The 57,671-nt window shown below is 39.9% G+C and carries 41 protein-coding genes and 1 riboswitch (2 of these 42 cut by a window edge); of the genes, 7 read left to right on the top strand and 34 right to left on the bottom strand.

The window, feature by feature from the left end; translation table 11 throughout:
• Window positions 1-1,017, bottom strand: the 5' portion of a protein-coding gene (locus WAA20_RS02515; protein WP_073388650.1) for a phosphomannomutase/phosphoglucomutase. 513 nt of this gene lie to the left of the window's left edge; 1,017 of the gene's 1,530 nt are visible here — the first part of the coding sequence; it begins with the start codon at window positions 1,015-1,017; its stop codon lies beyond the left edge, outside the window.
• 196 nt (window positions 1,018-1,213) lie between these two features.
• On the opposite strand from WAA20_RS02515, the gene WAA20_RS02510 reads away from it, so the two are divergent.
• On the top strand, window positions 1,214-1,642 hold the full coding sequence (locus WAA20_RS02510) for a hypothetical protein (RefSeq protein ID WP_073388652.1): 429 nt from the start codon (window positions 1,214-1,216) through the stop codon (window positions 1,640-1,642).
• 135 nt (window positions 1,643-1,777) lie between these two features.
• Here the strand turns inward: WAA20_RS02510 and mfd are convergent, their stop codons facing one another.
• From mfd to WAA20_RS02475, 7 genes are all read right to left on the bottom strand, one after another.
• The gene (mfd, locus tag WAA20_RS02505) at window positions 1,778-5,332 is read right to left on the bottom strand and encodes a transcription-repair coupling factor (RefSeq protein ID WP_073388653.1); all 3,555 of its coding nucleotides are present in this window, start codon (window positions 5,330-5,332) and stop codon (window positions 1,778-1,780) included.
• 158 nt (window positions 5,333-5,490) lie between these two features.
• Window positions 5,491-6,063: an aminoacyl-tRNA hydrolase gene (gene pth / locus WAA20_RS02500; RefSeq protein WP_073388671.1), complete on the bottom strand. Its 573-nt coding sequence runs from the start codon at window positions 6,061-6,063 to the stop codon at window positions 5,491-5,493.
• 186 nt (window positions 6,064-6,249) lie between these two features.
• Window positions 6,250-7,032, bottom strand: a complete 783-nt coding sequence (locus WAA20_RS02495; protein WP_073388655.1) for a glycosyltransferase family 2 protein — start codon at window positions 7,030-7,032, stop codon at window positions 6,250-6,252.
• 124 nt (window positions 7,033-7,156) lie between these two features.
• Window positions 7,157-7,669, bottom strand: a complete 513-nt coding sequence (locus WAA20_RS02490; protein WP_073388657.1) for a hypothetical protein — start codon at window positions 7,667-7,669, stop codon at window positions 7,157-7,159.
• Between the two features lie 211 nt (window positions 7,670-7,880).
• Complete coding sequence (locus tag WAA20_RS02485; protein ID WP_278308449.1) at window positions 7,881-8,006, bottom strand: hypothetical protein; 126 nt, start codon at window positions 8,004-8,006, stop codon at window positions 7,881-7,883.
• Window positions 8,003-10,231, bottom strand: coding sequence for a GGDEF domain-containing phosphodiesterase (locus tag WAA20_RS02480; RefSeq protein ID WP_073388659.1), 2,229 nt, complete (start codon window positions 10,229-10,231; stop codon window positions 8,003-8,005). Before WAA20_RS02480 ends, WAA20_RS02485 begins: the two co-directional genes overlap by 4 nt.
• 59 nt (window positions 10,232-10,290) lie before the next feature.
• Entirely contained in the window at window positions 10,291-11,361 is a 1,071-nt protein-coding gene (locus WAA20_RS02475; RefSeq protein ID WP_073388660.1) for a GDSL-type esterase/lipase family protein, read from the bottom strand.
• A gap of 334 nt (window positions 11,362-11,695) precedes the next feature.
• A riboswitch (cyclic di-GMP riboswitch) is annotated at window positions 11,696-11,770 on the top strand.
• Window positions 11,771-11,841: 71 nt separating this feature from the next.
• Here WAA20_RS02475 and WAA20_RS02470 point away from each other — a divergent pair.
• Window positions 11,842-12,531: a zinc ribbon domain-containing protein gene (locus tag WAA20_RS02470; RefSeq protein ID WP_073388662.1), complete on the top strand. Its 690-nt coding sequence runs from the start codon at window positions 11,842-11,844 to the stop codon at window positions 12,529-12,531.
• Between the two features lie 226 nt (window positions 12,532-12,757).
• On the opposite strand, the gene WAA20_RS02465 is transcribed toward WAA20_RS02470, so the two are convergent.
• The 3 genes from WAA20_RS02465 to tnpA all read right to left on the bottom strand — a co-directional run bounded on the left by WAA20_RS02465 (window position 12,758) and on the right by tnpA (window position 15,181).
• Complete coding sequence (locus WAA20_RS02465) at window positions 12,758-13,333, bottom strand: hypothetical protein (protein WP_073388663.1); 576 nt, start codon at window positions 13,331-13,333, stop codon at window positions 12,758-12,760.
• Between the two features lie 305 nt (window positions 13,334-13,638).
• Window positions 13,639-14,784 carry an RNA-guided endonuclease TnpB family protein gene (locus WAA20_RS02460; RefSeq protein WP_338802131.1) on the bottom strand — a complete coding sequence of 382 codons (1,146 nt, stop codon included), beginning with the start codon at window positions 14,782-14,784 and terminating at the stop codon, window positions 13,639-13,641.
• The gene (gene tnpA, locus WAA20_RS02455; RefSeq protein WP_073389092.1) at window positions 14,765-15,181 is read right to left on the bottom strand and encodes an IS200/IS605 family transposase; all 417 of its coding nucleotides are present in this window, start codon (window positions 15,179-15,181) and stop codon (window positions 14,765-14,767) included. The genes WAA20_RS02460 and tnpA overlap by 20 nt, the downstream gene beginning before the upstream one ends.
• Before the next feature lie 217 nt (window positions 15,182-15,398).
• On the opposite strand from tnpA, the gene WAA20_RS02450 reads away from it, so the two are divergent.
• Entirely contained in the window at window positions 15,399-18,692 is a 3,294-nt protein-coding gene (locus WAA20_RS02450) for a hypothetical protein (RefSeq protein WP_073389091.1), read from the top strand.
• Window positions 18,693-18,846: 154 nt separating this feature from the next.
• Here WAA20_RS02450 and ispE read toward each other — a convergent pair whose 3' ends face one another.
• Window positions 18,847-19,713 (bottom strand): 4-(cytidine 5'-diphospho)-2-C-methyl-D-erythritol kinase, encoded by an 867-nt coding sequence (gene ispE / locus WAA20_RS02445; protein WP_073389089.1) that lies wholly within the window; start codon window positions 19,711-19,713, stop codon window positions 18,847-18,849.
• A gap of 353 nt (window positions 19,714-20,066) precedes the next feature.
• Here ispE and WAA20_RS02440 point away from each other — a divergent pair, with 353 nt between their 5' ends.
• Window positions 20,067-20,720: a hypothetical protein gene (locus WAA20_RS02440; protein ID WP_073389087.1), complete on the top strand. Its 654-nt coding sequence runs from the start codon at window positions 20,067-20,069 to the stop codon at window positions 20,718-20,720.
• 52 nt (window positions 20,721-20,772) lie between these two features.
• On the opposite strand, the gene WAA20_RS02435 is transcribed toward WAA20_RS02440, so the two are convergent.
• The 5 genes from WAA20_RS02435 to WAA20_RS02415 all read right to left on the bottom strand — a co-directional run bounded on the left by WAA20_RS02435 (window position 20,773) and on the right by WAA20_RS02415 (window position 25,548).
• The gene (locus WAA20_RS02435; RefSeq protein ID WP_073389086.1) at window positions 20,773-21,579 is read right to left on the bottom strand and encodes a hypothetical protein; all 807 of its coding nucleotides are present in this window, start codon (window positions 21,577-21,579) and stop codon (window positions 20,773-20,775) included.
• A gap of 3 nt (window positions 21,580-21,582) precedes the next feature.
• The gene (locus WAA20_RS02430; RefSeq protein WP_022756836.1) at window positions 21,583-22,125 is read right to left on the bottom strand and encodes a helix-turn-helix domain-containing protein; all 543 of its coding nucleotides are present in this window, start codon (window positions 22,123-22,125) and stop codon (window positions 21,583-21,585) included.
• 269 nt (window positions 22,126-22,394) lie between these two features.
• Window positions 22,395-23,300, bottom strand: coding sequence for a dihydroorotate dehydrogenase (locus WAA20_RS02425; protein ID WP_027207350.1), 906 nt, complete (start codon window positions 23,298-23,300; stop codon window positions 22,395-22,397).
• 148 nt (window positions 23,301-23,448) lie between these two features.
• Entirely contained in the window at window positions 23,449-24,246 is a 798-nt protein-coding gene (locus WAA20_RS02420; protein ID WP_073389084.1) for a dihydroorotate dehydrogenase electron transfer subunit, read from the bottom strand.
• 12 nt (window positions 24,247-24,258) lie between these two features.
• Entirely contained in the window at window positions 24,259-25,548 is a 1,290-nt protein-coding gene (locus tag WAA20_RS02415) for a dihydroorotase (protein ID WP_073389082.1), read from the bottom strand.
• 192 nt (window positions 25,549-25,740) lie between these two features.
• Here WAA20_RS02415 and WAA20_RS02410 point away from each other — a divergent pair, with 192 nt between their 5' ends.
• Window positions 25,741-26,475 carry a 1-acyl-sn-glycerol-3-phosphate acyltransferase gene (locus WAA20_RS02410; protein ID WP_073389081.1) on the top strand — a complete coding sequence of 245 codons (735 nt, stop codon included), beginning with the start codon at window positions 25,741-25,743 and terminating at the stop codon, window positions 26,473-26,475.
• Between the two features lie 76 nt (window positions 26,476-26,551).
• Here WAA20_RS02410 and WAA20_RS02405 read toward each other — a convergent pair whose 3' ends face one another.
• The 6 genes from WAA20_RS02405 to pgeF all read right to left on the bottom strand — a co-directional run bounded on the left by WAA20_RS02405 (window position 26,552) and on the right by pgeF (window position 37,502).
• Window positions 26,552-27,601: a hypothetical protein gene (locus WAA20_RS02405; protein ID WP_073389079.1), complete on the bottom strand. Its 1,050-nt coding sequence runs from the start codon at window positions 27,599-27,601 to the stop codon at window positions 26,552-26,554.
• A complete protein-coding gene (locus WAA20_RS02400) occupies window positions 27,595-28,851 on the bottom strand; it encodes a hypothetical protein (protein WP_073389078.1) in 1,257 nt (418 codons plus the stop codon). Before WAA20_RS02400 ends, WAA20_RS02405 begins: the two co-directional genes overlap by 7 nt.
• Window positions 28,852-29,475: 624 nt before the next feature.
• Window positions 29,476-31,032 carry a glycoside hydrolase family 9 protein gene (locus WAA20_RS02395; protein ID WP_167562741.1) on the bottom strand — a complete coding sequence of 519 codons (1,557 nt, stop codon included), beginning with the start codon at window positions 31,030-31,032 and terminating at the stop codon, window positions 29,476-29,478.
• Between the two features lie 103 nt (window positions 31,033-31,135).
• Window positions 31,136-33,430, bottom strand: a complete 2,295-nt coding sequence (locus WAA20_RS02390) for a hydratase (protein ID WP_073389075.1) — start codon at window positions 33,428-33,430, stop codon at window positions 31,136-31,138.
• 212 nt (window positions 33,431-33,642) lie between these two features.
• On the bottom strand, window positions 33,643-36,120 hold the full coding sequence (locus tag WAA20_RS02385) for a glycogen/starch/alpha-glucan phosphorylase (RefSeq protein WP_073389073.1): 2,478 nt from the start codon (window positions 36,118-36,120) through the stop codon (window positions 33,643-33,645).
• A gap of 404 nt (window positions 36,121-36,524) precedes the next feature.
• Entirely contained in the window at window positions 36,525-37,502 is a 978-nt protein-coding gene (gene pgeF / locus WAA20_RS02380) for a peptidoglycan editing factor PgeF (protein ID WP_073389072.1), read from the bottom strand.
• Window positions 37,503-37,707: 205 nt separating this feature from the next.
• Between pgeF and WAA20_RS02375 the strand changes: the two genes are divergently transcribed.
• The gene (locus tag WAA20_RS02375; protein WP_073389070.1) at window positions 37,708-39,012 is read left to right on the top strand and encodes an endo-1,4-beta-xylanase; all 1,305 of its coding nucleotides are present in this window, start codon (window positions 37,708-37,710) and stop codon (window positions 39,010-39,012) included.
• 39 nt (window positions 39,013-39,051) lie between these two features.
• Here WAA20_RS02375 and WAA20_RS02370 read toward each other — a convergent pair whose 3' ends face one another.
• The 11 genes from WAA20_RS02370 to WAA20_RS02320 all read right to left on the bottom strand — a co-directional run bounded on the left by WAA20_RS02370 (window position 39,052) and on the right by WAA20_RS02320 (window position 56,873).
• Window positions 39,052-40,431: an SGNH/GDSL hydrolase family protein gene (locus WAA20_RS02370; RefSeq protein ID WP_073389069.1), complete on the bottom strand. Its 1,380-nt coding sequence runs from the start codon at window positions 40,429-40,431 to the stop codon at window positions 39,052-39,054.
• A gap of 293 nt (window positions 40,432-40,724) precedes the next feature.
• Window positions 40,725-43,946: an isoleucine--tRNA ligase gene (ileS, locus tag WAA20_RS02365; RefSeq protein WP_073389067.1), complete on the bottom strand. Its 3,222-nt coding sequence runs from the start codon at window positions 43,944-43,946 to the stop codon at window positions 40,725-40,727.
• A gap of 458 nt (window positions 43,947-44,404) precedes the next feature.
• A complete protein-coding gene (locus WAA20_RS02360; RefSeq protein WP_073389066.1) occupies window positions 44,405-46,015 on the bottom strand; it encodes a zinc ribbon domain-containing protein in 1,611 nt (536 codons plus the stop codon).
• A gap of 250 nt (window positions 46,016-46,265) precedes the next feature.
• Window positions 46,266-47,795: a glycosyl hydrolase family 28 protein gene (locus tag WAA20_RS02355; protein WP_073389064.1), complete on the bottom strand. Its 1,530-nt coding sequence runs from the start codon at window positions 47,793-47,795 to the stop codon at window positions 46,266-46,268.
• Window positions 47,796-47,829: 34 nt separating this feature from the next.
• Window positions 47,830-48,750 (bottom strand): alpha/beta hydrolase, encoded by a 921-nt coding sequence (locus WAA20_RS02350; RefSeq protein ID WP_073389063.1) that lies wholly within the window; start codon window positions 48,748-48,750, stop codon window positions 47,830-47,832.
• A 193-nt stretch (window positions 48,751-48,943) separates the two neighbouring features.
• Window positions 48,944-49,576 (bottom strand): L-rhamnose mutarotase, encoded by a 633-nt coding sequence (locus tag WAA20_RS02345; protein WP_073389061.1) that lies wholly within the window; start codon window positions 49,574-49,576, stop codon window positions 48,944-48,946.
• Window positions 49,577-49,673: 97 nt separating this feature from the next.
• On the bottom strand, window positions 49,674-51,833 hold the full coding sequence (gnpA, locus tag WAA20_RS02340) for a 1,3-beta-galactosyl-N-acetylhexosamine phosphorylase (protein ID WP_073389060.1): 2,160 nt from the start codon (window positions 51,831-51,833) through the stop codon (window positions 49,674-49,676).
• Window positions 51,834-51,958: 125 nt separating this feature from the next.
• Window positions 51,959-53,014, bottom strand: coding sequence for a glycoside hydrolase family 88 protein (locus tag WAA20_RS02335; protein WP_073389058.1), 1,056 nt, complete (start codon window positions 53,012-53,014; stop codon window positions 51,959-51,961).
• Between the two features lie 105 nt (window positions 53,015-53,119).
• Window positions 53,120-54,874, bottom strand: a complete 1,755-nt coding sequence (locus WAA20_RS02330; RefSeq protein ID WP_073389057.1) for an extracellular solute-binding protein — start codon at window positions 54,872-54,874, stop codon at window positions 53,120-53,122.
• 61 nt (window positions 54,875-54,935) lie between these two features.
• Entirely contained in the window at window positions 54,936-55,892 is a 957-nt protein-coding gene (locus WAA20_RS02325) for a carbohydrate ABC transporter permease (protein ID WP_242951207.1), read from the bottom strand.
• Window positions 55,893-55,904: 12 nt separating this feature from the next.
• A complete protein-coding gene (locus WAA20_RS02320) occupies window positions 55,905-56,873 on the bottom strand; it encodes a sugar ABC transporter permease (RefSeq protein WP_073389055.1) in 969 nt (322 codons plus the stop codon).
• Window positions 56,874-57,193: 320 nt separating this feature from the next.
• Between WAA20_RS02320 and WAA20_RS02315 the strand changes: the two genes are divergently transcribed.
• Window positions 57,194-57,671, top strand: partial view of an AraC family transcriptional regulator gene (locus WAA20_RS02315; protein ID WP_073389054.1) — the start only. 479 nt of this gene lie beyond the right edge of the window; only the first 478 of its 957 coding nucleotides appear in the window; the start codon lies at window positions 57,194-57,196; its stop codon lies beyond the right edge, outside the window.

Below are 57,671 nucleotides of genomic sequence, written 5' to 3'. Positions count from 1 at the left end.
AAGTCTAATAGACTCATCTATAACATTGCGGTATCCACGTTTAAATCTCTTATGCCTGCCACCATGAGCAAGGATGAAGTCGTGAAGACCGTCTGATGTAACAGAGTCAGTAACGATCGTTGTACCAGGATGCTGCTCAAGAGCTATCATGGAAAGGATCGCGATAAGATCATTTCTTGTAAGCGTCTTTCCGGAAGGAAGAACAGCTCCTGCTCTGTCAACATCTGTATCGAATATGATTCCAAGATCAGCCTTTGAAGTAAGAGTTGCATTCTTAATAGATTCTGCAGCTTCTTTATTCTCAGGATTTGGAATGTGGTTAGGGAAGCTTCCATCAGGCTCAAGGAACTGACTGCCTGTTGTGTCAGCACCAAGCGGTTCAAGAACTTTGGTTACATAGAATCCGCCTGCTCCGTTACCTGCATCAACGATGATCTTTAAACCTTCAAGTGGTCTATCACCTTTGCCGGCACCTTCACGGATTTTCTCCTGAAGGTAGGATGCATATGTATCCATGAAATTGCAGGTCTTAATCTCCGTATCTAAAACAGGAGTTTCAGAAGAAGAAAGCTTATCAGCAAGTTCTGTAAGCTCTTTAATATCTCCCTTTTCAAGACCGCCTTCTTTGGTAAAAAACTTAAGTCCGTTTCTATAGTATGGAAGATGGCTTGCAGTTATCATAATGCTTCCATCATAAGTAGCTTTATCATCTCCGCTTTCAAGAACAGTTGACATAAACATTGCAGGTGTAGAAGCAATTCCAAAATCGCACACTTCATGTCCCTGTGCAACGATTCCTCTTGCTGCTGCCTCTAAGAGATCCTTTCCTGTAAGTCTTGAATCTCTTCCAAGTGCAATTTTTACTTTCTTATTATCATTTCTTGCTGAAAGCCACAGAGCAAATGCTCCGGCAAGATCTTCAGATGCCTTCTTTGTAAGATTTACAGATGCACCAGTCTCATTTTCCATAGCGATGCCACGGATGTCACTACCATTTTGAAGTTCAGAATAACTCATTTTGCTTGATATCCTCCCACATGATCGACTCTGCTCTATCATTTTATTATTCAAAAGCAGTAATTGCTATTTAATTATTGCTTACATCATCTCAAAAAACAATAAACTTTTCTCTTCAAAATGCCGATTTATATAATGAAATATATGTTTAGCAGCTAATGTGTTTTTGATCTTGGCTGGTTTGGAGGTTTTGATAATGGGCAATACAATAACTCTTTACAAAATATCTCTCGATGGTCAAACGGATTTGATTGCTTTTCTAGGCGAGCAGGATGCTCAGACTTATTCAGCAATTCTTTTTACAGGATATGATCCTTACATGATTCTTGAGTCAGAAATCGATGTAGAGGAAATTGAAGGCGAATATCCTTATGCTATCAGCAATGATCAGGGTCCGGTACCTTTTGATATTGTTTTTATCAGGGACAAAAAGATCAGAAATGTCTTTGTAATGACTCTTATGTTTGCAATGGCAGGACTTTCAATAGAGTCATTTGACCTGGCCGAATCGAGAAGAAGACTTGAACAATTAGGAAACGATCTTGATAATCTCGGAACAAGGGATATACCGCTTTCTTTTATTCAGCAACAGGCTTTAAAGCTTCGCTCTGTTGCAATGGCTTAAAGTAGAACATCTCATTTTGATGCTCATAAAAAATTATATATAGAAAAAATTATCCACTCTGACATTTCTGCCAGAGTGGATTTTCTTTATCAACTATATAAAAATAATAAGACTGTACGCTAATCTAAATGAAAGTTAAATATTCAGCAGCGCCTGCTCCATATCCATCAGGAGCTTTTCTGTATCACATAACAGATTTTGTTCTGCTTTTTTCTGGTTTTCATCTTTTTTATAGGTATAGATGAACATGACCTTACCTTTTGATTTGAAGGAAAGCTTACCTTTATAGTGTTTTAATAAAAGCGGTATATTCTCGCTCTTTATCTTAGCTTCTCTTAAAATTTCAAATGTTATCTCACCATTTCCGCCTTTAACTTCGCGCATATAAAGGCTGTGAGCCTTAACTCTCATAAGAGCAACTCTAAGAAGGTTATCTACACTGTCCGGAACTTCTCCAAATCTGTCACGAAGCTCATCTCTCATATCATCAGCTTCGCCAAGGTTTTCGATACTTGCGATCCTCTTATATATCTCAAGCTTTTGTTCCTCATTAAGGATGTATTTGACAGGTATATAAGCATCTACGTCAAGATCTATGGATGTATCGAAATCTTCAGGATATGCAGACTCAAGGCCCTTTTTCTTACGGACTGCTTCATTGAGCATCTTGCAGTACATGTCATAGCCTACTGCCATCATGTGGCCTGACTGCTTTCTTCCAAGAAGGGAGCCAGCGCCTCTTATTTCAAGATCTCGCATGGCAATCTTAAAGCCGGAGCCAAGGTCAGTGAATTCTCTGATTGCAGAGAGTCTCTTTTCCGCAACCTCTTTAAGGAGCTTATTCTTTTTGTACATAAGGAAGGCATAGGCGCTTCTGTTGGATCTTCCTACACGACCTCTTAACTGATACAGCTGTGATAAACCCATCTTATCAGCATCGCTTATGATCATGGTGTTAACATTAGGAATATCAAGTCCTGTCTCAATGATAGTAGTTGATACAAGTACATCGATATCGCCGTCTATGAAGTCATACATGATCTTCTCAAGCTCCTGCTCCGCCATCTGTCCATGAGCAAAAGCGACATTGGCTTCAGGAACAAGCTTCTGAATCCTTGCTGCAACATCAGCTATATCATTGACCCTGTTATATACATAGTAAACCTGACCATTTCTTGAAAGCTCTCTAACTACAGCTTCTCTCACCATCTCTTCGTTATATTCGCACACGAAGGTCTGAATAGGCTGACGTTCATTAGGCGCTTCTTCAAGAATGCTCATATCCCTTATTCCAACAAGGCTCATATGAAGAGTTCTAGGAATAGGAGTAGCTGAAAGTGTCAGTACGTCAACGCTTTCCTTGATCTTCTTGATCTTTTCCTTATGAGTTACACCAAATCTTTGTTCCTCATCGACGATAAGAAGTCCAAGATCCTTATATTGTATATCTTTGGAAAGAAGTCTGTGTGTTCCTATAACAATGTCAACAAGGCCTTTTCTAAGATCTTCAACAGTCTTTTTCTGCTCTCTTGCGGTCCTGAAGCGGGACATCATGTCTACGCGAACTGGGAAATCCTTCATTCTTTCGCAGAAGGTATTATAGTGCTGCTGGGCAAGGATTGTTGTAGGCACAAGTACTGCTACCTGCTTACTATCCTGAACTGCCTTAAATGCTGCTCTTATGGCAATCTCTGTTTTGCCAAATCCAACGTCGCCGCAGATAAGTCTTTCCATGATACGAGGTGATCTCATATCAGCCTTAACTGCATCGATAGCTGCTTCCTGATCTTCTGTCTCCTCATAAGGAAAAGCATCTTCGAATTCCTGCTGCCATACAGTATCAGGGCCATATTGGAATCCTTTGGTCTGCTGTCTCTTGGCATACAGTTCTACAAGGTCCTGAGCCACTTCATCAACCGCACTTCTGACTTTAGCCTTAGTCTTTTTCCATTCAGCGCTTCCAAGTTTATTAAGCTTAGGCTTATGATTCGTATCTTCAGATGTTGATGCATACTTTTGAAGTACATCAAGACCCGTTGCCAGAACGTACAGATTACCTCCGCCAGCGTACTCAACCTTGATGTAGTCCTTTATTACATGATCCGTCTCGATCTTCTCGATACCTCTATAGATACCAAGGCCGTGACTTTCATGAACTACATAATCTCCCGGATGAAGATCTGCCATGGAGGAGATAGCCTCACCGGAATGCTTTTTCTTCTTACGCTTTTTCTTCTTGTGCTCTGTAAAAATATCACTTTCAGATATAACCGCAAATTTAATATCAGGATACTCAAATCCTTTCAGAATGCGGCCATAATAAGTCATTATTTCGCCCGCCTGAAGTACGCGTCCGGGATCTTCACTATAGGATGCTATTACATCATTATCTCTTAAATCTTCAACGATTCTCTTAGCCCTTGTTCTTGAACCTGACAAAATGAGGACTCTGTATCCCCTTTTGTGATAGCTCTTTAAGTCCTTAACAAGAAGATCAAAGCTGTTATTGTAAGGCGCTATAGTCTGAGCATGAATCTCAAAGCTTTCACCAGGCTCATAGTGATTAAGAGACGAAGGAAGCGGGATAGTCTCAAGCAGAACCCTTCTGGTATTCCCCATCCTTGCAATGATCTCTTCTTCTGTAAAAAGAAGATCCATCTGACCAGGAAGGATGTATCCCTGCTCAGCTCTATTGATCATACTCTCCCTGAATTCTTCAAAGACGGCCTTAGCCTGAGACTGTACATGTGAAGGCTCATCTATGAAGATCATGGTACTTCCGCTATTGAAAAGCTCAAGAAATGTAGATGGATTATCAACAAAATATCTAAGGAAGCTCTCAAGACCAGACATATTGTCATACTCAAGCGCTTCTTCTTTCTTTTCTTCTATGATCTGCTTGAGCCTTGCAGATTCTTCTGTCTTAAACTCCTTACGTAGCTGCTCGTATCTTTTTTCGAATTCATCTGTTATTTTTTCAAAGCCGTCTTCAAGTCTCTGCCTTGTAAGTATCAGTTCAGAAGCAGGATATATTTCGATAGACTCAAGCTTTTCAAGTGATCTTTGAGACATTATGTCAAAAGATCTCATGGATTCAATATCATCACCAAAAAGCTCTATTCTGTACGGGTTCTCTTCTGTAAGGTCAAAGACATCAATGATATCGCCTCTTACTGAGAACTGTCCGGGACCTTCTACCTGATAGACCTTTTCATAGCCCATATTTACAAGCTTTCTTGCAATGTCCTGCTCGTCTACAGGTTTTCTTTTATCAAGAGCAAGGATATTGCTTTTGATAACTTCAGCAGGGATCTGCGGACTCATAAGGGCAGCAAAAGTCGTGACCACAGTAACCGGGCGGCCTTCAATAAGGCGACGCATAGTCTTAATACGCTCACGAGTAAGATCATTAGAATGGATATCTGCCTGATAGAAAATAAGATCCTTAGCCGGATAGACCGTTACATTGCGATCATAGAACTTATAGTCTTCAAATATCTCTTTGGCCCTAAGATCAGAATCAGTCACGATTATGCGATAACGCACCTGGCTTCCAAGCCCGTTGATCAGATGGAGCTTCTGTGAATCAAGACATCCGATAACTTCCGCGCAGGCGAACGGGTTGTCAATGTATTTATCTAGCTGTGTATATGCAGGAAGTTCCTGCAAAGGCGCCTCTATTGCACGCATATTATTCCTTTCCTCTTTCTTTCCGGGTCAAAATTAGCCACTTCCATTTCAGATGTGTATAGCTAACGCTTTCAATCATCTTACAATTACAACTTAATAGCTTGCTTCTACATAGCAGCTATGTTTTAAATTACAATTCTTTTATTAAATTTTCTATCTTAAACGACCTTACGATTAAAGCGGTTCATTGCCGCATCTGTACCCTCATTGAGGATCACAGGTATAGCAGCCATGGCATTTTCAATAGCACTCTTAAGACCGGCTTCTTCCTCCTTGGAGAAGTGACTAAGTACATGGTCAGCCAGATCCATTCCCTGAGGCTTACGGCCAACGCCAACTCTTATTCTGGAGAAACCGTCGGTTTGGCAATGAGCAATTATGGACTTAAGTCCGTTATGGCCACCTGCGCTTCCCTTAGGGCGAACCCTGATATTTCCTACATCCTGATCAATATCATCTGATATCACAATAAGGTCGTTCTCAGGGCTTATCTTATAAAAATGGCACATAGGTCCAATTGCTTCGCCGCTCTTATTCATGTATGTAAGAGGCTTCATAAGAAGAACCTTATGGCCTTCAATCATTCCCTTACCATATGCAGCATTGAACTTAGTCTCTGTAAGCTCTATGCCATACTTGTCACACAAAGCATCGATCGTAGCAAAGCCAACATTGTGCCTTGTTCCTATATACTTTTTCTCCGGATTACCTAAACCTGCAATAATAACCACTTCTTCGTTACTCTCTTTCAATTCATTTTTAAAAAATAATCTTTTAATAAACTCCAGCATCAATATTCCGCCTTTTAGTATTGTTTAGCTTATGTCAGCCTCTTATATCAAATACTTTTAATATTACTTTCTACCAACCTTTTTATATTTACTGTATACTTACTTTTCAAAGATTTCTTGAATTCTTTAAATGCGCCTTACAGTTGCACGATAAGCCCATCCCACAAGATTTACAAGTGAAGAAAAGACATTAAGCTTCGCTATCTCTCTATACAATCTCCATATACGCTTAATCGCAACAAGCTTATTAGATGACAGCGAATGAGCCGGTCTTCTATATATAACGAGAGGTTCATCAAGTCCTCTTGCGATAACACCCGTTTTTAATATACTCCACCAGGTTGCTGTATCTTCGCTTTCTATCAGTGGCATGTATATGAGTTTTTTATCAAGATGTTTGGTGTCAAAAAGTGTTGTTGAAGTAAAGATAACAGTTCTTGAAAGTGCATGTTTAAAATCAAGACTGTCAGGAACTCTTACTATCTTGCCTGTAAGCTTTGCATCTTCATCACCAAATTCATATGACATGAAGACAAAAGAGGCTCTTTCTTTTTTCATAAATTCAAGCTCTTTTTGAAGCTTTTCTGGAAGCCACACATCGTCAGCGTCAAGGAAAGCTATGTATCTTCCTGATGCCCTGTCAAGGCCTGTGTTTCTGGCAGCTGCAGCTTTCTCATTCTTATTTTTAAGGATCAGAACAAAGTGTTCCTGAGAAAAAGAGCTTTCTTCGATAGCGCTTGTTATTATTTCAACACTGTCATCTGTTGATGCATCGTCAACAAGCACCAGCTCCCAGTTAGTGTAGGTCTGTGCTTCTACCATCTTAATTGTATTTGCTATATAGTCCCTTGCGTTATGAACAGGTACTATTATGCTGACTTTGTCATCAATGCCGGGCTTATTATTCATCCTATTTTCTCCCACAACTAAGGCCCCATTACCGGTGGCAATGGGGTATACGATATTTATCTATTAGGTTGTAATACATCTTACCAAATTATTGTAAATAATAAAAGGTATGTTCCTCTTTACATCAGACGGATGCATCTATATGTCTGTAAAGTTTTTTAGCAAGTGTTCTTACCGTCTTTGTAAAATCGGAATCCTGACCAAATATTTTTTCAAACTTTTTATTATCAAGATTTTCTACAGCTGCCGATGCCAGTGACATATATCCCTTCTCATCAAAAGTTATTCCAAGTTTTTCAAGCTCAGATTCATATTCCTTGCTAAAATCCTTTAATTTATCTGCAAGTTTTTTGATATCCCTAAGTTCAGAACCTGATGCCGAATTCAGTGTATTGTTATACGAATCGATAAAAGCCTTGAGATTATTTCCAAGCAGTGAATTCTCAATGTCATCATCCTTGGCTTTAGTTCCGTAGTCAAGACCAGTCATGATCTTAGCGCCCTTAGCCAGCGCCTGGGAATCAGCGCTTATAACTGTTTTCTTAGAAGCCTGCGATCTTGTACTTCCGCTAATATAATCTTTATTATTCCCGTAAAGATTACGGAGATAGACGTTCGATGTAACTGAATAGCCCATAACAAAACCTCATGTCACGAGTGAAACGAGTGACTAATGGTTAAATTGGTGGAGCTCGCGACACCAATTCGCAGAGTTTATCGCAGATAAACTCATAACCTCCAATAAAATCTGTGGTAGCACCATGGCACCTCGCCCTCCAGCCTGAAAACAAACTGGATATTCATATATCTATATATCGGTATTATTATGTGATCCTATAATACTCACGTCATATTACTTCTTTTAGATAATCCACTATCACGTTAGCTGCATTTTTGTGACTTACAGGGCCCGGATGCTGCCTTGATCCAAAGCCGTCCGTTTTAGTATCGGGAAGAGCAAGGTATGAGGTCATGATAATGTATCGCCCTTATTTTCAAGGAAGCTTTGGTAGCCATTCATACGTGCAGGTGAATCGCTAGGCCTTATGCAGGCATAGACCCTTCTTTCATCATGAGTAGAGGCATCCACCATAAGGAATGTCTTCCATATGAACTTGTCACGGTCGTTTTTATCACGGAACCTGAAGTTCTCTGATACAAATCCCATCCCGCTTGAATGTATCCTGTCCAATATAGTCTTATAATTCATGAACTGTCTGTATCTGGCGCTATCCTTGGGATATACCTCTTTTTGAATGAAAATCTCCATTCCGTAGTCAAGTGCCGGTCTTCCTGTTTCCACGAAGAAATTCGCACTGTTATATACGACCTCTGCATAGTTCTCATCTATATGCCACAGGTCTATTCTTTCGAAGATCTTAACGATATCACGAAGGGCATAGTCTACCATCTTCTGCTCTTTGAGATACGGAGATCTCGATATATTCTCAAGGGTTATGATACCCATCATTCTGTCATTGTCTTCTTCTGTGTCTCTGGCTATGAACTTGGCTCTTATAACGAACAATTCACCGCTTAATATGAAGTCCTGTGCTACATATTCATTATCAGATGACAGCGAATGGAAGAGCTCGCGCATCTTATGATAGTACTGTCTTCTGCTATCGTTAAGGTACTTCTGGACAAGTTCTACACTGTCTATATCAACCTGGCTCATTGTATATCTGAATGCCTCATTGGTATACATAAGCTTGAACATATCATCTTTAAGTTCTACAATAGCAACAGCCCGTGAAGTCCTCATCTTAGTTCCATCAGGTCTTACTATCTTAGAAAAAATAGACGAGTCGAGCACATTAGCATAGCTGACTTCACCATAGAACTTTCTGTCATGATCCGTTTCTGCAGTCTCAGGATTCTGGCCGAATATATGAATATATTCATCATCAGGCGGTACAGGCTTATGATACAGATATCCCTGCATCATGTCGCATCCCCACTCGCGGAGAGCATCTACATGCTCATTGGTCTCAACACCTTCTGCAAGGGTCTTCTTGCCGAGCTTTTTAGATATGTTGATAATAGCCGGGATGATAATATGGGACTTATCATCAAATGTACGAAGGAAAGTCATATCGATCTTGATAAGATCAAAATCAAACTCCTTCATAACATTCAATGAAGAGAATCCGCTTCCAAAATCATCCATCCACACTTCATAACCTGCTTCATGAAATTTGGCTATAACTTCTTTCATGAACTCAGGTTCACGCATAAGAACGGACTCGGTTATCTCTATACGTATATACTTTGGATCCACATCATATTCAGAAGCAGCCTTCTTGATCTCAGAGAAGATATCGCACATCTCGAAATCTATCCTGCTAAGATTAACTGAAAAAGGCACCGCAGTCCCATACTGGGAATACCATCTGTTAAAATTCCTGCAGGCAGCTCTTACAATAGCAATATCAAGTTTATAGATCTGCTTGCATTCCTCCAAAATACCTATGAATTCTGCAGGATTCATAAATCCATATATAGGATCATTCCATCTTGCAAGGGCTTCAACTCCAGCCAGCCTTCCTGACAATGTTCTCATTATAGGTTGAAGCCAGGCCTGAATATTGCCATTTGCTATGGCTTTATCAAGTTCATTTATAATATATCTTTTCCTACGGATCTTAAGGCTAAGCTCATCATCATAGAAACGGACATTCTGAGAATATATGCCCTTTATATCATCCATGGCATCCTTGGCTCTGTCACAGGCATTCATGATACTCTCATTAATACTTTCAAGTCTGTATATACCTGCATCGAACATGATCATTCTAAAGCTATAGGTCTCATGCAGCACTCTTTCAATTTCCTTGATACCTTTTAACGCCTCGTCTTCAAAACACATCACAACAAAGTGATCAGCCAGAAAATGGGCACAGGCCCTGCCATAGAAAACTTCTTTTAGAATAGTACCAAAGCTTCTTAATACTTCATCTCCCTGCTCAAAGCCAAACTCTTCATTGATTCCCTTGAAATCTCTGATATCGATGTAGATCACAACAACATCTCTTGAATCATGCTGTCTTATTTCTCCAAGTATCGTTTGGGTATATTTGCGAAAAGTTGCAATAGTAAGAAGACCGGTCAGAGGATCGGCCTCACTGCTTTTGTACATCTTGGCATAGAAATTGTAATCAAGGTTATTACTATCCGTAACACATCTGATATCAGGCATTATGACTCCTTCAAAGCTATGTAAATCCATTTATACCCTATATCTCTTTATATCGGTTTTTAAATTATTTCCTTGAGGTAAGCTGTTATTATTTCTGCTGATCTAGAATGACTTATGATACCCGGATGCTGTCTTGAACCAAATCCCTCGCCTTCGGTATCAGAAAGCGGCAGATAGGAAGCTTTGGTATCTCCGGTCTCATCTACATATTCATTTACTGCTTCTTCAAGATACTGTCCAAGACCATATCCTATCATCCCGTATACCCAGACAAGCTGCGCATCCGGATTATCTTTTCTTATAGTTTTAAGAAAAGATATAACGCTTCTTTTGATGACATCTATATCACTATCTCTATAGCTTCCATCATCATTAAGTGTCTTCTTATAAACTGCAAGCGTCTCAGGGTCTGTATATTCAGGGCTTCTAAAAGCGCCTTCATCATTGGTTCCTAAGTTGATGACTACGACGTCCGCTTTCCATGAATCAAAATCATGATCGGATAAGCCCCTTTGACACCTGTCACTTTCATATACAAGAGGAAGTGTACTTGTTATATTATTGTCCCAGCCGCATGAAACTCCCCATCCGCTCTGTGATATAAGCCTGTACTCCGCATTAAGGTCATGTGCTGTCTTAACGCCATAATGATTGACGGTGCTAAAATAAGGGCTTATCCAGTCCATGGCATCACGAGCTCCAATAAGGCCTTCGCCGCTTGTAATACTGTCTCCGACAAATTCGATCCTGTACTTATAATCCGGTGTCTTTAATACCTCGCCGTCATATAACAGAGAATTTAATATGACAAAAGAGTCAGGATCATCAGGCATTGCCTGCGTCTCTTTTATAATTCTGATGTTGTGGCTTGTAGATGGATCCAGTCCCTTTAGCATTATGACTTTATTAGTCCCCTCCTGAACCGGCATATGCATGATCCATGCACCGTCCATAATAAGGCTTATCCACGGCTGATAGACAGAATCTCCTCCTGTTATCTCGATCCCAAGTTCTGTTCCTCTAAATATAAATTCGACGCCGCTTCCTGACCAGATAAGTTCAAGTTTTTCTTCGATAACAGGTGTTCTTCCTAGAATTCGGATATCCTTCCAATTATCATTTATCAGCATAATGCTCCCCCTTATTTTTAATCTTTCTGATTCAAATCTTTTGTTATAAAAAATATGTTGCGATGTGAAAGCATAAAACTCACAATAGAAATATTATATCTCATGCTATGCATAGGTGGCTTACGTTTTTGATTAATATGAATAAAGTCTTAAGATAATCTCAAAGATTCATATTTAATCAATATAACTGCTAACAGTCTAAAACAATCTTTTAATATTTTGCGCCAAAAAGGCTTTGAACTATCAATCACATTATCTAGTTGATCACTTTTTTATAATTATCGCAAATCCACTTGTTTTTTTATTTTTATTGTGATAATATTCAACCTGCACAAAATCATATTGGCAAAACTAGAGCAATCTAGTGACGCAAAGCTATAGGGCCTATCTTAGGTAGCCAGTTGCAATTGATAGATCATTAGCGATGCGTTTTTTGCATCGTTTTTTTTTTGGAGTACGAAGTTATTTAAGGAGGTAAAAATGTACTGTACAAAATGTGGCAATCAAATGGATGATGATCAGAAATACTGTGGTAATTGCGGAAGCGAATTAGAATCATCAAGCAATAACGAATCAACAATAATAAAGTCCAGAAATTATGCACAATCTTCAACTATGAATAATGATTCTAGTGAGCTTAATAATTTAATTCATGCATTAGAAGTATCTCTTCCTATTTACAAAAAAATAGATGAATACTCACAAGAAGAGAATCGTATTGCTAATAATACCATTCCCACGTGGGGCAGTGTTATTTTGGGTATAGCAGGATTCATAATTGGATTAATTATATTAGGACCTAATAATATATATGCTTTAGCTTTTGCGGTATTACCACCATCCATTGCTAAAAAATATCGAAAAACAAAAAATGACCGAAAGATTTCAGCAATTAAGGAAGAGTCAACACAATATATAAAAAACAATTATTGTGAAGAACTACTTGTTCTTCCGGATGACTATAGATATTACATAGCAGCTGAATACATATATAAATGCCTTGTAGAAGGACGAGCAGACTCTTTGAAAGAAGCTCTAAACCTATTTGTAGAGCAGAAAGATAGATGGGTACAGCAACAAATGACTCAGCAGATTACTGATATGCAAAGACAGCAAACTGCTTATTTACGTACTCTGGTGATATCTGATGCACTCAAAGAATTAGCATAATTATTTTAATACTGTTACAAAATTCATCAACCATTAAAGCATAATGTACAGGTATCTTTTCTTGTTTATTTAAAGGTAAGGTGTTCTATGATTTACATTTTCATAGAATGCCTTATTTTTGATTATTTAATATTATAAAGAAAAGCTACAAGCCATAAATATTTTCTAAGCTTGCAGCCACATTCAACTATTTCCAAATGTCATAATTTAACTAGATACTATTATATTAAGCATGATTAACAGGCTTTGACATGAAAAGTTCAGGACAGGATATAAGCCTGTACTCAGCATTAAGAGCCTGCGCCGTCATCACGCCGTAGTGATTCTCTACGCTAAAATAAGGACTTATCCAGTCCATGGCATCATGTGCTCCAAGAAGACCTTCGCCGCTTGTTATACTGTCTCCTACAAACTCGATCCTGTACCTGTAATCAGGAGTCTTACTTATTTCACCCTCGTATACAAGTGAATTTAAAATAACAAATGAATCTTTATCATCAGGCATTGCCTGTGTATCTTTGACTATTCTTATGTTGTGAGCTGTGCTTGGATCAAGTCCTTTGAGCATCATAACTTTATTGGTACCTTCCTGAACAGGCATATGCATGATCCATGCTCCGTCAACAAGAAGGCTTATCCACGGCTGATAGACAGAATCTCCTCCTGTTATCTTGATTCCAAGCTCTAAACCTCTAAATATAAATTCGACGCCGCTTCCTGACCAGATAAGATCAAGCCCTGTATCTGTTACAGGGGTCCTTCCAAGTATCCTTACATTTTCCCAGTTTTCATTTGCTACCATAAGTTCCTCCCGAGTTTAAATCATGTCACTTCCCACTAGGACGATGCAGTATCGCCAAAGTGGGAAGTTTTAATATATTGCATATATTATGACCGCACTAACATAAATGGTCATTCTTGCTAAGTACAAAGGATTATTAGTAATAGTATCGTGAACTACTCCGACTTAATGCTACGCATTTGAAGTCGGAGCTTCCTGCTTCAACCACTACTGCATTGGCTACGATGATACGCAACTCAATGTCTTACACAATGTCCACAGGCGTATAAGTTAGGGCTATTCCATCCCTACTGTATATTTAATTTTTAAGCTACTGCAAAAGATTCGTTTAGTATACGTAATCCCTCACGTAAGATATTAATAGCAGCGTTCTGGTCACGGCTTATTGTAAGACCGCAATCACATTTCATTGTACGAATTGTGAGATTTTTCATCTCAGGATGTATCTTTCCACAACAATGACATATCTGTGATGATGGAAACCACTTATCTACTTTTACAAGATATTTGTTTCTTTCTGATAACTTATATTCAAGCATTGACAGAAACATACCGTATCCATTATCAAGAGTAGCTTTGCCATTACCAAAACCTTTATTTGACATAGATTTCATGTTCAGAGATTCTACGCATACAACATCGTACTGATTGGCTATCTCAGTAGATATTTTATGCAGATTATCTAATCTCTGATTAGCGATATGTCTATGTATTTTGTTTACTTTACGGAGTTGCTTTAGGTAATTATTGGATTTGATTTCATGCTTTTTAGAGCCTTGCATACGTGACAGCCTACGTTGTGATTTAGCAAGCTTATCATGGCTTTCACGATAGTATTTGTGATTTGTACCAACGTTACCATTATTATCTACATACAAGCCGTCAGAAGCATAATCTAGACCAATACAGTTATTCGTGTCTGCTACATAGGTATTTTTACTATCTGCAATCTCAAACAATACGGAAATATAGAACTTTCCATCAGATTCCTGTGATACAGTAGCTGATTTGACTATCCAGCTATCATTAGGCTTACGATGGATAACTGTCTTCACATGACCGATTTTAGGAAGTCTAATGCTGTTATCAGTAATGGCAACAGTACCATGCTGATTGTTTGTAGTATATGACTTACGGCTGCGTTTTGCAGATTTGAATTTAGGAAATCCGTTGTTTTTCTTATGGGATTTGCTAAAGCGGTTCTTGAAAGCGCTTTGTAAGTTTAGTTGTACATTCGCTAAAGCAAGACTGTCTACTTCCTTGAGATATAGATAATCCTTTTTGTATTTGGCAGGTGTTACAGTAACAAACTTGCCTGTAGACTTGTAGCTCTCAATTTTATCGGAAAGCATAAGATTATAGACCTTGCGGCAACAGCCGAAGGTCTTGGCAAACATAACACTTTGTTCAGTTGTAGGATATGCTCTATACTTAATGGCTCTGTTTGTCATCTTTCTTACCTTGGGATTGTATATATTGCTTGATAATATCTACGGTAGCACCGCCTGTGGTCAGCAGACAAAAACTCTGTGACCAGAACATCTCTTTCCAAAGAGATTTACGTATCTGAGGAAACTCTTTCTTGATAAGTCTGCTGCTTGCAGATTTATACGCATTAATAAATTTACTTATCTCTGTGTTAGGTTGTCCTCGGAACAGGATATGTACATGGTCAATATCATGATTCCATTCCTCTAACGTAATGTTATACGTAGGGGCAATCTTCTCAAAAATCTCTTTGAGACGGCTTGAGATTTTGTCATCTATCACCTTGTTGCGGAACTTTACGCACATGATAAGGTGATAATGCAACATGAACACTGAATGATTATTATTATCTAATTTCATAACATTTATAACCTTTATTATACATACGACTGATTTACGATTAGATTATAATATCATCAGATACAAAAATCAAGAAATGCCGTGTTTATCGCAATTCATCCCGCCACCTATAGAGGTGGGGGATTTCTTACTCATGGCGTGTTAAACATCATGATGATATTATAAATGAAGCGGGTACAGCATACAAAGACTAATTGCATTCAGGGGGAGCATTAACATGATAATATCGTTAAATGGCAGCTTTAACTGCTCTTTTGAAGGAACAGATATTCCTTCATCCAATCTGTCTGTTCCGGGGACAATTCAGGCATCAAAAATAGCGCCGCATACACAAGGGCGTGATACAGGTAATCTTACAGATGAGCATGAATACAGCGGCGTAGTAATGCTAAGCAGGCAGATGACTATACCACAAGGATATGATTCATATATTCTTAGTATAGAAAGGAGCCGTATCACCAAGCTCTATATAGACGGACAGCCTGTCGGAAGGCGCGACTCTCTTATAGCACCTCACGTATATAACATCACTTCATATCTCACGAGAGAAGATACCCTCATACAGATAGAAATAGATAACAAGAACTATCCATGCCCAGGCGGGCACCTGACATCCAAAGATACACAGACCAACTGGAGCGGTATCCTTGGAGATGTGTATATTAAGTGCACCAATAAGGCTCATATCGTATCTGCAAGCGTAAAAGCTGACTATGACAAGAAGTCAGCATATCTTACCATAGGTGTAGCTAAAAACTGCCCTTCTGATAAGGTTAATATCAAAGTCCGCACTTCTTTATGTAAGCTTCTGGACAAGTATCTAAATAAAGATGCTGATCCATCGGAGTTTAAGAAGTTCAGAGATGATATAAGCATTGCCGCCAAGGGAACTGATTATGATATATTAAAAGAATATATTGAGATAACAGAAGATATTATTAAGCCTCAGGAATTTACAGAGTCTTCCTGTATTGATTCTAAATTTTTTGGCCATGTAGATACTAAGTATATAAATGCCAAATATGCAAATACCAGCTATATAAAAACTGATTCAGATAATAACAATGATAGTACTTCTGATAATTACTCTGGTAATACCCATGATGGTATTTCTGATAATTGCTCAGATATTAACATATGTTCTTTTACCTATGAGCTTGACCTTACTGCTTCAGATAAGGGTGTATTTGAATGGGATACATTCACTCCTTACCTGTATGTTTTTGATATAGATCTATGCGATGAAAGCGGATCTGTCCTTGACAGCACCAAAGCTGTATGTGGACTTAGAAATTTGAGAGCAGATGGCAATGATCTTCTGTTAAACAACCGTCCTATTTTCCTAAGAGGAAGACACTGCGGTCTTCTCTTTCCTATGACAGGTTTTGCTCCTATGAACGCATGTGGATGGCTATATGACATGATGATATCAAGAAGGTGGGGGATCAATCATTATAGATTCCATTCTTGTACACCGCCTGATGCAGCCTTTCTTGCTGCCGATCTTCTTGGAATCGTAATACAGAGTGAGATGGAGATATGGGGTTCCTGGCTCATGGAAGATGAAGAGGGATATGATGCTACAATGCAGCAGTACCTTACTATGGAAGGATATCGCATGATATCTTTATTTGCGTCCCACCCTTCTTTTTGCATGTTTGGATGTGGCAACGAACTTTGGGGTAATCCCAAGGCTCTTGGTAAGCTCCTTGCAGGATTTAAGATGATCAATCCAGACCTTCTGTATACTCAGGGCTCCAATACATTCCAGTTCTCCCCCAACATCCAGCCGGAAGATGACTTCTTTGTAGGAGTACGCTTCTCCACAGACAGGCTCATACGAGGTTCCTATGCCCTGTGCGACGGGCCTTCTGGACATATCCAGATTATGCCTCCAAGAGCAGACTATACTTATGATGCCAATATAAGACCTGATCTTATCACGGAACAAAATAATATAAACAATGAAACTGGTAAATCTGATATTTCAGAACCTGCATCTACAACCACCATCCAGTTTGGTACTACTGTCAAGGAAGTTGCTCTTACATCAAAGGAGGAACTGATCCCTCACATACCTGTCATTTCCCATGAAACAGGTCAGTTCGAGACCTATCCTGACTACGATGAGATAGATCACTACACAGGAGTTCTCAAAGCCTACAATATCGCCGCTCTCAAAGATAATGCCATTAGGATGGGGCTTTTTTCAAATGCCGGGAAGTTTTTCAAAAATTCCGGAGCACTTGCTATGCAATGTTATAAGCATGAGATGGAGGACGCACTCGCATCCAGATACCTTGCTGGAACCCAGCTTCTGGATCTTCAGGACTATGCGGGACAGGGAACAGCCCTTATAGGAATCCTTAATTCTCTTATGGAAAATAAAGGCCTTATATCCCCTGAACAGTTCAGACAGTCATGGGACGATATCGTAGTGATGGCAAGGTTTAGAAGCTATATCCATACCCCCGGTGAAAGCTTCACCTTTGAGCCGATGATAGCCTATTATGATAAGAACATACATCCTGATATGATGCTCAAAGTATTACTCATATCCTGTCCTAATGAAAGCGAAACAAATACTAAGACTATTGATAATACTACTTCTGACAGTGCTATTGTTAACAATACTATCAATAATAGTACTATTATTAACAACACTATTATCGACAGTTCTATTATTGACAGCACAATTATTGACAGTAGTATTGTTGAGATTCCGCATATTGATTCACAGGGAAGGATCACACTTCCGGAAGTCACGCTGAACTTCCCTGAAAGCTCTACTCCTAAAAGATATGAACTCAAACTATATCTTATAGATAGCTCAAGTTGTAGTAATAGTAATAATATACTTGCTACTAATACATATACGCTCTATTCATATCCAAAGATACCTGAAAACGTCATATCATCTGCTGCCACAGATTTTGCAGATGACCCATATGTTACAACCAGCACCGCCACTGCTATCAGTAAGGTACAAGAAGGTCACAATGTCCTTCTATATCTAAAGGATAAGGAGAATACCAATTCAATTGCCGGTACATACTGCACTGACTTTTGGTGCTATCCTATGTTCAAGAGTATCTCAGAGAGCATGAATAAACCCGTAGCTGTAGGAACACTTGGCCTGTCCATAGATGATGCAAGCCCTGCCCTTAAAACATTTAACACACGTACCTACTCTGAGCCTAACTGGTATGAGATCGTGACAGCGTCAAGATCTACTATTCTTGATGATACAAGCATAGAACCTATAGTCGCTACTATAGACAATGCCAGCAGAAGTCACCGCTTAGGACTATTATACGAGATACAAATAGAAGGCACAGACTCTTATATACTCGTCTGCACCTCCGATATTCCAAGGCTTATAACTTCTAATGTAAAGGAAGCATACGCCCTTCATAAAAGCTTATTAAGTTATGTAAAGGACACTTCCAAGCATGAAAATGCCAATAAGATAACGCCCGAAATGTTTAATGGATTATTTACAGTAAGCTAAGATTCTTAGAATGCTGACTCATTCAGATTTGATCAAATATGAATGAGTCAGTATACTGGCTTTAGACCAATAACCCAAACTACCCACTTGGACAGACCGGCATTCACAAAGTCTTTACAGGTCCGTGCAAGTGGGTAGTTTGAGTTTATAAGTATTAGTATTTAGGATTTACCGGCTTTGACATGAACAGTTCAGGGCAATAGCCGCTTTCTTTAACCTTGTCATAAGCCTTTTTTAGCTTATCTTCATCATCGAAGATTCCAAATACTGTAGGGCCGCTTCCTGTCATAATGGATCTGACTGCGCCGCCATCTTCCATAAGTGCTTCGATCTTGCCTATAATGTCATATTTGCTCTTAGTAACAGGTTCAAGTACATTGGAAAGTCGCTGGCATACGCCGCCAAGATCGCCACTTCCTATAGCATCGCACATTCCGTCTATGTCCGGATGGAATTCTATCTCTTTGCTGTCAAGCTCTGTATATACCCAACCGGTTGATACGTTAATATCCGGCTTACCTACAAGGATGTAGCAATCAGGCATATCAGGAAGAGCTGTAAGAACTTCTCCGATACCTTCAGAGAGCATGGTCCCTCCCATGATGCAATATGGAATATCTGCGCCCAGCTTTACAGCCATCTCGCACATCTCTTCCTGGGTAATAGGAAGATCAAAAAGTTCCTTCATACCATAGAAAGCTGCTGCCCCGTCTGTACTTCCGCCGGCCATGCCTGCTGCAACGGGGATTCTTTTTTCAAGGTGTACATCTACGCCGTCTTTGATATCATATTTCTCCATCAAAAGGGCACATACCTTATAGATAAGATTGTGCTCATCTGTTGGGATTGTGTCTTTATTAGCTGTAAGTCTAATTTTGCCAAGGTCATTTTTTTCAAATGTAAGGGTATCGTAAATATCAACATTCTGCATTATCATGCGAACGATGTGATATCCATCATCTCTTCTTCCTGTAACATCAAGACCTAAATTTATCTTTGCATATGCTTTTCTTGTGATCATATTTTCTCACTTTCACTTGGGATTATTTGTAAAACGTGTGCTCGTCTTAATAGCAATATTTTATCTAACATCAATTATACCGCATTTATTTTGCACTAAAACATCTGTTCTGCCAAGTTTTTTATAATACCTGGCTTCGAATACCTATCATTACATATTTTTTATAAAATCCTTCTCCCTGGCTATTAAGTTTTAGTCAATTGTATCCGATAACAAGAATGTAGGAGTATAACCTTTTTTAGCAGTCCGCTCTATGCCGAAGGAACAGCTGCAAAAGAGGATAGAAGTATTATCTAAAAACGCACTCGTAACGCACAGGCAGGTGCAATGAGTTCGTGGAAAGGAGTCCAATTATGAGTGTTGATGCTATTAACAATGTATCGTCTGTAGTTCAAAGTTCTTATCAGCCAGCCGCTGCTCCAGCTAAAAAAGAAGAAACTTCCAAGGAAGTTAAATCTGCTAGCGAAAACAGTGGTGTTGTATACGAGAAATCAGATGATGTCAAAACCCAAAAAGCTTCTAAGAAAACCTATACCCAGAACACAGCTCTTGTTCAGCAGCTAAAGGCTGATCAGGAAGCTCAGAAACAGAATCTTATAAGTATCGTCCAGAAGATGATGGACAAACAGACAGGCGCTTATGCCAAGTCTGTATTCGGCAGTGATTCTGACAGTATCTGGAAATTCCTTGCAAGCGGCGATTATACAGTTGATCCTGCTACCAAGGCACAAGCTCAGGCTGATATCGCAGAGGGCGGCTATTGGAGCGTTGAAGAGACTTCCAAGAGAATTCTCGACTTTGCTACAGCTCTTACAGGCGGCGACCCTGACAAGCTTGAAAGTATGCGCGATGCATTCCTGAAAGGCTACAAACAGGCTGAAGAGATGTGGGGCGGCAAACTCCCTGAAATCTCCCAGAAGACCTATGACGCAGTACTTAAAGGCTTCGACGAAAAAGCTAAAGAATACGGCCTCGAAAACTGGAAGCCGGTATCTGAACAGGCATAATTGAATATTATTAAAGGCGTTTCGTGGTTATGCTACGAAACGCCTTTTTAGTCTATCTAAACAGATAGCCGTACTTCCTTCTTGTCTGCGATATTATTTCGAAAACTCTTTCTTTTTCCTCTTCGCTATAATTAGAAGCCTTTTGAAGAACACTCTCTATATCATGACCTGAATAGTTAATTTTTATTCCATTTCCATATAGCTTCTCAGAAATTTGCATCTGCTCTTCAAAAGAATCGCATATAGTTTTAGGCTTTGCTCTTTCAATCAATTCAAATACATCTCTTCCCAACGGGTAATCCATACTTGTATCTGACAAAAGAGCTCCACCGTTATCAAATATTGGACATAGGCGAAATTGTCTCTTATCATTCATCAGTACTGCAATATTATGGGTATGCCTGTCCTCATTTAAGAACAGCGCATCGACTGTAAGAAGTTTATTCATATACACGCCAAAGCCTGTGATTCCGGTAATTCTTTCCGTTTGATCAACAAGAAGTTTGAGTCTCTCAGTATGATCAGCTGTAGAATAAATCATCCTGTTTAATGAAGTTCCATAGGTCTGAGTAAATAACCTTTCTAATGTAATCAACTTCCACCTGTTGGTAAAATCAATACTTTTACAGCCTTTGTACTGAACTTTGTTATACTCAATCATCTCATAGTCATACTCTGCAAACTCTTCATTTCCAAGAGATGACTTTTTCAAAAGAGCTGATATAACACACTCTGCAAGGCCCTCATAGCCCATATTATCTGCCTTATACCAAATTCCATCTCTCTCAAATTTGAGCTGATTTCCTTTAGAAGACTTTCTGTCTGCAGTTCGTATATCTTTTTCAAATAGTTCTATCATATGTTATCTCTCTATTCTGATCCAAAAATCATCATCAGCCATTCGTCCCATTGTCTTTTCAATTATCATTATGGGATCATAAAAAGGTATATCCAGTTTCTTAAGTTCGAGTTTTAGTTTATCCCTTGTTTCAGGAAAGCACCTGGATTTTATAAACTCCTCGTAGTCTTCAAATGTAGGCTCCGTATTTACACCAAAAGCTCTATATATAGGATTTGAAATATAGTTATGTATAGCAATCTTTCTTTCCATTTCGTCCACATCAATAATGGTGCAAACAAACTCGTGATACATGTACCACAATCTAAACTTGTATTTTCTCTCAGGGATTCTAAGTTTGTCGGGAAGGTCCAGATTCTTAATAAGAATTTCAGCCAGCACTGTTATAGGTCCTGTTATCTCTTCATCAGAATATTCCCATCTTTCAACAGTTCTCTTGGAAACATGAGCAAACTCTGCAAACTCTTTCTGAGTCATGCCAAGAGCGCCCCTTAAGAGCTTTATTTCTTTTGCTGAAATATGGTCTGGAATAACGAATTTATCCATTGTAAATCCCTCCTTAAAATAATTAAATCACATTTATGTCGGTAAAACAATCGTTTTTAACCGTCATAAATGTGATTTTTATTATTCATACTTATACATTTGTTGATTTGTTGAATTCATTCTGTAATATTATTCCCAGATTCGCACTCGCTTTTCTTACACCTCAAAATTATAAAAAGTCACATTTTTGTCGGTGATTTAATAGGTTTTTACCGACAATAATGTGACTTTATATACAAATACTATACACTCAAATAACTACAACGCTATCATTCATGCACCGCGCCAATGATCTCGTTTATATCATCAACCTTCTGTTCCTGCATGTACTTATTAATTCCGTCTACAACCTTCTGGGTAGAATACGGATCATGGAAGTTCATCATACCAACAGCAACACCCGTAGCTCCTGCCAGCATGAACTCTATTGCATCCTCACCTGTTGCGATTCCGCCCATTCCAATGATCGGGATCTTAACTGCCTGAGCGCACTGATATACCATGCGCACAGCAACAGGCTTTATAGCAGGGCCTGAAAGTCCGCCTGTCTTATTGGCAAGGACGAATTTCCTCCTGTTAATATCTATCTTCATGCCTGTGATGGTATTTATAAGTGATATAGCATCAGCTCCTGCGCTCTCTGCTGCCCTTGCCATCTCAGCTATATCTGTTACATTAGGCGATAGCTTCATGATTACAGGCTGCTTAGCATGCTTTTTGATCTCACTTGTTATATTGTAGAGAGCATCAGGCCTGGTTCCAAATGCTATACCGCCTTCCTTGACATTAGGACAGGATACGTTGATCTCAAGCATATCAACTTTCTCATCAGAAAGTCTGTCTACTACATTCAGATACTCTTCTTCAGAATGTCCGCATACATTGACGATAATCCTCGTGTCATACTTCTGAAGGAACGGAAGATCTCTTTCTATAAAAACATCTATTCCCGGATTCTGAAGGCCTATTGCATTGAGCATTCCGCTTGCTGTCTCTGCTACTCTTGGAACAGGATTGCCAGGCCAGGGCTTGTCTGCAACGCCCTTAGTCACAACTGCTCCAAGCTTATTAAGATCTACAAATTCTCCGTACTCCTGGCCGGATCCAAAGGTTCCTGATGCAACCATTACCGGATTTTTGAATTCTACACCTGCGATATTTATCTTAGTATTCACATTTTCTCCTATTTCATGCTCTGCATGACTTTTAATAACAATAGTCTTTATGATTATATGCCTATATATACCTTGACTTTACATAGGTAGTATTTAGATATTTATATCTATATACTGATATCATTATTTTTACATGAATTAACCGATATCAGATATCTACATCCTCTGCATCAAATACAGGTCCATCTGTACAGATCCTTGCGTTATTGACATGTGAATGTGCATCTACATCCCTTGTCTTTACAACGCATCCAAGGCAGGCTCCAACGCCGCATGCCATCCTCTCTTCAAGAGAAAGATATGCCTTCATGTTATGCTCTGCAGCATACTTTTTGATTCCTCTAAGCATCGGCATAGGTCCGCAGGTATAGATAACATCACCCTCGATATTCTGTTCATTAAGAGCATCTATTACCGTTCCGTGTGTACCAAGGCTTCCATCATCTGTAGCTATATAAAGCTCAGCATATTTTCTGAATTCATCAGCAAGGAAAGTCTGATCATTCCTGTATCCCATTACTATCTTGATATCTTTAGGACGCTTATCTTCCGGAAGTCTTGTGAGCCTTTTTGCAAGCTCCAAAAGTGGAGGAACGCCGATTCCGCCGCCCATAAGGATCGCAGTCTTACCTGCAGCTTCTTCCATAGGATAGCCATTACCCAGAGGTCCCAGTACATCTACATGATCACCCTCTGTTAATTTTGAAAAAAGATCTGTTCCCTTACCCACAACTCTGTAAACGAGCCTAAGTTCATTTTTTTCCTTACTTACACCGCAGATACTGATAGGGCGAGGAAGGAGTGATGACTTATCATCTGTATAAACTCCAACGAACTGACCGGGAACTGCATCCTCTGTAATCTCTGTTTCAAGTCTCAGATCATATATCCCATCAGCAAGGATCTTCTGAGATATAACTTTTGCACTTACTTTCTTCTTTGCCATAAATACCTACCTTTAGACTGTTTTATATACAACCTTACCACTTGCTATAGTATACTTGATTACCCCCGGCATTGTCTCTCCAATAAATGGAGAATTTACAGCTTTTGATGCAAACTTGTCCGGAACAACCCATTTTTCATCTTTATCAAATATCATAAGATCCGCCGGTGCTCCCTCTTTTACAGCTCCTCCCGGAAGTTCGTATAGCTTAGCTGTAGCAGTGCTCATGCGATCAAGAAGCTCTCTTATCGTCAGATATCCCGGCTCCACAAGTTCTCTAAGTCCCAGGGAAAAAGCTGTCTCAAGCCCTATTATTCCGCTTGGAGCATCCTTAAAATCCTTATCCTTTTCTTCTTTACTATGAGGCGCATGATCTGTTGCTATCATATCGATAGTTCCATCTTTAAGTCCCTCGATTATCGCCATCCTATCATCTTCTTTTCTAAGAGGCGGATTCATCTTGGCAAGGGTACCATGCTCTTTTACCGCTTCATCTGTAAGAGTGAAGTGATGAGGAGTAGCCTCTGCATGGATATTTGCACCTCTTTTCCTTGCCTGTCTTATAAGATCAACAGCCTCTTTGGTGCTTATATGCTGAATCGTAAGCGCGCATCCTGTCTCTTCTGCGATCTTTATGTCTCTTTCAACCATAGATATCTCAGCCATGCGATCAGACCCTGTAAGTCCAAGACTCTCTGCCGCGCTGCCGGAATTTACGCCATTTTCTTTTATATACTTGGGATTTTCTTCGTGAAGACTTATCACTTTATTAAGCCTTGCTGCATTTACGCATGCAGTCTTCATAAGGCTTTCTTCGATTACAGGTTTTCCATCATCTGTAAAAAGGACTGCCCCAGCCTTTATAAGCTCAGGCATATCTGTAAGATCTTTGCCCTCCATACCCATAGTTACGTTACCGCAGACATAAATATGAATTCCTGTGGTACTGCCCTTTTCAAGAGCATATTTAAGAGTATCGACATTATCCATATGAGGGATCGTGTTACCCATCATGATAACGCTTGTGTATCCGCCCTTTGCTGCAGAAGCGGCTCCCGTTATTATGTCCTCTTTGTACGTCTGCCCCGGATCTCTAAAGTGGACGTGACCATCAATGAGACCTGCTGTAACTATAAGGCCGTTTGCATCTATCACGTCATGATCAGATGCAGCTTCTAAACTGCTTTCATCAATAGTTTCACTAATCTTTGATATAATTCCATCATCAGAAACTAGGATATCAGCCTTACCTTCCCAGCCTGATTCAGGGTCCATTACATATCCGTTTTTAATTAAAAGCATGCACGTTCTCCTTGCTATAGCTAACGATTTGACCTACTGTGCTCATCTAAACTATAATAAACCTGCGTCTTGGTTTTGTTAACAATATATCACATAACAAGGCAATGCACGCATTAAAAAGATTAAAAATGTTTATATAGTTTTCCATCAACAAGACATAACAGAAAACAATAAACCAAATAGGAGTTCAAGATGATCAGATTCATTCTTACCGCATTATTTTTATTAGTATTTTTTATAGTATCCATTCCGCTTTATATCATCGAACTTATTATAGGTCTTATCAACAAAGATCTATCAAGAAGAAGTTCTCTTGCTATTGTATCCTGGGCATTCAGAGTTGTAGCCTTCCTTGCAGGCGTTAAGCTTACTGTTAAAGGCGAAGAAAATGTACCCAAGGACGAAGCAGTTCTTTATATCGGTAACCACTTAAGCTATTTCGACGTAGTACTTACCTATTGCAGAGTTCCAAGACCTACAGGTTATATAGCCAAGAAGGAATTCTTAAAGGTTCCTTTCCTTTCCTGGTGGATGCTCTTCCTCGACTGTCTCTTCATGGACAGAAGCGACGTTAAGCAGAGCGCACAGATAATCTTCAGTGCTATCGATAAGATCAAAAGCGGCATTTCAATCTGCATATATCCTGAAGGAACAAGAAGCAAAGACGAAACAACAATCCAGGAATTCCACAAAGGAAGCTTCAAACCTGCGCAACGCACTAACTGCCCTATCGTTCCAATGATTGTCACACATACACGTGACATCTTTGAGAACCACCTTCCATTCCTTAAGTCAACGCATGTAGTCCTCGAATACCTTCCTCCAGTTCGCTTCAGCGACCTCTCTAAGGAAGACCAAAAACAGGTTCATGAGTACTTCAGGAACATGATGCAGGAAGCATATACCAAAAATCTTAATGAAAATTAAATACTAGTTTTGCTTTTAAAACTATTTCACAAAAAGGACATCGCTTAGATAATATGCCTAAGCGATGTCCTTCTTTTTATGTTTGAATATTAGCAACCACCTGCTGATTATCTTCATCAAAGATTATCAGCTTACTTCCAATCCAGTTGAATGATAACTGACCATTTCCATCATACGATAAAGAATAGATTTCCTCCTCACTACCATCTGATAGATTTCTGCGGATCACTTTATCTTTTTTATATAGATAAGCTTTACCATTACTATATCCGATTATCCTTATAGTATTATTTTTAGAATCGTATAGAATCTCACTTTCTCCTGTTTTGTAATCCAAAGAGACAAGTACTTCTTTTTTCAACTCCCCGCCTCTAATGTAATTACACGGGATAATGCCATACATCCCTTCTTTTGTAATCTGTACAATACCAATGACCTTATCGCCTTCTATAGTGAAATAATCAGATAGTCCCGCTTCTTCTCCGCCACAATCCGATAATGCCGTAATTACTCCTGTTGCATCAGCTACTTTATAAGTGAATTCACTACCATTAAATTCTTTACTGATTTCAATTAATGTTCCATTTGCATCCACTTGTCTAACAATACATTCGTGATAACCAATTGAACTTCTAACAACATTTGAAGGATCTATCTCTTGCAAGATTCTGTTTTCAATATAATAATCTTGTGTATGTGCTATTAGTAATACTTTATTGGCAAATGAATCCATACAGACATATAGGTATTCTTCTGATGTCAATAGGTTTTCACATGTATCAGATTTTAAATCGTAACAATAAAAGCTGCTTTCATCACTCCCTTTTTCATGAGTTGTCACTACAAAATAGACCACATTATCATCACCATAAAAGCTTGAAATTTCCTGCTTGTGCGGGTCTGAAACTGCATATATGTCCTGATCCTTTTCTGTAATCAAGTCATAACGCTGTAAACCAGACTTATTAAGCCCATCTCTAACACGTATATAGTGATAAAAAGAATTACATTCTATTTCACCTGGCCCCATTTCGTTAATATATGGAATATATCCACCTGGATATTCTTTATGACATCCTGTAAGAATTAGCACAAGGCACATCATTGAAAGTATTTTTTTTAACATGTCTTCTCCTCTTTCTCTGGTGCGTCAGTGATTGGTGCATCAGAAAGTCCAATAATCATAATTGGTTGGGAATTATCATCATTACCTACAGCTTTTATAGCCTTATCTAATGAATCATATTCAATATATTCATCATCTTCTATATACCCATTACCATTTTTATCCTCAAATTCACCTGCATTATGAACAACATATGTTATATTACCATTTTCGTCTTTTCTTTTTTCAATATTTACATAATGCATACCCTCATTTATATCATCAGCGTTATTATATACTTCAACTATAAACGTATCACTGCCTTTGGAAAATGCTTCAATTTCTTTAGAATTTGTTGTGGTTGTCGTTTGCACTAAATATGGAGTATTATTCTCATAGTATTCAACTATAGCAATAGGTGATGTTCCAAATTTACCGCCCCAAACGCACCCATTTTCCTCAAACTCAGCTATTAACTCCGCAACTTCCTCATTCGATAAATCAATGCCCAAGGAATGATAAGCATTAATTATAGCTATTATTCCGCAACCATTATATTGCATATCAAACTCTTCTTTGTATTCTGCAATTACTTCGCCATCTCCATTTATCAATCCAACCCCCATCTCACCATATTTTACATTAGTCCACATATACTGATTTTCGATATACTGTCCGCTTGTATATACTTTATCTATTTCTTTTAGATTTTGTTTTTTATGATCATCAATATCTTCTTGAGGAATCACAAAATCATCCGTCATATCATCAAGCCATTTTATCAATTCATCATTAGATATATTTTTTGGAATAAAACTGTTAAAATACGATTCTAGTGAAACTTTACCTGTAGACCATGTTTTATCAAATTTGTCTAATGAAATTGGACCTTCGAACGGTAAATCTATATCATTATGATCTACACTATTTTGTTTTTCTGTTCCTATAATACTCTCTCTTTTTTCATGAGTTCTTTTCTCTACCTTCGCGCTCTCTGCCGCTTTCTTATCTATTATGAGTCTTTCTTCTCCTGTAAATCTATATATCTTACTAAAAGCTTGCATTCTTCTAATAGCATCTATTGTCTCCAGATAGATATGTTTAGAAGCTATATCAAAGCTACACTTTGCTTCTCCTTCCATCTCGTCAATCAATTTCTTAATCTGTACACGATACTTTTCTATCATTATAGTCTGACTATTGCTGTAACAATCTAGATTATTTGCAATTTGAAACACCTCTTGAACATCCATGAATATTCTGTTTTTCATTATTATTTCCCCCAATTCTTTTAAAAAATTTTTCTATTATTTATAGAACTATTCCCCTTTAAAACACAGCATAAAAAATTTTAAAAATTATACAATTATTCAAATGGTTTGTGTCCATTTTCTGCCGAAACGTCATTTTTATGAGACGAATGACAATTTTATAGTGTGCATTTTTCAATCAAGCAACACAACAAGTCTGATTCCTCATAATCTATCTACTTTAGATAAAAATAGCAAAAGAGGATACCAATACTGGCATCCTCTTTTTATGTATCTCTCCAAGCTCAAGTGAATCAAGCACCACAAATAATTAATCAACTAACTTCGCTCATATAAAAATATCACTAATACCTTGAGTATTCCTGAGGCGGGCAGTTAATAAATGATTTGATTGTCTTTGAAAAATATATTGAATTCAAGAGCTTGATAGATGGATATTTATATTCCCGCTTAGGGTCCGCATGTCTGAGCGAAGCGAGTTTCGGACCCTGGGAATAGAAATCTCCAGATATCATGCCTTGAATTCAATATATTTTTCATGACAATCAAATCATTTATTAACTGCCCGCCTCAGGAATACTCCAGCGCTGCCATACTTTTATATGTGCGAAATCAGTTACTCCCCTACATGATCGCACTCATAAGTATCAAAAACTCTGCATCCAGTATCGGATCGTATAAGATTCCCTTTCCGCTCCCACTATCCTTGTAGGTATATTCCGTAGTATCCGTCGCAAGATTCGCTCCTTCCGGCCCTCTTCCAAGAAGGAAATGTGCATGATTTTCTATTATCTCAACATATTCCTGGCTGTACAGGATGTGATTAGTTACTGTCAGGCAGCGCATATTACGAAGTATAGTCACGACGTCATCGTAGTTCCCCGTTGAGACCATATAGTCAGATTTCTTGGATGCCACGCTTATAGTCTCAGCCTCACTTATCAATGCTCCCATTATCTTGGAACACACATCTCTGTTAACAGGCTGTGTAGTCTTAAGGTAACATATACCACCCATGAATATGCAGTCCTTCATGATGAAGTCTGATTCAAAAGAGCTGGTCTTAAAATACGTTGTAAGGCCGTTCTCATAAGTCTTTTCCCCAGTCAGTCTGTAAAGCTGCGCTGCTGCGAGAAAAGAAGCATCGTAAGCTCCAAGTGCTCCCATAGAACTTGCTGCTTCATATGCCTTCTTTGAAGCCTTAAGGCATTTCTCGGAAAAAGCCGAATCAATATCCGCATATACATAACTGCACCATGCAAGCGTTGCCGCAAAACTCACTGTAGCTTCCGGCGTGATATCAGTTACCAATACTTCTGCCATGGAAAGATTCTGCCCGGGCTTTGCATTTGTAAGTGCTGATGCATAGACACCGCCCGTTTTAGAATCCTGCATCTTCAAAAGCCATTCGGCTTCATACCTTACCTCATCAAGCATATCCGGAACATCATCGCCGCTTTCAGGTATTCCGCTATCTGTCTTAAATACATCCGGATTCATTTCATAAGCAAGAAGAAGGTTATCGATTATAAGACACCCCGTCTCAACATCCCTGTCAGCGTTAGAATCAAGGTGCCAGCCGCCTGTTATATCAAGTGTTACAGAGCTGTTCGATTCAAGAGTTGCAAGATCTGAGTGACATATACCTCTTGCATCATCTCCTGCATACTCCTGCGTCAGCGCTACTCCGCATCTGTTGAGATAGTACTGCCGCAGTGAACTTTCATAGATAGTGTCATAGACATTATCCCCTATGGCAAAAGAGCATGAATCTCCCATTCCATCTGCGTAGATATAATACTCACCATCTGTCTGGAAGTCTGTAAAATAGCCATTTCCAACATTCCCGTCATCTGGCCACGTTATCGATGCTGTAAAAACTGTTACATCGTCAGATACTCTTTTAATTTCAAATATAGACGGCAAAAGCTCCCTATCCTGTTCTTTCCAGTTGAAAAGAACAAGCTTGGAAGCTCCTGTTCTATAGCCATTCTGGTCCACCAGAATGCAGGGAGATATGCTCTGCACGCTGACTGCTGTAGAAAGAGCCGGATCAGGAGTTACAAGCGCATCCTCTTGTATCGTTTCTGTTATAGGATTTATGGAAGGCGCAGATTCTGCGCATCCCGATACCAAAGCGATACAGGAAATAAGTGCAACACCAGCTGATCCTCTCTTCATATGAGTCCACATACTACAAGCCATCCCCCAGTTATATTATTTGTATATATTATTCAGATCTAATATCCGGGTCTAAAGATCAGATTTTTTGACCTGAATTTTTTTACTGCCTGTTAAAATTGATAAGGCAACCGTCAAGGATGATCTGTCTTTCGTGATCTGTGAGATCTCCAAGAGTAAGTGTGAACTCCCTTGTCTCATCGCCGCTTATAGCTACAGCTTTGATAGTGTCTGCCTTGTCTTCAACTTCTTTTCTTATATCAGGAAGGAAGATGTAGTCAAGGTTCTTGAAAGGAAGATCGCCTTTTTCAATTATAAATGGAAGCATACCCCAGTTAATGAGATTGGAGCGGTAACGTTTTGTAGCATATTCATTAGCTATGTTACCCCATCCGCCAAGTACCTTCTGGCAGGAAGCAGCCTGTTCACGGGCTGATCCGTCACCTGGTTTTACTGCAAAGATAGTAGAACCAAATCCGATACTCTCTACATCCATTTTAACATCTGCGCCGGTCTTTTTGATAGTCTCAATTACCTTTTCAAGTTCAGGAACTGCCTTAGTAGGATCTTCAGATGCTACAAGTGCTGTTTCTGCTTTCTGGATCTCTTTTGCACGTCCTACGTACTCAGGATCTTTTCTTGAAAGGGTGAACTCTGCAAGTCCCTGAGGATTTGATCTGTAAGATGATGTCTCACCTGAAGGAATAAGCTCATCTGTTGTTGTAACAGGATCGTGAATCTCAGATACAACCTTAAGTACAAGATCCTTTGGAAGTGCCTCCATCTTAGGCCAGTCCTTGATGTTAGGTCCGAACTGGATCTGAGCATCCGGATCAGCAACTCCGTGAGAATCAAATACACGGTTCTTATAGATGTTTGCATCAAAGTGATATGTATACTTATTGAATTCTCCATCAAAATCTGTTGCAGGTGTAAGGAAGCCCTTATTAGCTGCTGTAGCTGCGATTGATCTTGCATCCATAAGTGCAACAGAAGAGATCTGTCCGTTCTGAACCTTTGAACCTTCTCTGTTAGGGAAGTTACGTGTTGAATGACGGATCGAGAATGCATTGTTTGCAGGTGTATCTCCTGCGCCAAAGCATGGTCCGCAGAAAGCTGTCTTAAGAACAGTTCCTGTCTCAAGAAGAGATGCTGCAACGCCGTTTTTAAGTAGTTCCATATAGATAGGTGTTGATGCAGGATAGATTGACATAGTGAACTTATCAGCACCAATATACTGGTTCTTCATGATGTCAGCTGCAGCACAGATATTTTCAAATCCGCCGCCTGCACAGCCTGCGATGATACCCTGATCTACAAGGAGCTTACCATCAACGATCTTATCCTTAAGAGAGTACTCGATCTTATCTCCAAATGAAACCTTAGCTCTTTCTTCTGTTTCATGAAGCATCTGCTCAAGGTTTGCATTAACAAAATCTATCTCGTAAGCCATTGAAGGATGGAATGGCATAGCGATCATAGGTCTTATAGTACTAAGATCTACCTTAACTACGCCGTCATAATATGCTACGTCACAAGGTGTGAGCTTCTTATAATCTTCTTTTCTTCCATGGATATCATAGAAATTCTCGATCTCTTCATCTGTCTGCCAGATTGATGAAAGACATGTTGTCTCTGTTGTCATAACATCAACGCCGATACGGAAGTCAGCAGAAAGGCCTGCTACGCCAGGTCCTACAAACTCCATAACCTTGTTCTTAACATAGCCTGACTTGAATACTTCTCCGATGATAGCAAGAGCTACATCCTGAGGTCCAACGCCCTTTACAGGCTCTCCTGTCATATAGATAGCTATAACGCCAGGCATCTTGATATCGTAAGTCTGGCTCAGGAGCTGCTTAACAAGCTCTGGTCCGCCTTCACCCATAGCCATGGTTCCAAGCGCACCATAACGAGTATGTGAATCAGATCCAAGGATCATACCGCCGCCTGTAGCAAGGACTTCTCTTGCAAACTGGTGAATAACAGCCTGATGAGGTGGAACGTACATTCCGCCATACTTCTTGGCTGCTGTAAGACCGAACATGTGGTCGTCTTCATTGATAGTTCCGCCTACTGCACAAAGTGAGTTATGGCAGTTTGTAAGAACATAAGGTATCGGGAACTTTGTAAGTCCTGATGCCCTTGCAGTCTGTATGATTCCAACATATGTAATATCGTGGGATGTAAGTTTGTCGAACTTTATCTGAAGATTCTCCATATTGCCCGAAGTATTGTGGGCTTTGAGAATGCTGTATGCGATAGTTCCTTTTCTGGCTTCTTCTTTGTCCGGAGTCTTACCTGTTTTTGCTGCGACTTCAGAAAGAGCCTGCGCACCATCTTCAATAAGATCTGTACCATTTACAAGATATGCGCCGTTTTTAGTAGTAGTGATCATCTGTACCTCCTGCCATGCAATGATGTCGGGATAAAAAGGTGATATGCCCCAACAGGTTAACATCTTAACAACAATTATACTCGCGCGATATACGTGTATACAATCTCGCTTTTATAAATATACAATCATATGACTTTATAATCAAGTTGCGAAATTAATGTAAAAAATAAGGCCCCTTACAGCCATGTTATAACTGTAAGGGGTCGGTATGATCAAACCTTGATCTTATCAAGATGCCATATGTCCTTGACATACTCTTCAATAGTTCTGTCAGATGAGAACTTACCGCAGCATGCTGTCTGAAGCATAGCCATCTTAGCCCATCCTGCCTTATCTTCATAAGCTTTACGAACTCTTGCCTGAGCATCAGCATATGAATGGAAATCTTTCAGGATAAAATAGGTATCTGCCTTACTTGTATCCTTTGTATTAAGAAGAGAATTCCAAAGTGGTCTGAAAAGCTCTTTATCCTTACTGAATGTTCCGTCAATGAGGCGATCCACAGTTTTCTTGATCACAGCATCTTTAGTATAGATACTCATTGGATCGTAGTCATTTTTCCTCTCATGCTCAATAACTTCATCAGAAGAAAGACCGAAGATAAAGGCATTCTTCTCTCCAACTTCCTTGACTATCTCTACATTAGCACCGTCCATGGTACCGATAGTAACAGCGCCATTAAGCATCATCTTCATATTACCTGTTCCTGATGCCTCTCTACTTGCAGTAGAGATCTGCTCTGAAACATCTGCTGCCGCAAAGATAAGCTCAGCATTCGATACCCTGTAATCTTCTATGAATACAACCTTTATACGGCCATCTACATCAGGATCATCATTAACAACATCTGCTACAGAATTAATAAGCTTAATGGTAAGCTTTGCTATCCTATAACCTGCTGCTGCCTTTGCTCCAAAGATGAAGGTCTGCTTTGGCATATCGAACTTCGGATCTGTCTTGATCTTATCGTAAAGGTATATTACATGAAGTATATTAAGGAGCTGACGCTTATACTCATGGAGTCTCTTTACCTGACAGTCATAAATGGAATCAGGATCGATCTGAATACCATTGTGCTGCAGAATATACCTTGCAAGACGCTCCTTGTTCTTTTTCTTGATCGCCATGAATTCCTTCTGGGCTTTAGCAGTATCGGCTGACTTCTTAAGACCGCTAAGAACTGTAAGGTCTGTAATCCAGCCGTCGCCAACCTTCTTGGTACACCAGTTTGCAAGAAGAGGATTTGCATGCATAAGGAATCTTCTCTGAGTGATACCATTAGTCTTGTTATTGAACTTCTCAGGCATCATCTCATAGAAATCCTTTAATTCTCTCTTTTCAAGGATCTCAGTATGAAGCTTTGCAACACCGTTAACTGAATGGCTTCCTACGATAGCAAGGTGAGCCATTCGTACCTGGTTATCATAAAGGATAGCCATCTTACGGATCTTTTCATCAATGCTTACCTTCGGATCGTTTGAGTATCTGTTTACTATTTCTATATTAAATCTTCTATTGATTTCCTCAACGATCTGATATATACGAGGAAGAAGTCTCTGGAAAAGATCCTGAGGCCACTTCTCAAGAGCTTCAGCCATGATAGTATGGTTAGTATAACAGCATGTCTTAGTTGTTATATCCCATGCTTCATCCCACTCAAGATAATAATCATCCATTAAAACTCTCATGAGCTCAGCTACAGCAACTGTAGGATGAGTATCATTGAGCTGGAATACATTCTTCTCGTAGAACTTTTTGATGTCATCATGATTCTTAAGGTATTTCTGAACAGCAGTCTGAACAGATGCAGATATAAAGAAATACTGCTGTTTGAGTCTTAGCTCTTTGCCCGCTATATGATTGTCATTAGGATACAATACTTCACATATCTGCTTGGCAAGGTTCTCCTGCTCTACAGCCTTCTGATAATCGCCCTTATCAAAAGAGTCAAGCTGGAAATTGTTAATAGGCTCAGCATCCCAGATACGAAGAGTATCAACAACATCGTTACCATATCCAAGCACTGGAAGATCATACGGGATTGCCTTAACAGCCTGATAATCTTCCTGTTTGAACATAGTCCTTCCGTTCTCGTCCTGATACATCTTTACATATCCGCCGAACTTGATCTCCTTGGCATATTCCTGACGACGAAGCTCAAACGGGTTACCGTTAGCAAGCCAGTCATCCGGCTTTTCCACCTGATATCCATCATGTATCTCCTGACGGAACATACCGTATTTATAACGGATTCCGCATCCGTAAGCCACGTAATTAAGTGAAGCCAGTGAATCAAGAAAGCATGCTGCAAGTCTTCCAAGACCACCATTACCAAGAGCCGGATCCGGTTCCTGATCTTCGATCAGGTTAAGATCTACGCCAAGCTCATCCATAACTTCACCAACACCTTCATAAGCACGAAGGTTAATGAGGTTATTACCAAAAGCTCTTCCCATCAGGAATTCCATGGACATATAGTACACGATCTTGGGATCCTGTTCTTCCAGAGCCTTCTGCGTATCCATCCAGTAATCGATTATCTGGTCTTTGATCGCAAGGCTGGCCGCCTGATATATCTGTTGGGGAGTTGCTTCTTCTAAAGTTCTGCGATAGAGAGTTTTGATATTGTATAAGACACTACGTTTAAATAATTCCTTGTCAAAAGCTGACCTGGACTTAATTTTAGCCATACGTATACCTCCGGGATATAAAAATATGAATAAATACAAAAAGTAATGTTTTTGGGGAAAATTTATATATATTGTACTTCATTTTTGGTAAAAATGGCAAATGTTTGTATGAAGGTGGTCGCGTCAGGAATGTGGCAAATATGATCATAAGCCTCATGTGAAAATAACCTTGAGTTTTCTAAGGATCTTATCCGCTATCGTGAACACGCTGTACTAACGCTCCTAAGATCCTAAGAAAACTCAAGAGCATTTTCAAAATCGGCTTATGATCATATTTGCCACATTCCTGATTCTACTATTTAGCTTACATACAATGCTTAAAAGCTACACTACTATTAGTGCTAAGAAATGTTATTAATAAACGCACATACCAAAAGATATATCGGTTGTATCAATTTAATTTATTAGCTATTGAGGACCAAAAATGCAGCGAGGTTACCTCGCTTTTCTCCTGTTGTTCTATGTGAAAAGATATAGTCAGGATTGCAATGAGAGCAGATATCTGTAATGGATATATTATAAGTTTTAACGCCTGCATCAATGAGAGTTCTCCTTATTGCCTCCCATAGATTAAGCTGATATTTACTGCCTGCTTTTTTATATAGAATAACAGGAGTTTCTTCTCTGTTTCTTTTGATAATTGAAGATGTATTTTCTACCTTTTCAATAGAATTATTATTATAAATTTCCAAAGGATTATCGCTATTTTCAAAATCTGAGATATATTCCGGTATATCTTCAATTTCAAACTCTTCGATAAACTTTTCAGCTACGTCACTACTCACTTCATAGCAGTCCACGCATATAGATGGTCCTATAGCACAGACAAGATCTGATGGATCAGTTCCGAATTCCCTTGTCATGGCTTCAACAGTTCTTGCGCCAATCCTTCCTACAGTACCTTTCCAGCCTGAATGAGACAGGCCTATAGCTTTATGAACCGGATCTACAAAATAGATCGGAGGGCAGTCTGCATGGAAGGTTGTGAGTATGATTCCGGGTTCATTTGTGATCATTCCATCAACATCTACATAGTTTCTGTCTTTGCATACGCCTTTACCCATATCATCTTTTGTTATACGCATAACATTAGTTGTATGGGTTTGAAATGTTGTAACAAAATGCTCAAGAGTCCTTCCATAGCCCAGTATCTGAGCCATTCTTCTATAGTTCTCTTCTACGTCTTCTTTTACATCGCCTCTGGTGAAGCTAAAGTTAGTGGCACTATAATAACCTTTTGATGCGCCGCCTATTCTAGTGCTAAAAGAATGGCTTACAATTCCTGTAGCATCAAGCGCGGGGAAAGTAAGATACTCCATTCCGTTTTCATGTATATGCTGTTTCATTATGGGCTCTTGCCCTTTTCTAACTATTTTTTCCATATATATTTCTCCTATCAGACTATTAAAACACATATTCGCAGTATCTCAAAATCTTAGATACTCTTTATTTCTATTCGTTATTCTATTAATCGCCTCATCAAAAAAGCAATCATATGCAAGACAATAACAACCATTGAGAAGCGAACCCTTGATAAATACTGTATATTCGACATAACAATAGCAAAACTATATATGGGAGGACAATATGAAAATACGCAAATTATTATCTTCAGTTCTTGTAGTAGCGCTTCTTACGGGGTGTCAGGGCGCATCTACATCAAGCCCCGATAGCAATACAGCATCTTCTGATGTAATTGCTTCAGATTCTGGAACAGGCACTAGTACATCAACTGAAGCTGGAACTGACGCTTCTACACCTACAGCTTCAAACACTGATGTATCCGTATCTGATACTACAGACCTTACAGGCGAAGTTGTGCCGCTCAAGGATCTGTGCACAGATTATTTCAGTCTTGGAGTTGGAATAAACGGAAGTACTCTTGAAAACCAGACACTAGGCATTCCTGAATACATGGAGATGTGCAAGACTCACTTTAACAGCTGCACCATGACTAATCTTATGAAGAGTTGCTATATCCTTGATCAGTTCGGTTCTCAGGATAATCTTAAAAATGGTAATGAAGAGCCCGCTCTTAACTTTGCATCCATCGATCCTACCCTTGAATGGTGCAAGGAAAACGGCATGAAGATGAGAGGTCACACTCTTGTATGGCACACTCAGGCTCCCGGCTGGTTCTTTAGAGAAGGTTATACAGATGACGGTGAATATGTAGATAAAGATACAATGCTTCTTAGAATGGAAAGCTATATAAAGCAGCTTGTAACCCATTGTCAGGACGAATATCCCGGAGTTATCTATTGCTGGGATGTTGTAAATGAAGCTGTAGAACCTGACGCTTACGATCCTGACAGCTATTTCATGTGCAGAACCATGTGCGGACAGGATCCAAACCCATGGTACGATACTATCGGTGAAGATTATGTAGAGATGGCATTCACCTATGCAAGAAAATATGTAACAGATGGTGCTAAACTCTTCTACAACGACTACAATACCTACCAGTCTCCTAAGACTCAGGCCATCTATGATCTGTGCAGTCATCTCAAGGAAAAAGGTCTTATCGATGGCATCGGAATGCAGGGATACTGGGGAATCGACTATCCAAATGATACTATGATCAAAGCTGCTATCACCAAGTTTGCTGAACTTGATCTTGAGATTCAGGTAACAGAGCTTTCTATCGGAGTTGAAACAGAAACAGATGAGCAGTTTGAAAAGCAGGCAAAGAGATACGGTGAAGTATTCAAGCTCCTTATGGATATGGATACACAGTCAGGCGGACCTGCCAATATCACTAACGTAACCCTCTTTGGTCTTGTAGATCACTACAGAGAAGGCGATACTACCAACACTCGTATCTTCAACAAAGACTATGAACCAAAACCGGCTTACTTCGCGATCAAGGAAACAATGGAAAGCTATAAATAATCTGTAAATAATTCAAGGGGCTTAAAAAGCCCCTTGTTTTTAGTAAACAATATTTTCACTTCCTGTAGTATATTCCAGGACGATCGGATCCTGAGTATAGGTCATCTTTTCATCAGAATAAGCTATCCCAAGGATCGTGAATTTCTTATCCTTGTCTTCTTCAGCCATCTTAACTTCCAGCTTATGCTTAGCTACTTCCTGTGAATCATAAACAACTTCTATATAACTGTTATTCCAGGCATCAAACTTATTTCCATCAAGGGTAGCCACAAGCTCGCCATCTACATAAATTTCTGCTTTCCCGTATTCATCACTGATTGATTTTTTGTAATCAAAGAGAATATTCTTGCAGGTAACTTCTAATACAAATGGCTCATTACTACCTCCATCATGCGACCAGTTATAAGGAAATGTAACTTCGCCGTTTCTGACAAGGGCATGAACCTGAGTATCAGTCAGCGAGAAACTTCCCGCTTTAACCTTAGCGCCATTTGAATTCTTGCTACTTACAAGCTTCATATTAATGAAATCAGGTGAATAGAAGTATGTGCCTGGTACAGGAGCTATAGACCTTGTTGCAGTTCCTGCTGTGACCGCATCATCAACTTCATTCACAAGATTCATCAGTATATCAGCCATGATCTTGTGACCAAGAGCTGTCGGATGATAATCATCACTAAAGTATAATTCGTTATTAAGATCCCCTGATTCAAAAGCTGCTGCAGTACCGTCCTTAGCGCTTACCATAGGTGTTCCGTACAGATCCCCAACCGGTTTGTAGAGATCTTCAAGATTCCATCTGGACTTAAATACAGCAAACATCTGTACTACTGCAGTCTCATCATCTTTTTCCAGAATCTGTCTTATAAGGCTTTCATATGCGCGTCCGCATGTAGGATCCTCCTGGTCATTGACCGAAAACTCAACGACTACAAGATCAGGAGTCTTGGAGCACTTTTTGGTAACGTCCCTGTCATATCTTAGGGCTCCGATAGCAGAGGATGTCCCGCCTACTCCGGCATTGACATATTCTATCTTGGCTTTAGGATATTTCTCTGTCAGAGAAGCTATAAACTGATCGCCATAAGACTGTGCAGGATCCAGGACTCCGCCGCCCTCTGTTACAGAGCCGCCTATAAATGCTATAGTAACTTTTTTGCCCTTCTGAAGTTTTCTTATGAAGTTTTCAAATCTTCCATTGGTACCTGTCGAAAGAAGTCCTGACTTAATAGCCTCCTGGTACCACTCTTGTTCGTATAAAATAGCATCAGACGATGCAGTAGCCGTTTCATACATAGGCACCGAGCCAGCTGCATTGCCATTATCCGCTGCAAATCTGGCATCTGCTTTTTGTGCGTTAAAGCCTGCCATACATACCATGTTAAGTGCCAGTAACAACCCTATTGTTCTTTTATTCATTTGCCATGCCTTCCATTATCTTGTTTTCATAAATCTAAAGATTTTTCATCCTCATGCCATATATTTTTTCATCTACGTAATCTCCTTAAAGTCTATATCGTACAATTCTTTAAATTTATCAAGAATCATCAACAATACCTGGATTGAAATCGCCAGACAAAGAAGAGTTTAAAACTAACTCTCTAACATAACCCCCAAAAAACAAAAAAGGATGCTTCTTACATCATCAATGTAAAAAGCATCCTTTTATTATTTAAATAAGATTTTTAAGAATCAGTGAATAAGCCTTACTATCAAACTCTCTTAACACCAATCTTGCAGCTCTCGCCGTTGATATCCCAATCCTTAGCACTGTCAAGATCCTGATCATAAGAGATAGAATCTGCAAGTACCTTAGTTGAAAGGGCTACTTCATCAGCCTTAACTGCTGCTGCAACCTTGTCAGAACCAGTAAGTGATACTACGATTCTGTCCATAACTTCGAATCCTGAATCCTTACGCATTGTCTGGATCTTGGAGATAACTTCTGCTACAAGACCTTCGCTAACAAGCTCTTCTGTAAGGTTAGTATCAAGAACTACTGTGATACCCCAGTCTTCCTGGCTCATGAAGCCTTCCTTCTGAGTCATGTCGATAAGGAGATCTTCCTTAGTAAGTTCAACAGCTTCTCCGCCTACTTCAAACTTGATAGATCCGTCTGCATTAAGTGTATCCATAGCTGCGTTTCCATCAAGTTCAGCAAGATACTGCTTGATACCGCCAAGCATCTTACCATACTTAGGACCTACTGTCTTAAGCTGTGGCTTGAAAGTATAGCTTGTAAAGTCACGTACGTCATCTGTGAATGTAACAGTCTTAACGTTAAGCTCATCTCTTACGATATCCTGATAGAAGTCGCTAAGAGCCTTGCCCTGTTCAGCACTGTTCTTAACATACATCTGTCCGAGTGGCTGACGGTTCTTCATGTTGCAGGCATTTCTGCAAGCACGGCCGAGTACTACTATATCAAGAACCTCTTCCATATCCTCTTCAAGCTTTTTATCAACATATTCTGCATTTACTACAGGATAATCGCAAAGGTGGATTGACTCAGGAGCATCCTTGAAGTTCTCTCTGACAAGATTCTGATAGATCTCTTCTGTCATGAAAGGAACCATAGGAGCTGCTGCCTTACAGATCTCTACAAGACATGTATAAAGTGTCATGTAAGCTGAGATCTTATCCTGCTCCATTCCCTTAGCCCAGAAACGCTCACGGCTACGACGAACATACCAGTTAGACAGATCGTCAACGAACTTATCCATAGCCTTAGCTGCTTCAGGAATTCTGTAATTTTCAAGGTTCTTGTCAGCTTCCTCGATTGTTGAGTAAAGACGTGACAGAATCCACTTATCCATTACTGTAAGCTTATCTTTTTCAAGCTTATAGTTAGATGCATCAAATCCATCGATGTTTGCATACAGTACGAAGAATGCATATGTGTTCCAAAGTGTTCCAAGGAACTTACGCTGTCCTTCCTGGACTGCCTTACCATAGAATCTTGAAGGAAGCCATGGAGCGGAGTTTGTATAGAAGTACCATCTGATAGCATCTGCGCCGTACTGATTAAGTGCTTCCATAGGATCTACAGCATTACCCTTGGACTTACTCATCTTCTGTCCGTTCTCATCCTGTACAAGACCAAGAACGATAACGTTCTTAAATGCAGGCTTATTGAAAAGAAGTGTAGCCTCTGCATGAAGTGAATAGAACCATCCACGAGTCTGGTCTACTGCTTCGGAGATGAACTGTGCAGGGAACTGCTGCTCGAAAAGCTCTTTGTTTTCAAAAGGATAGTGAAGCTCAGCATATGGAGCAGCACCTGAATCGAACCAGCAGTCGATAACTTCAGGAACACGCTTCATAGAGCCGCCACATTCCTCACACTTGATGAAGTAGTTATCAACGTAAGGACGGTGAAGCTCAGTTGTAAGAGCTGACTCATCTCCTGAAAGCTCAGCAAGCTCTTTCTTAGAACCAACAGCGATCTTCTTGCCACAGTCAGGGCATTCCCAGATGTTAAGAGGTGTTCCCCAATATCTGTCACGGGATACAGCCCAGTCCTGAATGTTCTCAAGCCACTTACCGAATCTTCCTTCGCCGATTGACTCAGGGATCCAGTTGATCTCTTTATTATTTCTTACAAGGTCATCCTTGATATCTGTAACTTTGATAAACCATGACTCACGAGCATAGTAGATAAGAGGAGTATCACATCTCCAGCAGTGAGGATAGTCATGCTCAGCCTTAGGTGATGAGAAGAGGATTCCTCTTTCTGCAAGATCCTTAAGTACTTCAGGATCTGCTGATACAGCACCCTGCTCTACTTCCTTGGCTGTAGGCTTGCAGCGCATACCTGCAAACTTGCCTGTCTCAGGCTTAAGACGACCACTTGCATCTACCATCTGTACAAATGGAGCATCATACTTACGACCAACTCTGGCATCATCATCACCAAATGCAGGAGCGATATGTACGATACCAGTACCATCTTCCATAGTTACATAGTTATCGCAATATACGAAGAATGCCTTCTTGTGCTGCTTGTCTGTTTCAGCCTTAGCGCACTCATACAAAGGCTCATATTCCTTGTACTCGAGGTCTTTACCCTTGTAAGTTTCAAGAACTTCATAAGCAGGCTTTCCATCAGGATTAACCTTCTCATCCTTAGCAAGAGGTCCAATTACCTTATCAAGAAGTGCAGATGCCATATAGTATGTATTGCCATCAACACACTTAACCTTAGCGTACTCTTCATCAGGGTTTACACACAGGCCGATGTTTGAAGGAAGTGTCCATGGTGTTGTTGTCCATGCAAGGAAGTAAGCATCTTCACCAGATACCTTAAAACGTACAACAGCTGTACGATCCTTGATAACCTTATATCCCTGAGCAACCTCATGAGATGAAAGAGGAGTTCCGCATGAAGGACAGTAAGGAACAACCTTAAATCCCTTATAAAGAAGACCCTTGTTCCAGATCTCTTTAAGAGCCCACCACTCTGACTCGATATAATCGTCATAATATGTTACATAAGGGTTATCCATGTCAGCCCAGAAACCAACCTTGCCTGAGAACTGCTCCCACATTCCCTTATATGTCCATACAGACTCTTTACACTTCTTGATGAAAGGCTCGATACCGTACTCTTCGATCTGATCCTTGCCTTCGATACCAATTTCCTTCTCAACCTCAAGCTCAACAGGAAGACCATGTGTATCCCAACCTGCTTTACGTGGAACCTGATATCCCTTCATAGTTCTGTAACGAGGGATCATATCCTTAATGGCACGTGTCAGAACATGTCCGATATGAGGCTTACCATTAGCTGTTGGCGGGCCATCATAGAACATGTAAATTTCATTGCCATCTTTTTCTGAAACACTCTTGTTGAAGATATCATTTTCTTTCCAGAAATCAACGACCTGCGCTTCGCGATCTACGAAGTTCATGCTGTTATCAACCTTCTTATACATCTCTTAGCTCCTTCTTTTTGAAAATAAATAAAGCTCCCATCCTTGTAAAAAGGACGAGAGCTATTAATCAGCTTCGTTATACCACCTGTTTACACATACGCGCCGTATTAAAAAATACAGTTGAATATGGCTCTTAATAACGGGAAGATACCGGCTTGGCCTACTGATATTACCTTCAGCCTCGCAGCTCAGAAGTGATTTTCACGTAATGCTTACTGGGTCTGCCTTGCACCAACCGGCAGTTCTCTGAAACTTTTGGGCAATTCGCTACTGTCTTCGTCACAGCTTTTTGTTTATTTGCATTTAACTATAAATCTATCAGGGGCATATTGTCAAGCGGATAGATCATTTTACGTAACTATTCACTCGCAATGCAAACAACTGATATTCACTAAAAAATATCAGTAGCAGTCAGCACATAAGTGCCGGCTGCTACCTTTAATGAGTAAGAATTATAATTATTCGTCTTCTTTAGACTCTTCTTCTGCTTCTTCCTCAGTTGACTCTTCTTCAGTTGCCTCTTCTTCAGTTGTTTCTTCAGTAGTATCTTCCTCTGTACCTTCTTCAGAAGTGCCTGTTGTAGAATCATCTGATCCTGATGAGCTGCTTGAGCCTGACTTAGTCTCACCTGCAAGAACCCACTTGAAGTTGAAGTATGATGAATAGTAAGATACATCATCCTCAAGGTCAGATGTTGCCTCATATCCATACATTCCATATACACGATAACCATCCTTGAAATTGTGGCTAAGGTAGTCATAGTTGTATGTGCTGTAGTCAATCTTATCTGTCATAAGATTTCCATCGCCATCAAGAACAAGACCATCAATTTCTACTACGTAGTAGTAAGAATACTCTTCCTTACCATATGCAAGTGTGATCTTGTAAGTTACGTAAGCGCGGAAGTCATAATAGCTGTCTTCCTTAGGCTCACCAACATACATTCCATAATATTCAACATTACCAAGTGTTACTTCACCATCATCTGTTAATCCAGTTCCGATATCATCAGAAGTAAATACAAGTTCCTGATCTTCGATATAGTCCTGAATCTGACCAAGAATATTATCATCGATCTGATCAGCCTTTGTTATAGCTACAGGAAGTCCTTCTACTGTAAAGTCCTTAGATACAGCTGTTGGCATAGCACCATATGTCTGAATGAAGTTCGCGATATACTCTTCATCTGACTGAGTATCATCATACTTGATTGTGATTGTTATAACATCACCATTATCAAGATCCTGTAAAGTATCGTAATCATAATTGAATGAGTAATCATAATCTTTATAATACTCATTTGTTACATTTGAGTAATCTAAAGATGCATATGCATCAGGAGCTGTACCACTGTATGTTATCTCGAGTCCTTCGAAAGGATCGAATGTAGGAACAGCCTCAAGGCCCTTAACTTCAAATGTGATTCCATCTGTTGTTGTCTTAATATTAAGATCCTCAAGGAGCTCATCAGCGTCATGCTTGAACTTAACAGTAACCTTGTCACCGTTTGAAAGCTTCTCTGTCTTATCAAGTGAAACAGACTCTAAGTACTCAGCGATAAGTTTCTTGGCATTCTTATCCTTCATGTCCTTATCTTTGCCGTGATACTTGATCTTGTCTTCATAATCACTCTTGAACTTCTTAGTATCAAACTCAACTGTTGCTGTACCAAGTGTGTCATAACCTTCAAATGATACTTTTACATAATCCTTAAGTTCTACTTCGATAGGACGGGAATTGAGATAGAATAAAACTCCGCCTACTGCTGCAGCTGCTAAAATGATGAGAATGATGATAGGAATAAGAATCTTCTTGATTCCGCCCTTCTTCTTACCGCCACCTGCTGGTGTTGCTGCCGGATCAGGTACGCCTGCATAAATATTGTCAAAAGAAGCACCCTGACCGCCTGCTGGCTGTCCGAAATTGTTCTGGAAATTGTCCTGAACGCCGCTCTGAGCAAAATTATTTGCTGCAAATGTCTGGCTCTCAGGAAGAATTACTTTTGTTCCGCATTCGCTACAAAAGAGAGTACCCTCTTGTAACTCTGCGCCGCAATTAGTGCATTTCATTTAATATCCCTCCCTAAAATGCTACGTAAAATAGTTTATGCGCTGCAATAAAAGTTTTCATAGATTGTTCTTATTATCCACAGACGCTGAACATTATATCATAGTAAACTAATATTGAAAACCCGTCATTTTGACGTTTCATCGTACAAAAATGTCGTTCTGTCAAACTCGTCATTTAAGGGGATTTATATATAAAAATAATAACCAGATAAAGCGCTTCTTAACCTTATTACTTCATCAAATAAGAAGATCAAACAAAGCTTACGTTTTCAAAACTGATTCCCTTACAATGCTGCATACTGATCGACTGAACCTTGCGATCTTCTATCTCGATATCCTTAAACCTGACATCCCTTATCTCATATCCTTCTTCATCAAAACCATACAGTTCAATCGCAGCAGACTCTTTGATCCCACCACCCTCAAAATCATGCTGGTCAAGATATCTTCCCTGGATATGTACCCTTTCAAAGGAACAGTTTTCAAACACCGGAGGATGAGGGCAGATACGTTCTCCATCATCGTTATACAAAACTGAATGCATCAGGATTCGGGACACCTTGCAGTCTACCACATGTATATCTTTTACATATGCTCCTCTTTTCCTTGTTGCCTTAATCTCAAGACCGCACCAGGAATTAGACAGGTCGCAGTCCCATATCCTGACATCAGATACGCCGCCACTCATCTCAGAACCTATACATATGCCGTGTCCCATCTTGGATACACAGTCAAATACTCTGATATGCTCCGAGGAACGATTCACTATATTACCCTCAGGATTTTTGCCGGATTTTATGGCAACGCCGTCATCCCCTGTATTGAATACAGTAGCAAAAAGCGTGCAGTTAGTAGATGAGTCAGGATCCCAGCCATCCCCATTCCACACGCCATATGAATTAATAGTAACATGATCTGTGACTATATCATCGCAATATATCATGTGTACATTCCAGCATGCACCATCACTTAGGGTCACTCCTGTGATCCTGACCCTGGAACAGTTACTAAGATTTATAAGACGCGGACGTACTCTTCCCTGAATAGTATGATCTGTCTCATATTCCTTGATCTTATCTCCAAGAGATTCAAGATATTCTTTCTGTTTATGAGTTTCATCTTCTATAATGGCCATTCCCAGCTTCTGACCACCGGAGCGGATTTCGCCCTCACCTCTTATTAGGATATTACTACAGTTAGGCTCGCTGTTATGATCGAGCTCTCCGGCATTTAGAAGTGATGAGTAGCTCATATTCTCAATTCCTTCGAACCTGCTTTTTATCATAGGAAGATAGTCATGAAAGTCTGCTGTTCCATGGAGTATAGCACCCTCATCAAGATATATCTCCATATCCGAATGAAGACGCAATGCCCCAGTCATATAATCCCCTTTTGGGAAAAAGATCTGATCGCCTTTACCGCAGTCATCGAAAGCCTTCTGGATCACTGCTGTATTCATGGTCTTACCATCGCCAACGGCATTGTATGGAGCTTTGGTAACATCAATTCTTCGTTTGGTCTTAAGTGTTCTGACTTTAGCTATAGAGGTTTTTGCTTTGTTTTCTTCATTTGCTGTGTCTACTATATTGCTATCCGCCAATAAAGCTTTAACTTCAACATGGTATTCTGTATCAGGTTCTAAATTCTCCCATGTATAATGAGTCTTAGCTGTCTTAGAAGTCTCCCCATTTATACTGACTTCGTATTCAGAGACGTTCACACCCTCCTTATCCCACCATATGGTTATATCACTATCTGTAACCAGACTATGCAATTCCATATCACCTTTATCCTCTCTACTTAATTTTATGTTTTCAGTGGAGTCCGCGTATCCATGTAGCTGCCATGGATACCCATGCCGATGTCGAGGGCACGTATTCCTTGGCTGCCTGGAAATTGATATTGCCGCCATCATTTAGAGCACTTTCCGGCATCGCCGATATAGTCCTCTCATCTCCAAGTGAAAGTCCATGCCCTCCCTTACGGAAGAGATGATATTCTACGGGGATATTTTCCCTCATCAAAGCCTCTACAAGAAGCACCGAGTTCATAGGGTGAACACTACCATCTTCTGCAGTCCCCCAGATAAATGCAGGTGGGACATCCTTATTAACATGTTTCTCCAAAGATATATCATCAAGCATCTGCCTGTACCTATCTTCTGATTCATAATCTGCTGCAGTTCCTATGAGATTTTCAATAGATCCAGTGTGTGCATATTCACCGGATGTGATAACAGGATAGCCCAGCATCATTCCGTTTGGGCGAAGCTCTTCTACATCAACATGCTTATCTTCCTTGGCCATACTATGAGCTATATCATATTCAAGCTGTTGCCTTACAAAATCTTCCGACCATCTCTCACAGTAGTTACACACAAGGTGGCCGCCTGCAGAGAATCCTACTGTATATATAGCATCAGGATCTATCCTGAACTCCTCAGCGTGTCTTCTTAGATACAGATGAGCTCTTCCAAGCTGTATCAGAGCATCAGGATATCTTGCAGGTGCACATGAATAGCGAAGAACTGCTGCATTATATCCCATAGCCAGAAACTGCATAGCTACAGGATCTGCCTCTCTGTCTGAAGTATAAGCATATGCCCCGCCGGGACATACTATTACCATAGGTCTTACTCTCCAGGCAAAATTGTCGCTAAGATCCTGCAAGTGAATATGCAGTATCGCCTCCATTCCATGCTTTGTTCCACCAACTGCTGTAAAAATTGTTTTCATTTTTAACCTCATGTCGCGAGCAAAGCGAGTGACTAATGGTTCAAATTGGTGGAGCTCGCGACACCAATTTGGTTTTGAAAGTGGAACACTTTCAAACTTATTCCTTCATTTATATATGCAATTATGTCAGATCTCGGTCATATTTGATCAAATATGAATGAGCCAGTACACTATGCAGACCTTAGACATATCATCATGCATATGCGATCCTCTTAACATGGCTGTGATGCATATCCGTGATCCAGTCTACATCATCTGTTATCCATTCCATGATATCCAGCATATGCTTTTCCCATCTAATTGTAGACTTCTTTTCTTCTGCTGTCATTTCATGTTCCATAGAGGTATCTATCTCATCATAGCCAAAAATGAAGTCTCCTGCATTCCATATCGAGAAATTGGAATCGGGGCCTTTGGTGACTGTGGTTCTGGCACTTGCAAGCTCGTCATGACGGCGCTTATATTCTGCTGTATTACCATCAAGCAGGTGAGTCATAAAGACCCTGTGCCTTATCATTGATTTATCATCTCTTACAATGCCAAAATCTTCATACATAAGAGCCATACCATTTTCAAAATCACTCTTCCACTTAATAAGATCTTCTAAGGTATCAAGCACAGGCCCCAGGATTTTCGAAGTTGAAGGCTCTTTGTCACCAGCCTCATAATACCCAAAGAAAAAAGTATCACAGTTCCATAGACTAAAATTAGTTACTCCGCTTTCTTTAATTTCTGCGCGCACGCTGCCCCAGTTACTTCCAAATGTTTTAAGGAAGTCTCCAACCTTGCCTTCTTTGATCTCAAAAGAAAAACTATGTCTTTCCATACCCGCCTCCTATTATTTTCATGAAACAAAGCCAGCCCCAAGCGTGGATTTTCTTAAGTCGTTTACTACATATACCACTGCCGGGCTGGCTATTATATCAGGAAAGTTCTTGTATCTGTGTTTCAAAAGGCTTTAAAGTCACATGGATATCGCCATCACTTGTCTTAATACTGGTTTCGGCATCCCTGTCAGTCTCATTCATTACTACAAGTCTCTTAGCATTTGGATAGTATGCGCATTCTGTATCTGCAGTATCTGTAAGATACAGAGCTTTTCCAAGATCTCCCTTGGCATAAAGCATAAGGTTAAGAAGAAGCCTTGTATTTTCATTAGAGACCTGGAAGCTTGAAAGGTATATTCCTTTTCCTTTTCCAAAATCGTGTATAGTTATAGTCGGAAGGTCACCGTCCTTGGCCAGAACTTTGCACTTTCCATCTGTTATGAAAACAAATTTCTTGCCCCTGACTCCGGCTCCTTCAGGAATAAGGCCGTCAATATTTTCTACATCAAACTGCCATCTTCCATGGCAGGCCTTAGCTCCCTTGTCTATATCAATTCCAAGTACCGGTGCAAGTCTCAGGAAATTCTTATATCCGTAAAGTGCAGCAGGTTCATTAACACCTATAAATATTCCACCTTCTCCTGCCCATCTGAAGATAAGTGATATAACCCTGTCATCTGCCCAGTTATCTCCACCGCTCCAGGCATCTCCCGCACGGCCTGCGTTAATAAGAATATCTACATCATCAAGTGCGCCGTCTATCACATCCTGGAAATCTATAAACTTCACATCAACAGGAAGTCCTGACAGAGCCTCGTTGATATGAATAAGATCATGCATGTATGTCTCATGGAAGTGTCCTGATAAGGTCCAGCTTCGCAGATGCCCCCAGCTGTGAAGTACAGCTACTTTATACCCCAGAGTATAGGGCTTTCCCTCCTCATGGAAAGACTTTATAAGCCTGAATTCATCTGCAACCTTCTCGATATAATCATTAAATTCCGGCTCATTCTCGACAAGATGAAGATACCCGCCAAGTCCTATTCTGTCTACAGGTTCTCTTAGAAGCGCACGCCTAACCCTGTTCCAATAAACTGCCGCATCAAATGCAGGATTACCGCCTTCTGAGAAGGTAGGTGCTCCGCCAAGACCTGTCGGGAAAAGATATGGATGAAGACGAAGCTCGTGAGTATCAGCCTTTGCACCCGCACAAAGTCTTGCTTCGTATCCGCTAAATACACACTTTATAAGTCCGTCAAATCCAAACTCTTCAAATCTTTTACCATAAGGCTCAATGCCTACCCAGCTGTCATCATAGAATACATAAGCTTTTTTGCCATAGGAATGAACTAGCTCCACGAGCTTCTTACCATAAGAAACCACGAACTGATTGGTGAAGTCCATGTAGTCAAGAAGCTTTCTTGTAGGAGGCATGTGAGTTGGATGATTGCTTCCTTTATTAATGAAATCTTCTGATGTAAGCTCATAGCCGTACTGCTTTTTGAACTCATCAAGAGCAAGAGGACTTACTGTAAAGTCATAGCTGGCCCAGTCTGTATAAAGATTTCTGTTTTTCTTATCAGCCCCCCATATCCATACAAAGTTATAGAACATGGAAGTAAAGCGAACAACATTGGTAAGAGGATGATCCTTGCACCACTTATCCATCCACTGGTAGAGGTAATCCTGTGCTTCTTTAGACCTTGGATCTACCGGTATAAGGTGCTCTGATGTCCAGTTATTGGTCACGTGGTTATACATGTTGATCTCTTCCCACTTACGATATGCAAGGAAGTTAACTGTATATTCATGAAAAGGCTCTGTTGTCTTTATAACTACGTGATCAAGCTCTTTTTCATAATTCCAAAGTCTTTTTGGAACTTCTGTATTAGTTGTTCTGTCGAACACCTGCCAGCGCTCAACAGATTCTTTGCTCTGATTGACATCAAACTGCTCTGCAAAATAGCCATCAAGAAGATGTATAGTCAGAAAATCTCCCTCTGCGATCTTTGGCATACTCTGTAAGAAAGACTGCTGCATGTTGGAAGGGTGTTTCTTTATCCAGTCGTTATGGCCTCTTATGATACATACTGTTGAATAGATATCATAACCGGCTTCCAGTATTTCAGGTGAAAGCTGTGTTCCATCGCTATCCCTTATAACATCCGCTCCCCACTTTTTGGCCATCTTAAGAGTCAGATCTTCGTATCCGGATTCCCCCGGAAGTGTAAAACTCCCCTTCATTTTATCTGTCATAGCTATCTCATCCTCATTTTTTATGATGTCGATATCATTGTCTGTCCGATATACCGGATGTACTGTCTTTTTTATAGTTAGCCCAATCACCCGGTTATATTCTTTATCTGTAGTCCTGACTTAGATCAAAGTGCTCCGTCACTTCGCAGATTCTCATACTCAAGAAGTCCTGCAAAGAAGGCAAGGGCAAGTCCCTGTCCCCATCCCTGCATCCAGTCTCTGCTAATGTTTCTATATCCATCCCTGTCTTTCATGACTGCTGTTCCGCCTGAAACGTTCATAACTCTGCCTTCAGGAGAAACATTTGCAAGTATACCTTTTATCGATTTATTTATATATTTGATATGAAGCGGATTGCCTTTAGAGAGCATCGCAGCTGCAATACCTGCAGAAGCTGATATCTCTTCATATGACTCGGGATCATCAAGTATAGTCCTCCATAATCCGTTTTCTGTCTGAACAGTTTTAAGTGCTGAAAGCTGCTCATTTAAAGATCCGACTATATCCAGAAACTGCGGATACAGATATGCTTCAGGAAGAATATGACCTACCTGTGACATGGTAAAAGCAGCCCATGCATTAGCTCTTCCCCAATAAAAACCTGACATATGATCTTTGGAAATATTGTTATAACCGTGATAGTAAAAGCCCGTCTCTTTGTTCTGAAGATATTTGATATGCCAATAGTACTGATTAAGCGCATCATCTATCAGCTCTTCATCCTTTTCATGAACACCAACTCTTAAAAGGAAAAAAGCTGCCATGAAAAGAGTATCTGCCCAGCACTGTTCAGGGAAATCATTATTAGCTGATACAGTATGCTGAAGTACGTTATCACCAAATCTTAAGGCTTCATTTTCCAGATAATCCACCTTACTCATTACGATATCCCAGTATTTTTTATCCCCTGTTGCATCGTATAAAGTTATAAGGCAGTGACCCATAGCGCATGTATTAACAGTCCACACCTTAGGAAGTCCCAGGTCATCTACATATTCATCTATCCTTGCTTTTAAAACATCAAGGTATTCTTTTTTACCTGTGACTTCATAAGCTTTGGCTATGCCATAATATGCAACTCCGCAAGGCCAGTCCCATGTAAGATCCATGTTCATGGTCTTATCAACTATGTGATCCATTGTGTCTTCAATAACTTTTTTGTCAAAATCAAGTACTGTCATTTATCTTTTCTCCGCTTTAATTATTTTTAATGAATCCCCGGGCTGCTCCGCGGAGTATGCTCGGGGATCCGCTTAAAAAGGATATGTGATTGTCACAAAGATGAATTATTTCATCTTGGAGGTCATTCCATCATTGTAAGCCTGTCCTCTTTCATCGATGATTGCCTGATATCCTGCATCAAGGTATTCCTGTTTGAACTGCTCATAAAGTGTATCAAACTCATCTTCGGAAGCAACTGTAAGCTTTGAAGCAAACTCTTCATAAAGGCCAAGGAGAGCTTCCTGGTTATCTGTTACAGATGTAAGTGTTACTGCGAAGTTACAGTCAGGCTGGATAACACCGCTGTCAACCATTGATTCCATTCCCTTATAGTTATCAAGGATCTGCTGATACCACTCGTCAGAATCAGGATAATTAACAGGCATGTTGAGCTTGATATCATCTTCGATAGTGCCAAGAGTCTTGGACTCAACAGCTACGCACCAATAGTCTTTATTGTTGTTGGCCATAGCGTACTCACCCTCTGTATTGTTAGTGATTACAGGGTAGTTGTTCTCGTCATACTCAAATGTCTCACCTTCAATACCATACTGCATTGTGAAAAGAGCACTTGTTCCATCAACTTCACCTGCAAGCATCCATTCCATGTACATCATAGCTGCTGTGATCTCGTCATCAGATGCAAGAGCTGAGAAGCCGATCATCATACCGAAGTTGTTGTTAGGACGATATGCGTTAGTTGTAGAAATTCCGTCTGAACCTGTATCCTCTATAAGACCTGGGCAAACAGCGATTGAAAGGTGTGCATCAGGGTTAGTCTCATAGAAAGAATCAAGAACTGAGATTGAAGGAGCAATGTATGCTGAATATGTAAATGCGTTACCTGCGATGAAATCAGCTTCGCCATCAGCTGCTTCTCTCTGTGTAAAGTCAGGATTGAAATATCCAAGGTTGTAAAGTTCATTTCTTCTCTTAAGAAGATTCTTCTGAGCCTCTGTAGAAAGTGCAGGGATTGCATAATCACCTGTTGTAGCCCACTCATACTCATCCTGAGGATTTGATCTGTAGCCATAGTTCTGGTCTACGCCAGCGCCTGAGATCTTAGTTCCTCCTGCAGGATACTCAGCAAGACCTGCTTCCTTGATAGCTGCATATACTTTAAGTGTATCTTCCCATGTTGTAGGATACTCAAGACCCAACTGATCAAGCCAGTCCTGACGATAGAAGGTTACATAGTTGTATGTATTCTGTGAATAAGGTCTCTCTGCAAGAGCAAAATATGTTGTGTCATTAAGATCTGTATAGTCAAGGTTGCCCTGCTCTTCCATCATTGCATAGTAGTTTGGAGCTACTGTTTTAAGTTTCTCAAGATCGAGTTCCTGAAGATATCCGTCATCAGCCCACTGCGCCTGCTTAGGGAAGTCGTATTCCATAAGGATTGTAGGAAGATCCTGTGCATTAGCAAGGTTTGCATATGCATTAAGAACGTCACCACGAGGAATAGCTACAAACTCAACTGTGATATTGTACTTGTCACCAAAGTTTGTCTGTATCCACTGTGTCCAGTAGTTGTTAGTAACATCTACTTCGCCACCTCTGTCATATACAGGGATCTGAAGTTTTACATTGTCTGCAAATGGCTGCCAACTGTCAATGCCTGCGCCCTCAACGCTTGCAGTCTCACCGCCGCCTGATGAAGAAGATGTATCTGTCTTCTTGTCATCAGTAGTTCCTGACTGCTGAGTACCATCTGTCTGTCCCTGCTGCGTAGAAGCGTCTGAGCAGCCTGTAAGTGCCCCCATGACCATCGCACTACTCATCGCAAGTGCAAGACTTCTTTTAAGCATGTTCTTTTTCATATAAACCCTCCTTATATAGTTGCATTTTACCCGGTGCTTGGAGCACCGTTGTATTTTTAATTCAACCTTTTACCGCGCCGACCATAGTTCCTTTTACAAAGTATTTCTGAACGAAAGGATAGATGATAATGATCGGTACTGTTACAAACATTACTGATGCTGCCTGAAGTACTTCAGGTGTTGATGTTACATTAGTAGCTTCTGTAAGAGCTGTAGATGCTGCTTCCTGAGCATTTAAGATCATTTCGTATAATTTGTACTGTGCCATTTTTAAGTTGTTGTCTCTGATATAGTACATATTGTCGCCATATGCATTCCAACGACCTACTGCATAGAAAAGTGTTAGTGTTGCAAGGATAGGCTTTGAAAGTGGAAGCACTATCTTGAACAGGATCTGAAAGTTAGTAGCTCCATCAAGAAAAGCTGACTCTTCAAGTTCATCCGGTATATTGGAGATAAAGTAGTTTTTCATGATAAGCATGTTGTATGCAGAATAGATAAGTGGCAATATCAGAACCCACATCTTATTCAGAAGATGTAGATCACTATACAAAAGGTATGTAGGAAGATTACCTGCACTAAAGTACATAGGGATCATCAGAAGGAATGTGATCACTGCTCTTCCTTTAAGTCTTTTCCTTGAAAGAGGATATGCTGCACATGTACAAACGATCATACCAAGAAGTGTAAATATCGCTGTAACTTCAACGCTATAGATCATTGAGTGTGTCATACTTCCATCTTCTACGATGGATCTGTATGCATCCCAGGTAATATCGACAGGCCACAGGTATACTGACTTGGCTGCGACTGCTGCATTGGATGATATAGACTTAACTGCCACATGCCAGAATGGAAGAAGACATGTCAGTGACAAAATACCTATTATAAAAATTATTACTATATCGCTAACATGAAACTTACTTATCGCCCTGCTTCCACCAGCAGAGATATCATTATCTTTATCTTTTCTTTTGCCGGCCATTATTTTGCCTCCCTTAAAAACTGCTGTATCCATCTTCATCCTCCTTTAAAGCAGTCCTGTTTCTCCCAGAGCTTTTGCAACTCTGTCAGCTATAAGTACCATCGCAAGACCAACAAGTGACTGGAACAGGTTTGCTGCAGTACCTATTGAATAATGCTGACCGGAAAAACCATAATCGTAAATGTATACAGCCAGCTGATACTGGAAGTCTCGTACCAGAGCATTATCAAGTGCTACAAGTCTTTCAAGATTGGATCCCATTAATCGTCCAAGATTCATGATAAGAAGTGTTACTATAGTAGGACGAATTCCGGGAAGTGTGATATGCCATATTCTCTGCCATCTGCTTGCGCCATCGATCATGGCTGCTTCATAAAGATCACCACTTATACCTGTAATAGCTGCAAGATAGAGGATTGATCCCCATCCCATTCCCTGCCATACGCCTATAAGAAGGTATGTTGCAGCCCAGTGGAACTTCTCTGTAAGGAAAGGAATTCCCTGCTCTATCAGTCCGAATCTGCTTAAGGTCATATTGATAAGACCTGTGTTAGTACGGAACATTGTAAGAGCGATAGATCCGATTACTGCCCATGAAAGGAAGTGAGGCAGATAGAGAATTGTCTGTGTTACTTTTTTGTATTTGGGAAACCTAAGCTCATTGAGCATTACTGCCAGAATGATCGGCATTGGAAACCCAAGTGCAAGATCCAGCAGGTTAAATACAATAGAATTTTTAAGAGCCATTAGAAATCTGGCACTTGACGGTCCTGTAAAAAGATCCGCGAAATTCTTCATTCCAACCCATTGGCTTCCGCTATATCCCTTCATAACTTTATAGTTCATGAAAACCATTCGAAGTCCCGGATAAGCTGCATAGTTGAAAATAAATACCATTGCAAGTGGAAATATTAAAAGCAGATATAACTGCCAGTCTCTCTTAAAAGCTTTTTTCCAGCTTGTTTTAACTTGGGGCTTTGCTTTCGCCATGGCCACCTCTTTACTTTTTCCCATGAAAACCTCCTCCGCATTTGGCTGCTGTTCAATTTCAATTGTATGGTTTTGTGGTTATTTATTCGCTTCATTTCATCTACAAAAACTATGCATTTTTGACCATGATAAAATAAAAATCACCAACTGTTGTCTATTTTCAACTAAATCAGTTGGTGATTTTTGTTAATAATCATGTTTTTAGCATATGTTTTATTTTAATATACAATAAATTAATTTGATTTTCGTATATTTTTTCGGTCAGAAATGCATTGTCAAATCTTTACTTTGATTTCCGTCATATTATATACTTGATAGTGTATTCACACGGAGGTATTGCCTTTATGCCAAAATCCAAGCAACAGACAATAGAATTCAGAAGCTACGATCTGCCGGAATACTTCCCTGTTCTGCTCCTTTCAGGTGAGCAATGGAGAATCTCAGATATTCCCTCAGGAACTTTACATTTTCATAACTGCCTTGAGATAGGTCTGTGCGAGACCGAAAGCGGAACCATGGAATTCATGGGTGACAAGCAGTCCTTCCACGCAGGCGATGTTACGATCGTAGCCAACAATATATCTCACACCACATATTCAGACCCGGGATGTGCAAGCAAGTGGTCTTATATATTCGTAGATATCCAATCTCTTCTTGAGCCGCTATTTCCATTAAGTGCGCTCGAACACTCAGCAGAGCTTAACAAGATGCTCCATAATTACTATGGAATACTCCCTCGTGCCGAGTATCCTGATATCTACAACCTTGTTACTGCTGCCATCTGCGAGCTTCAGAGAAAAGGTAGCAACTATGAGTTTTCTG

It is taken from the genome of Butyrivibrio fibrisolvens (genome assembly GCF_037113525.1).
Lineage (GTDB): Bacteria > Bacillota > Clostridia > Lachnospirales > Lachnospiraceae > Butyrivibrio > Butyrivibrio fibrisolvens.
This window is presented reverse-complemented; position numbering and strand designations above follow the sequence as displayed.

Bases quoted from the DNA above. Each gene is read 5' to 3' on its own strand.
- WAA20_RS02510 (WP_073388652.1), top strand. From the start codon at position 1,214: ATGGGCAATACAATAACTCTTTACAAAATATCTCTCGATGGTCAAACG.
- mfd (WP_073388653.1), bottom strand. From the start codon at position 5,332: ATGCGTGCAATAGAGGCGCCTTTGCAGGAACTTCCTGCATATACACAG.
- WAA20_RS02495 (WP_073388655.1), bottom strand. From the start codon at position 7,032: ATGAATAATAAGCCCGGCATTGATGACAAAGTCAGCATAATAGTACCT.
- WAA20_RS02490 (WP_073388657.1), bottom strand. From the start codon at position 7,669: ATGGGCTATTCAGTTACATCGAACGTCTATCTCCGTAATCTTTACGGG.
- WAA20_RS02485 (WP_278308449.1), bottom strand. From the start codon at position 8,006: ATGACCTCATACCTTGCTCTTCCCGATACTAAAACGGACGGCTTTGGA.
- WAA20_RS02480 (WP_073388659.1), bottom strand. From the start codon at position 10,231: ATGCCTGATATCAGATGTGTTACGGATAGTAATAACCTTGATTACAAT.
- WAA20_RS02475 (WP_073388660.1), bottom strand. From the start codon at position 11,361: ATGCTGATAAATGATAATTGGAAGGATATCCGAATTCTAGGAAGAACA.
- WAA20_RS02470 (WP_073388662.1), top strand. From the start codon at position 11,842: ATGTACTGTACAAAATGTGGCAATCAAATGGATGATGATCAGAAATAC.
- WAA20_RS02465 (WP_073388663.1), bottom strand. From the start codon at position 13,333: ATGGTAGCAAATGAAAACTGGGAAAATGTAAGGATACTTGGAAGGACC.
- WAA20_RS02460 (WP_338802131.1), bottom strand. From the start codon at position 14,784: ATGACAAACAGAGCCATTAAGTATAGAGCATATCCTACAACTGAACAA.
- tnpA (WP_073389092.1), bottom strand. From the start codon at position 15,181: ATGAAATTAGATAATAATAATCATTCAGTGTTCATGTTGCATTATCAC.
- WAA20_RS02450 (WP_073389091.1), top strand. From the start codon at position 15,399: ATGATAATATCGTTAAATGGCAGCTTTAACTGCTCTTTTGAAGGAACA.
- ispE (WP_073389089.1), bottom strand. From the start codon at position 19,713: ATGATCACAAGAAAAGCATATGCAAAGATAAATTTAGGTCTTGATGTT.
- WAA20_RS02440 (WP_073389087.1), top strand. From the start codon at position 20,067: ATGAGTGTTGATGCTATTAACAATGTATCGTCTGTAGTTCAAAGTTCT.
- WAA20_RS02435 (WP_073389086.1), bottom strand. From the start codon at position 21,579: ATGATAGAACTATTTGAAAAAGATATACGAACTGCAGACAGAAAGTCT.
- WAA20_RS02430 (WP_022756836.1), bottom strand. From the start codon at position 22,125: ATGGATAAATTCGTTATTCCAGACCATATTTCAGCAAAAGAAATAAAG.
- WAA20_RS02420 (WP_073389084.1), bottom strand. From the start codon at position 24,246: ATGGCAAAGAAGAAAGTAAGTGCAAAAGTTATATCTCAGAAGATCCTT.
- WAA20_RS02415 (WP_073389082.1), bottom strand. From the start codon at position 25,548: ATGCTTTTAATTAAAAACGGATATGTAATGGACCCTGAATCAGGCTGG.
- WAA20_RS02410 (WP_073389081.1), top strand. From the start codon at position 25,741: ATGATCAGATTCATTCTTACCGCATTATTTTTATTAGTATTTTTTATA.
- WAA20_RS02405 (WP_073389079.1), bottom strand. From the start codon at position 27,601: ATGTTAAAAAAAATACTTTCAATGATGTGCCTTGTGCTAATTCTTACA.
- WAA20_RS02400 (WP_073389078.1), bottom strand. From the start codon at position 28,851: ATGAAAAACAGAATATTCATGGATGTTCAAGAGGTGTTTCAAATTGCA.
- WAA20_RS02395 (WP_167562741.1), bottom strand. From the start codon at position 31,032: ATGAAGAGAGGATCAGCTGGTGTTGCACTTATTTCCTGTATCGCTTTG.
- WAA20_RS02390 (WP_073389075.1), bottom strand. From the start codon at position 33,430: ATGATCACTACTACTAAAAACGGCGCATATCTTGTAAATGGTACAGAT.
- WAA20_RS02385 (WP_073389073.1), bottom strand. From the start codon at position 36,120: ATGGCTAAAATTAAGTCCAGGTCAGCTTTTGACAAGGAATTATTTAAA.
- pgeF (WP_073389072.1), bottom strand. From the start codon at position 37,502: ATGGAAAAAATAGTTAGAAAAGGGCAAGAGCCCATAATGAAACAGCAT.
- WAA20_RS02375 (WP_073389070.1), top strand. From the start codon at position 37,708: ATGAAAATACGCAAATTATTATCTTCAGTTCTTGTAGTAGCGCTTCTT.
- WAA20_RS02370 (WP_073389069.1), bottom strand. From the start codon at position 40,431: ATGAATAAAAGAACAATAGGGTTGTTACTGGCACTTAACATGGTATGT.
- ileS (WP_073389067.1), bottom strand. From the start codon at position 43,946: ATGTATAAGAAGGTTGATAACAGCATGAACTTCGTAGATCGCGAAGCG.
- WAA20_RS02360 (WP_073389066.1), bottom strand. From the start codon at position 46,015: ATGAAATGCACTAATTGCGGCGCAGAGTTACAAGAGGGTACTCTCTTT.
- WAA20_RS02355 (WP_073389064.1), bottom strand. From the start codon at position 47,795: ATGGAATTGCATAGTCTGGTTACAGATAGTGATATAACCATATGGTGG.
- WAA20_RS02350 (WP_073389063.1), bottom strand. From the start codon at position 48,750: ATGAAAACAATTTTTACAGCAGTTGGTGGAACAAAGCATGGAATGGAG.
- WAA20_RS02345 (WP_073389061.1), bottom strand. From the start codon at position 49,576: ATGGAAAGACATAGTTTTTCTTTTGAGATCAAAGAAGGCAAGGTTGGA.
- gnpA (WP_073389060.1), bottom strand. From the start codon at position 51,833: ATGACAGATAAAATGAAGGGGAGTTTTACACTTCCGGGGGAATCCGGA.
- WAA20_RS02335 (WP_073389058.1), bottom strand. From the start codon at position 53,014: ATGACAGTACTTGATTTTGACAAAAAAGTTATTGAAGACACAATGGAT.
- WAA20_RS02330 (WP_073389057.1), bottom strand. From the start codon at position 54,874: ATGAAAAAGAACATGCTTAAAAGAAGTCTTGCACTTGCGATGAGTAGT.
- WAA20_RS02325 (WP_242951207.1), bottom strand. From the start codon at position 55,892: ATGGATACAGCAGTTTTTAAGGGAGGCAAAATAATGGCCGGCAAAAGA.
- WAA20_RS02320 (WP_073389055.1), bottom strand. From the start codon at position 56,873: ATGGGAAAAAGTAAAGAGGTGGCCATGGCGAAAGCAAAGCCCCAAGTT.